Origin of the sequence: Halomonas sp. R57-5 (genome assembly GCF_900070345.1) — a bacterium.
Classification (GTDB): domain Bacteria; phylum Pseudomonadota; class Gammaproteobacteria; order Pseudomonadales; family Halomonadaceae; genus Vreelandella; species Vreelandella ventosae_B.
Genome location: NZ_LN813019.1, coordinates 4,669,527 through 4,727,197 on the forward strand (window position 1 = coordinate 4,669,527; position 57,671 = coordinate 4,727,197).

Consider the following 57,671-nt stretch of genomic DNA (forward strand, 5'->3'; position numbering starts at 1 on the left):
GCGAAACGTGCTGGGTGTGGGTATCCAAACTCAGCTCGCCCACTTTCAGCACCGGGTGGGCATGGCCATGGCTGCGGCGCACCAGCGCACGTAGGCGAAAGAGGACTTCCGCCGATTCGAACGGCTTGGTGACGTAGTCATCCGCGCCGGCGGTAAATCCTGCGGCCTTATCGGCCCAGCGCTCACGGGCGGTAAGGATCAGCACCGGCAGGTCGATACCATCTTCCCGCCATGCTGCCAACCAGCGGGTGCCATCGCCATCGGGTAGCCCGACATCCAAAATCAGCGTGTCGTAGGCTTCCGTGCGCACCAGAAAATCGGCGTCCTGACCAGTGGCCGCATGCTCGACTAGCCAATCTCCGTCGCGCAGCGCCTGGCTTAGCTCACGAGCCAGCGCCTGGTCATCTTCTACCAACAAACACTTCATTGGCTAACTACCCTTCTTTTTGTATGGCAAATGATAGCAACAGGCTAGTGGCTCCTAGCGGCGCATATCGTTGATACGTACGCCTTCTATCGACATCAACTGGCCGTTATGGCCATCAAATTCAAACTCGACGACTTGCCCTTGCGGGCCAAGCAGCTTGATTTCATACTCGACATACCCTCCTTCACGTTCCACCTCAACCTCGAGCACTTCGCCTATATAGTGGTCTTCCAACCAATCCAAAATAGAGTCAAGAGGCACAACCTCACCGCGGCGTACCTCGCCGTGCAGCGATTCCCAGTGCTGGTCACCCACAGCACTGCCCACCAGCAGTAGCATGAGAGCTAAGCCAGTGACGTTGCGACGAGTGCCTCGTTGGAAGCTGCGCAGCGGTTTCATAGGGTGGCGGAGGAATTTACGCATGATGCAAGCATGCCAAAAGCAACATGAACGCTAGATGAACAGTTTTGTCAGCTTAAGGAAAGTATCGCGGTGGTATAAATTCCCTGTCGCATTCGCTGAATGCCGTTTATTCACTGTCGTATAGACATTCACGTTTAAATACGTAAAGAAGGAATTTGCCATGAACACCATGAAAAAAATGCTGCTGATCCCGACCTCTGCTCTGCTACTTGCCGCAGCTGCCGGTAGTGCCCAGGCCGACGATTCACTGCCGATGGATCGCATTGATGACGTATTGMCCCMCGCCAATGACTACGGTTTCAGCCACTACGAAGAAATTAGCATTGAAAGCCGTGGCCGCGCAGAAGTAGAAGGCTGGTTGGACGATGAGTGGTACGCTGACGTGGAATTTTCACTCGATAACGGTGAAACACTGCAAGAGCAACGTGAGCGCCTGATTACCGGTGCTTGGGGCATGAGCGAAGATGATATCCGCCAAGCGTTAGACGTAGCCAGCCAGGAAGGTATGGTCGAATTTGAATCTCTCGATATTGGTAAAAGCGGCATCATCGATATCGAAGGCCGTGGCGAAAATGGCCGCGAACTAGAAATCAGCGTGCGTCAGGGCTCTTCCGAAGTTACCCAAATTGACCACGATTAATATTTTTAGCTAATCGCTTTGCGGGCTCCCTACGGGGAGCCCGCTGCGTTTATGGTAGGCTKCCAAATCATGTAGCTAATTTTCTAGTGCCAACCTTACCAAGGTGCTGAGGAGACATCCGTGCTGAACGAAAGCCTTCATGGCGTGCTGGAGGATGGAGCACTCGGCAACACGGTGTCAGCACTGAGAGACTTAGCTTGGCTGGTCGCCMCGCCTGACCTGGTGGAGCTGCCGCCCCCCATCCCCTGCGCTGGGCGCCCTACACTGCAAGAACTAGGCTTGGAGCATACCCTGCTGCCCTGGCTGCGCCAGTTACAGCCATTAGCCGCTTTAAACGGCAGCCGCGCGACGCGCATGGGCCATTATCACGAACGCCTGTGGCACACGCTGTTAGACCACGCACCCAATACACGGCTGCTCGCCAGCAACGTACGCATCACGCGAAAGCGCAATACCCTGGGCGAGCTGGATATGCTCTATCGCACCCGCGAGAAGCCGGCGCCGGTGCATTTGGAAGTAGCGATTAAGTTCTATCTGGGACTGCCCGAAGGCCCTGGCGCGCCCMCCAGCCAAAGCCGCTGGATTGGCCCCGGTGGGCTGGATAGCCTGGCGCTCAAGTGCACTCATCTACAGCGTCATCAACTGCCACTCTCCAACACACTACCCGCGCTGGAAACGCTCGCCCATTGGTTAACGCCACGAGATCTGGGTGTATCGAGCGTCAGTTTAAGCGAACAGTTAACCCAGCGGCTGGCAATACCGGGCGTGTTGTATTACCCCTGGCACGCTGAGATGCCAGCCCCGGAGGGTGCAACGGCTGATCACCGCCGGGGGACTTGGTGCTATTTGCGCGATTGGCCTGAGATGGCCGCCAGCCTTCCCGCCATTCCAAGGATGGTATGGCTGGAAAAACCCCACTGGCTGGCACCACCGCCGCGCAGCGCTTTTCGCCCTGCGGCGGAGGTACTGCCCAGCATTATCGATAGAGTGACAACGTGGCGTTCACCGCAGCAGGTTATGCTCTGGTATTCAGAGAGTGAGCACGATGATCAGCGCTATGAGCGGCTATTTTTGGTACCCGATGACTGGCCGCGGCAAGTACCCCTACCGCCCCGCGCTAGGGGTTAAATAACCACCAGGTTATCGCGGTGAATCAGCTCATGGGCTTCCACGTAGCCGAGGATCGCTTCAATCTGGTGGCTGGGCTGGCCCGCCAGCAGACGCGCTTCCTCCACGCCGTAATTGACCAAGCCTTTAGCCACAGACGCGCCCTGCTCATCCACGCAGACCACCATATCGCCGCGCTTAAAGCTGCCCTGCACATCGCGCACACCGACTGCCAACAGGCTAGAGCCTTTATCGCGCAGCACTTTGACCGCTCCGGCATCCAGCACCAGCGTGCCACGTACCTGCAGTTGCCCCGCCAGCCAGCGCTTGCGCGCCGCCATGGGTACTTGGTCAGGCCGCAGCAGCGTGCCCAGCGCTTCGCCCGCCATGATCCGGTTGATAACGTCAGGCTGGCGGCCGCTGGCGATGACCGTCACCGCGCCGGAGCGCGCCGCTAATTGCGCCGCGCGCACTTTGGTGCTCATACCACCGCGCCCCAGTGCCCCGCCGCTACCTGCGACGGCGGCTAAGCGCGGGTCGTCGGCGCGCCCTTCGGCAATCATCTGGGCATTGGGATTGTGGCGTGGATCGGCGTCAAACAAGCCTTCCTGGTCGGTCAGCAACAGCAGCGCGTCCGCTTCCAGTAGATTGGCGACCAGCGCGCCGAGGGTGTCGTTATCGCCAAAGCGAATCTCATCGGTGACCACGGTGTCGTTTTCATTAATCACCGGCACCACGCGCATTTCTACCAGGGTGCGTAGTGCTGAAAGGGCATTCAGGTAGCGCTTGCGGTTGGAAAGGTCGTCATGGGTAAGCAGAATCTGCGCGGTGAGCATTCCGTGACGAGCGAAGTGCTGCTCGTAGCACTGGGTTAGGCCATTTTGACCTACCGCCGCCGCCGCCTGGAGCTCATGCACGGCACTGGGGCGCACCTGCCAGCCAAGCCGTACCATGCCCGCCGCCACAGCGCCGGAAGAGACCAGCACCACCTCAACCCCCTGCTGGTGCAAGGCGGCGATCTGATCTACCCAGCCGCCAATGGCGGGTTCGTCCAGGCCGCGGCCATCGTTGGTGAGCAGCGCACTGCCGATTTTGACCACCACCCGCCGCGCACGGCTGAGCGCGCTACGCCCTAGGATTTGCTCGTTACTATCCATGCCATTCCGCCTCAATCAGACACTTACAAAAGGGGCCGCGCGAACGCAGCCCCCTTTTAGCTTATAACCTTAAGCTTACTACCGAATGCGCCCTCTCAATACCACTAAGGGGCGTATTCGACTTCAACATCGTAATCATCGTCGTCAAAGTCTTCGTCGTCTTCATCGTCACGCTTACGCCGACGACCCAAACGATCTTCGGTACGCGCAACCGACTCTTCTTCCATGCGGCGGCGCATCTCTTCTTCACGGGCCAGCGCCTCTTCATCTTCGTTCTCAAGGCGACGCTGCTCGGTCAACCAGCGGTAAGCAGCCTGCACCAGCTTATCGGTGCCGTCGCTGCTAATCGCCGAAATGCGGAACACCGGGCCTTCCCAGTTGAGCGCCTGGATAATCTTCTGGGCGCGCTCTTCACGCTCATCTTCCGGCAGCAGGTCAAACTTATTCAGCACCAACCAGCGCGGCCGCTCAGAAAGCGCCGGAGAGAACTGCCCCAACTCATGGACAATCGCCTTGGCCGCTTCCACCGGATCAGACTCATCAAACGGTGCCACGTCGACCACATGGAACAGCAGCCGGGTGCGGGTTAGGTGCTTCAAAAAACGTAGCCCTAAACCGGCACCTTCAGAGGCCCCTTCGATCAAGCCCGGTACGTCGGCCATGACGAAGTGCTCGTGCATACCCAGTTTTACCACGCCTAAGTTGGGCACTAAGGTCGTAAACGGGTAGTTGGCAACCTTGGGTTTGGCAGCCGACACCGAGCGAATCAACGTCGATTTGCCCGCGTTGGGCATACCCAGCAGGCCTACATCGGCCATCACCTTCATTTCCAAACGCAGGTTGCGGCGGTCGCCGTCGGTGCCTGGCGTGGTACGGCGCGGCGCGCGGTTGGTCGAGGACTTAAAGTGGATATTACCCAACCCACGCCGACCACCTTCGCCTACCAGTACCACCTGACCGATTTCGGTGACATCGGCGATGACTTCCAGGGTGTCTTCATCGATCACCGTGGTGCCCACCGGCACTTTGACGTGCAGGTCTTCACCGGCCTTACCGCTCATTTGACGGCCCATACCGCCCTGGCCGTTCTGAGCTTTATAGAAGCGCTGGAATTTGAAATCGATCAGGGTGTTAAGGGCATCGTCACCAATCAGGTAAACGCTACCACCATGACCGCCATCACCCCCATCGGGGCCGCCCCTGGGCACATATTTTTCGCGGCGAAAGCTCAGACAGCCATTGCCGCCTTTGCCCGCCTCAACAATAATCGAGGCTTCATCGACGAACTGCATTGGATTCTCCCGGCCGCTTCCGCCGCCCTAATATGCACTACTGTTTTCCCAAACCCGTTCCCAGCCCTTTATTGCCACCAGCATACTGATAAAGGCATGGTGGTAAAAACATCGTGGTAACCGTATTGGAAAAGAGATTTAACCGACAAAAAAGCCCCGCCATAGCGGGGCCTTTTTTCTCGCAACCGCGAGCATAGCACTAGCCGTTTAGGCAGAAACGATGCTTACGAACTTGCGGTTTTTCGGACCTTTGGTCTCAAACTTCACAAAACCGTCGCTCAGTGCGAACAGCGTGTGGTCACGACCAAGGCCTACGCCTGTGCCCGCGTGGAAACGCGTGCCGCGCTGACGCACGATGATGTTACCCGCAGTCGCCGCTTGGCCACCGAAGAGTTTCACACCTAAGCGTTTGGACTCGGAATCGCGACCGTTGCGCGTGGAGCCAGCTGCCTTTTTATGTGCCATTGCAAAATCCTCCTAAGGGAATTGACCGCTTACGCAGAAATTCCGGTAATTTTGACTTCAGTGAACCACTGGCGGTGGCCCTGACGCTTCATGTGGTGCTTACGACGACGGAACTTGATGATGGTGACTTTATCGCCACGTCCGTGGGAAACCACTTCGGCAGAGACTTTAGCACCACTGAGCATCGGCGCACCGATGTTGAAGTCATCGCCGTCTGCGACCATCAGCACTTCGTCAAACTCAATCGTTTCGCCGGTAGCGACTTCGATTTTCTCAAGCTTGAGGGTTTGACCTTCTTGAACGCGGTACTGCTTACCACCGCTTTTGATAACTGCGTACATGTCGCTCTCCGGACTGTCGTTAGTGCCGTTTGTTCAACCGTTAAACAGCGCTCATCGGGAATCGCTCTTATCGACCTGCTGCGAGTGGCGCCCCTTTTGGAGCCATCTGACAGGGAGCATGATGAGKGGGTCGCGGATTATAACGACTATCTTCTCTTATCACAAGACTATCGACAAATGTCAATTGCCAATGATGACGAATGCGATACCGTAACCGCTGTGCGTATCTTGACGCCCAACAGGCAGCCCCATAGCATGGCCCCAACCTATGACCACAACTACGTGGCCACAATTACGGGCGACACTTACCGCCTCCATCTGCCGCGATGAACGAATCCCATGACCGCTAACGTCTCCTCAGCCCAGCCCGTCAGCCCAACGCCTTCACCGCTGCACGCCGTGGTGGCCGATGATTTCGCAGCCGTCAACCGGACGATTGTCGAACAGCTTAACTCCAAAGTACCGCTGGTCGAAACCATCGGCCAGTACATCACCGAAAGCGGTGGCAAGCGTTTGCGCCCTTTATTGGCGCTACTCGCCGCCCGTTCCCTCAATTACACCGGCGACAAGCATATCCCGCTGGCCACGCTGATTGAGTTTATGCACACCTCCACCCTGCTCCACGATGATGTGGTGGATGAATCACATATGCGCCGGGGCAAGAAAACCGCCAACGACGCCTGGGGCAATGCGCCTTCGGTACTGGTCGGTGACTTCCTTTATGCCCGCTCGTTTCAGATGATGGTCGATGTAGGCTCCATGCGCATTATGGCGATTCTCTCCGGCGCCACCTGCATCATCGCGGAAGGGGAAGTGCTGCAGTTGACCAACATCGGCAATCCCAGCATCTCCGAAGAGGACTACTTCGAGACCATTTTGGGTAAAACCGCCAAATTATTTGAAGCGGCCTCCCACAGTGGTGCCGTGTTGGCGGAAGCAACACCGGAACAGGAGCAGGCGCTCCAGTATTACGGCCGCTACCTGGGTCTCGCCTTCCAGCTGATTGACGACCTGTTGGATTACCAGGGCGACGCCGATGCCATGGGCAAAAACGTCGGCGACGACCTGGCCGAAGGCAAACCCACGCTCCCGCTGATCTACGCTATGGAGCAAGGCACGCCGGAGCAGGCCAAGTTGATTCGCCAGGTAATTCGCGATGGCGGGCTTGAGCAACTCGACGCCGTACTGGAAATCATCCACGCCACTGGCGCACTCGACTACACCCGCCAGCGGGCCGAAGAGATGGCCGATAAAGCCCTGCAGCAGTTGGATGCCCTGCCGCCCAGCGCCTACCGAGACAGCATGGCCCAGCTAGCCCGCTTAGCGGTTGATCGCCAAGCATAAAAATTGCGGCCTGACGACACCGAGGACTTGAAAAAATACCTCTGGCTAAGTATTATCCACCTCCGTTGTTGAGAGCGAACACTTAAGCCTCAGCAACCTATTCGGAATATAGCTCAGCTTGGTAGAGCGCTGCCTTCGGGAGGCAGAGGTCGTAGGTTCGAATCCTGCTATTCCGACCAAAAATTTCAGAAAAAACGGCCACTTAGCTAACTCAGCAAGTGGCCGTTTTTTGTTGGCAGCACACTAGGTTCCATATAGGTAGCACGCGCCAAAACGAACGACTGCTAACATAGCTCAGCTATGCTGACTCAGGTAGTCAATAAAGTATTATTCGTCGTCACCAGCCGCTATCCACCCATCAATCAAGTCACGATTCTCATCGATCCAAGTCTGGGCACCTTCTACTGGGTCACCGGCTTGCTCGATTTCGGCCATCAGGCCGCCCAATGTATCGTCGTCCATGTACCAATCATTGAGCACGGACGTTAGCCAGGGATCATCGTCACCGAAACCTTTGCGCGAGAACCAGTGAATATCGTCACTTTCGCCATAAACGCCCTCAGTATCCTCCAGATATTTGAGGTCGTACTCAGCAAAAGCCCAATGCGGGCTCCACAGTGTCACGACGATCGGCTCTTCGCGCTGATAAGCATCATCTAGCGCCGCCATCATCGCCGGCCCAGAGCTATTGATTTGCTTAAGTGGCAATTCATACACGTCTATCGCATCGTCGGTAGAGCCTGCAATTGCCGAACCTGAGTCAATACCAAGAATAGTCGGGCTACCCTGGTACTCATAAGCCTCGGCGTTTTCGCCAAGCTCAGGGATGGTGTCGATATCCACGTAGCTCGGCACCACCAGGCCCAGCCCAGTGCCTTCGTACCAAACATCGTGCACGTCAATCGCATCCTTGTGAGGCTCAAGGAAAGAGGCATCAGTGGTAGGTAACCAGATTTCCAGGGAAAGGTCGAAATCCTCGTTGGCTAACCCACTGTAAAGCACACTCTTGCCGACATCGGAAAGTTCAATGTCGTAGCCATGCTCTTCTTCAAGGATGATCTTCCACATGTTGGCAACTGCAATGTTTTCGGCCCAATTATTGGTACCGATCACCAATGACTTGTGATTGTCCGCCTGAACGGCAGTTGTCGTTGCGAGCAGCCCTACCACCAAGAACGATGATGAGATTTTATTCATATTAAGCTCCCTTCTAATAATTCAGCCATGCTAAAAAGTCAATCGTAGCAGGTTATTACCGAATAACGATCGACATTACTGAATAGCTATCATGAGAAAAAAGAATGTAGCACCCTTTCACTAGGTATATCCCAGCAACCTGGAATCGAAGGGATAATCGGACAGTAACTCCACTTTTCCGTCGTCGCGTACGTAGAGTTGCTCCTCCAACTTGACGCCCTCTCCACCCTTTTCGTGGCCGATAAAGCTCTCCACGCAAAGCGTCATTCCCGGCTCAATAATTCCGTCGTAGCCCTTGTCGTCGATATCCTCACGATGAACGATGTAGGGATACTCGCCATTCATGCCAACGCCATGCGCCAAAGCGAAGTAACGGCGCGCCTTGTAGGCTTCTGGCAGTTGCCAGGCACGCTCGGCGTATTCCTTAAAACTGATGCCGGGCCGGATGTTTTGCATATTGGTACGTATCTGTTCGTAGGCCATGGCGTAGAGATCCTTCTGTGCCTGGCTTGCCTGGCCATCACCACACAGGAAAGTGCGGGAGAAGTCGGCATAATACCCGTAGCGCCCTACCACGTCGGTATCCAGCGCCACCAGTTCGCCATCTTGGATGATTCGGTCTGAACACTCCTGGAACCATGGATTGGTGCGCGGCCCCGAGTTCATCAAGCGTGTCTCAACAAAGTCAGCGTCAGTTTCGATGATGTGCTGGTGCAGCCGTGACCACACAGCGTTCTCGCTCATGCCCGGCTTGATCGCCATTTCGAGCTTATGTACACCCTCTTCCACCGCACGCAGAGACGAACGGATCATTTTGATCTCATTGGGTACCTTGATGGCGCGTGCCAACTCTAGTGGCGCCTGTGCATCCAATACCTCTAAGCCGCTCCTCTGCAGCATGAATGCCGCTTCCGGCGTGGCGCTTTCGATGCCGATACGCTTGCCGCCGCCACATTGACGAACAAGGTCGATGATCTCGTCCGCCCAGGCGCGGGTCACCGCCTCGGTGTTCTTCTCATTGAAGTAATAGGAAATTGCCTTCGCCGGGCGAATCTCATCCACCGTAGGTAGGTGCTTGGCCAAGTGCTCGCAGCCGGAAAACTCGAACAACACCACTGGCCCTTCAGCGGGGACGAACGCATAGCGCGCCGGGTTTCGCGAGCTATAGACCTGCATGTTGCGCGAGCCTGTGGCATAACGTACGTGTGCCGGGTCAAAGAGCACGACCGCGGCCAGGTCATGTTTGACGAGTTCATGCCGAACACGGCCAAGACGGTCGAGCAGTACCTGTTCAATCTCGGCGTGCGTCGGCTCGCAATCGCTAGGCTCATGAGTCGGCGGAAGTATACCGAGGGTATCGAGATCCATCTTCATGGTCTCTCCTCTTCAGTAAAGCTACAGGGATGGGTGCTCAGTCGATCAGGCCGTCATTACGCTCGGCATCGCTGGCTTCAGCCTGGATATGCTGTTCGGCGACACGCCCGTACAGTTGGCGTGTGCGTTCGAGCTTGCCGACCACGCCGGGCTGCTGCGAATAGGCGAAAATGGCCGTCAGTCTTGGCGTATCACCTTGCACCTCTGAGACGCGGTGCAGACTGAAGCGCCCTTTGAAAATCTGTAAATCACCTGGACGCAGATCCAGACGCTTTATCGGTGCTGAATCATCCTCACGAATCACTGCGCTGACACCGGCATAGTTTTCGTCCTGCGGTGTACGAATACCCGGGCAATACTCGAAAACGCCGCCCGCTTCGGGCTGCTGCGTCATCATGGTGACGATGAATTCGTTGGTGTCGTAGTGCCACGGCTGCTGAGTACCATCGGGCAGTACGTTGAGCACGAGGCCAGCGAAAGGGTCGGCATACTCATAAATTTGCTCTTCGCCAAGACAGCGTGCCACCAGCGACTTCATTGCCCTGGAGACATAGAGTCTATGAATCAGGCTATCCGCCGTGATCATGTCCCGAGTGACGAAACCGCTGGTGCGTGTCATGAATATCCGACGTGGGTCATCATCCGGTAGCGAGGGGTCATCAGCCGTAAAATAGGCGTTGACCTGGCGCGTGTTGAAGAAACTTTTCTCGGCCATGCGCGCGCTCTCTGTCCGTGCTTGCTCAAGCACAGTCGGGTGCAGAAAGCCTCGCAGCACCGCACAGCCCTCACGGTCAAGATCACGCCGTGCAGACTCAATGACCTCAATAAGCGGCGGGCTATCTGGGTCATCGAGCGGATAGCGCTGGGTATCGACAAAGGCAGACAAATCTAGGCGCTCAGCATCCGCCAACTGATCAGCGTTCAGCATTGGATTATCCTCCAGAAAGAAATATGAACCGGGCTTGGCACCTCGGCGTATCTGGAGGCATAGTGGATAAACCAGCTCTATTGAGGAAACAATTCCTTGTGATCGATTCCATCGGCTATACCGATAGTTCGCCTCGCACGCCGTCGCTCGACAATGAACTGCTGAGTGCTTTCGTTGCCGTGGTGGACAACAATGGGTTTACCGCTGCCGCCAACCAGCTGCATAAGACGCAGTCGACCATTAGTCTGCGCATACGCACCCTGGAAGAACGGCTCGGCACGCGTCTCTTGCAGCGCACGAGCCGTCAACTGACACTCACTCAAGATGGAGAAACGTTTCTGGTCTATGCCCGCCGCCTGTTGCAATTGCAGCGCGAGGCGTTGAGCGTGCTTGGTCACGGCGACCACGACGGCATCATTCGTTTCAGCCTACCAGAAAATTATGCCGAAGCCTGGCTACCGGCACTATTGGCGCGCCTTGCCGAGCTACATCCTCGCATTCGGCCGCATATTCATTGCCGCATGTCGAGTGAGCTCATCGAGTCTTTGGAAGCGGGAGAGCTTGATCTCGTACTGACCATTCAACACAAGAGCCAACGGCATGGGGTATCAATGGGTCATGAGGAAGTGGTTTGGGCAGCGCATCAAGATTATTGTGTCGCCCCCAATGCGCCGCTTGCACTGGCGCTTTTCCCTGACCACTGCCCTTATCGAGAGCGCGCCCTGGAAGCCCTTACGCGCCTAGGCAGACAATGGTCGCTGGAGTATACGACCCAAAGCCCCACCGGGCTGCGCGTTGCCGTTAATCAGGGCAAGGCCGTCACGGTCACTGATCGACGCGCCATGCCCGAGAACTGGCGCATCCTTGATGAAGCAGACGGGTTCCCAGCGTTGCCCCCTGCCGAGCTGGCGGTTCGAAAATCGCCGAGTTTCCAGCATCCCGCGGGTGATACGCTCGTCGACCTACTGCGTGAACAACTTCTCTCCGATAACAGCCTCCACGACGCCTCATAGCCCTGCGGTCACCTGCCCGTAACTGCTTATAAACCGACAGGCGGATCTTCGATCTCCTGCGCCAGCCATTGGCGGAAAAGCTTGAGGTTGGCCGACTCCACTTGATGCGGCCGGGTTGCCAACCAGTAAGAGCGATGCCCAGTGACCTCGACATCAAGCCATGATACGAGCTCCCCTCTATCCAGCTCACGAGTAACCATGTGCCGGTCAGCGATGGTCACCCCTACCGCGTTGACGGCAGCATGAATCGCCAATTCCAGTAGATCAAACGCGATACCACCGCTGGTCTTCACGCCTTCGATCCCGGCCGCTGACAGCCAATGATCCCAGGTATGAAAGCGATCTTCGCCCCAAAGAACATGAAGCAGCACCTGGTGATTGAGGTCGAGCGCATCACGACGCATAGACCCTCTGAGCTTGGGTGCGCAGACGGCGATATGACTTTCTTGCATCAAGTGCACAAGCTCGGCATCCGACCATTCACCGGTTCCAAAACGAATCGCTGCATCCAGGTTTTCGTCTCCTACAAGGTCATCATCGGCACGCGTTGTCAGGGACAGCTCCAGATCAGGGTGCAATGATTTCAAGCGCCCCAGTCGCGGGATTAACCATCGATTGGCAAAGGTAGGCGGCGCATTCAGACGCAGGTGGGGGACAGCATCTGGCTCTTGCAGCCCTCTTACGGTCCAGGCAATGCGATCAAAGGACTGGCGCAGCACTGGCTGCAACCGCCGCCCCGCGTCGGTCAATCGCAGGTGGCCCGAACCACGTTGAAATAGCGGCACCCCCAACTGCTCCTCCAGTAACTTTACCTGACGGCTAACCGCGCTCTGGGTCACACAGAGCCGCTGCGCCGCCAGGGTAAAACTCGCACACTCGGCGGCTGCCTCGAAGGCCTTGAGAGAATTGAGTGGAGGTAAAGTGCGTGACATGCGCCAGGGCCTCATTGGGTGATTTTTTCGCAGAAACTAAGCAGATAATGTCAGTAATTGCCTGCCTAATACCAGCCTTGCATGAGTTATTAGAATACCCGGAGTTCACTTTCCTCGTTTGTGGGGCCACACCTGAGCGCCTAATATCACGACGACATGCCAACTCACCGCCGAGGTTATTTGATGACGGACCGTTCCCACGCCGACTGGCAGAAACGTGCGAGCACGCTCCCGCTGCCCCAACTGGCCTATATCGACGGACAATTCGTCCCGGCTCGCAGCGGCGCTACCTTTTCTGCAGAGAATCCTGCCACTGGTCAAGTGCTCACCGATGTGGCGGCTTGCGACGCTGCCGACGTCGACCTCGCTGTCACCAGTGCTCGCCGCAGTTTCGAGAGTGGTGAATGGCGAGACTTGGCGCCCMCCGAGCGCAAATCGCGCATGCTTGCCTGGGCGGATGCCATTGAGGCACAGCTGGACGATATTGCGTTACTTGAGACCTTGGAAACCGGCAAGCCGATTGGCCAGACCACAACCGTGGATGTGCCCGGCCTGGTCGGAGGGCTGCGCTGGTATGCCGAGTCACTCGACAAGCTTTACGGCGAGACGGCACCTAACGGGGCAAGCAGCGTCTGCATGGTTGACCGTGAGCCGATGGGCGTGGTCGCCGCCGTGGTGCCCTGGAACTACCCGTTGATTATCGCGAGTTGGAAGATCGGCCCGGCACTGGGCGCTGGCAACTCGGTGATACTCAAGCCCGCGGAGCAGTCCAGCCTGGCAACGCTCAAGGTGGCCGAGCTTGCCCAAGGGGCTGGCATTCCCGCGGGCGCCTTTCAGGTGGTCACAGGCCTGGGCCACATAGCGGGTAAGGCATTGGGCCTGCATGACGGCGTCGATGCTGTCGGTTTTACCGGCTCCACTGAGGTCGGAAAAGCCTTTCTTGAGTATTCCGCGCACTCCAATATGAAGCGCATCGGTCTGGAGTGCGGTGGCAAGAGCCCCCACATCGTCACACGCGATGTGGAAGACCTGGACACCATCGCCATGTCGGTCGCCTATGGTGTCTGGTACAACCAGGGCGAGACCTGCCACGCGGGAACCCGCTTGATCGTCGATCGAGCGGTCAAGGAAGCGCTGCTTACCAAACTTCGCGATTGGGCCGAGGCACTACAGCCCGGTGACCCACTCGACCCAGCCGTCCAGATGGGGGCGATGATTGAACAGGCACATATGGAAAAGGTGCAAGGATATCTCGAGCAGGGCCAGCGCGAAGGGGCACGACTCCTGTTCGGCGGCGAGCAGGTACGCAGCGAGAGCGGCGGGTACTACCTGACCCCGGCAGTACTCGACGATGTCACCAACGATATGCGGGTGGCGCGCGAGGAAATATTCGGGCCCGTTCTGGTGGTGATTACCGTAGACGATCTGGATGAGGCGCTGACCATCGCCAATGACACTGACTATGGCCTAGGCGCGGCGATCTGGACTGATCGACTCCGCGACGGCCACCGCGCCGCCCGCGCGCTTCGAGCAGGCACCGTTTGGGTCAACTGTTACGACCACACATCGATCAATGCGCCGTTTGGTGGCTATAAGCAATCCGGCCAGGGCCGCGACAAATCGCTCCACGCCTTTGATAAGTACACAGAACTCAAGACCACCTGGATCGAGATTTGAGCCCTATGCCCCTGAACCATTTTCACACCGGACGTCAGACACAGATCATAGCGGGGCCTGACAGTCTTAAGCAGCTACCCGAGCTTCGCTGCCGCCTGGGCGCCAGCCGTTATATGGTCATCAGTGATCAAGGTCTTGCCGCGACTGGCCTAGTCGATGCACTGGTCGACGATCTGGCGGTTGATGCCGAGGTAGATACCTTCCTGGCACCGGCGGGCGAACCCAGCGTGGCTAGCACCGATGCGGCCGCAGCGGCGGTACGTGCCCTGACCGGCCGCCCCTTGGTAATAGGGCTGGGCGGCGGCACCGCGTTAGACATCGCCAAGCTAGTCGCAGCCCTAGCAGAAAGCCCTGGTGACATGGAGAACTACCTGCTGGCCGTGACCCCYTGGGCAGGGCGTGTACCCGCCGTGATGGTGCCAACTACCTCGGGCACCGGCTCCGAAGTTACGCGCACGTCGATCCTCACCGATACGCAGGGGCGCAAGCTTTGGGCCTGGGGCGACGAGCTGTTACCCGACGCCGTCCTCCTCGACCCGGCATTAACGCGTGAACTGCCCTCTCCACTCACCGCCACCACCGGCCTAGATGCCTTCGTCCACGCGCTGGAGGCCACTACCGGCCAGGGGCGACACGCGTTTATTGAGGCCCCGGCGCTGCAGGCCATCCGCCAGGTAGGCGAGGCGCTGCCCATTGCAGTGGCTACCCCGCATGATCTGGAGGCCCGCCAGCGCATGCAGGAGGCTGCTTGCCTAGCGGGCCAGGCCATCGATAATGGTGGCACCGGCATCGCACACAACATCGGCCATGCCCTGGGTAGCTGTTACCACTTACCGCACGGTGTTGCCGTAACGCTGGCTCTGGAAGCGTCATTGGCTTGGTCAGTGACAGGTAATGAAGCACGCTTCACGCCAGCAGCCCATGCCCTGAAAGCCGGCAGCAAAGCCCAAGACTTGCCCAGGCTATTCCGTGAGCTCGCTGATCAGGCCGATTTTAATCAAGCCCTTGCCCCCTTCGCTGAGCTGACGCTAAACGCTGAGGCGCTAGCCTTGACCATGCAAAAAGAAGAGAACGCGCCCATGGCCCGCAACGCTGCTCGCCGTCCCACTGGCGATGACTGGCAATGGCTCGCTGAAGCCACTGTGACCGTGTTCGTTCGTCGCGTCGCCGAGCTTGCCACCCAGAACAGGGAGGTCAGCGCATGAACGTGATCGAGCGCATCGAGATCAGCCAGCACCAGTGCGAACTCGACCCACCTTTCCCAGCAGCCTGGGATAGCCAACCCAGGCGCAAGTTTCCGGCTGCCATCGTTCGCGTGATCGACAGCGAAGGCCGTGAGGGCATCGGCTCGGGTGATGCCATGTATGGCTTCAACGACTTCCGGTCGCTTTTTATTGGTCAGGACCCCTTAGCCATCGAGCGTCACAGCGCAGTCATTGACAACATCGGTTTTCATGCCGGGCGCTGCTGGCCATTGGAAGTTGCCCTCTGGGACTTGATCGGCAAGATCAAGGCCCAACCATTATGGCAATTGTTGGGCGGCACCTCGTCACGCCTAAAGGCTTACGCCTCCAGCGGCACCCATCGCCCTACCGAGCAGGTCGTCGCCCTCGCCGAGCAGGTTCGCGACGCGGGCATCCCCGCCCTGAAACTACGCTTTGGTCGCCAGCGGCTCGACGATGATCTGGCCGTACTCACCGCTGTGCGTGATGCCGTGGGACAAGAATTGGATCTGATGGTCGACTGCAACCAGGGCTGGCGGATGCCGTGGGATACCCAGGCACCCTGGGATTTGGCCAAGGCAAGCGAGGTGGCTGAGGAGTTGATTCGCCATAATGTGCTTTGGATGGAGGAGCCGCTCTATCGCGGGGACTACCCCGGCATGCGCGCCCTCAACGACCTGACCGGCGAGCGMCTGAAAATCGCCGGTGGCGAGATGACCCGCGAACCCTATGAATTCCGCGAAATGCTGCGACAGCAGTGTCTCGACGTCTATCAACCGGACGCAGTGTGCTCAATAGGCCTTCTCGGCCTATCGCGTCTGGCGAAAGAGGTCACCACAGCGGGCAAATGGTTCACGCCGCATACTTGGGGCAATGGCATTGGTCTTGCCGCCAATCTGCATCTCACCGCTGGAGCGGTTGGCCCAACAGGCTGTCCTTATCTGGAGTACCCCTTCGATCCGCCGGAATGGACACCTGAGGTGCGCGACTTTCCGCTGACGACCGCTATCAAGCCCGACGCAGAGGGCTGGCTGGCACTCTCTGATGAGCCTGGCCTGGGCATCACACTTGATGAAGCACGCCTGGCGGCCACCCGCGCTGACCAAGCAACTTGGCAATAGCCATCATTGAGCCATTAAATTCTGCATAGAACAGCAAGGATTGACCCTGCGTGATTTAGAGCCTTACATCAGCAGTAGTGGCCGTGTGTCGGAGGTGCTCAATCGCCGCCGCAACGTGATTTATTGATGGCTCACTTGCCTTTTACCTGCCAGCATCTATCTCATTATGCCGCGACTAACGCGGCATAACCGTTTGTGACTGTGCAAAGCTAGTCAAAAATGGCTCAGTGAAAGAGTGCAAAACAAACTAGCATGCTAACAAACATGCTACGATATGTGTTTATGCTTTTCACTCTCCCTCCTTCTCTTGATATGGACAAGACCATTAGCCAATTAACACATATTAAGGCCGTACTGCTGTTTGCCAGCACCATGACCGTGATGTCGGGGGCAATTATCGCGCCTGCACTGCCGGGTATCAGCCGCCATTTTCCCGACCAGCCCCAGGTAGTGATCCAGCTGATTCTGACCCTGCCTGCGCTGATGATTACGCTGTTCAGTCCACTGATGGGCTATCTTGCTGACCGGTTTGGACGCAAGAAATTGCTGCTGATGATGCTGGGCATCTACGGTTTTGCGGGGGTCGCGGGCTTTTTCATTGATCGCGTGGATCTGCTATTAAGCTCCCGCGCACTGATGGGTATTGCGGTAGCCGGTATTCTGAGTATCAGCACCACGTTGGTAGGGGATTATTTCGATAGCGCCGAACGCGCCCGCTTTTTAGGGCTACAAAGTAGCTGTATGGCTTTGGGCGGGGTTATTTTTATTAATCTTGGCGGAATACTTTCTGACTGGAGCTGGCGGGGGCCGTTTTTACTCTACCTGACTGGCGTGCTGCTACTGCCCTATGCCTGGGCGATTCTTCAAGAGCCCAAAGCCAGCGATAGCGCTAGCCATGATACCCACGATGCGCCGGTGAAGGTGGATATCGGACGCACGGGCCTTGCTTACCTCATCGCCATGCTCAGCATGACCATGTTTTATATGTTCCCCGCCCAACTGCCCTTTTTGCTTTCTCAGCAGGGCCAAGTCAGCGGCATGGCGATTGGCATTGCGCTTTCCATGGCAGCCCTAACGGCCAGTATCGTGGCGTTTTGCTACGGCTACTACAAACCGTTTCTATCGGTAATGACCATCTACGTTTTAGGCTTCCTGCTGGCGGCCGCAGGCTTTTTGATCGTTGGGTTTACCCAGAGCTATGCCATGGCCATAGTGGGCGCGGCAATCTCGGGCTTGGGCCTTGGCGCCTTTATGCCCAACACCACCACATGGCTGATGCGCATCACACCACAGAGGGTACGTGGCCGGGTATTTGGCGGATTTACCTCAACCTTCTTTTTCGGCCAATTTATATCTCCAGTGGTGGTCGCCTCTGGGATGATTTGGCTTGATTCACTGCGCAGCGTCTTTATTGCCATGGCAGTGCTCTGCTGCCTGTTCGCCATCACGCTGACTATTTTAAGTAAAACGACGCTACAGGCCGACAGCCAGCTATAGACGGCGGCGGCAACTGGCTACCCGGGTGGGTGGATCAACCCCACCACGCTGACCACAATCAACACCGCGCCCAGCACACGAAAGAACAGCCCGGTATCCGCTTTTAACATATAGCGGTGGGCTCTCTCGCCGACTAAATGACCAATGAAAGCGCAGGGCAGCAGCCAAAGCTGGTGAATCAGTTGAAGGTCGACGCCCGCAATCAAGAACGACACCATTTTGATCACCACCAGGATAAACCACAGCACAAACATGGTATCCCGCAGCTGCTCTTTGGCGACGTGCGTGGCAAACACCGCCACAATCAGCGGCGCGCCAATCAGTGAGGTACCGCTGACATAGCCGCCTAGCGCCAGCAGCACGTAGTCCACGTATTTGTTTTTACTTTTGAACGGTTTGTTGAGCACATAGCCAATGGCATAGATGAATACAATGCCGAAAATGATGCTGGTCATGACCTGCGCAGGCAGCGTTAACAGCCCCACCACCCCAATTAGCTTGGGGATAATCATGATTTTTAAGGCTTTGGTTAGATAGCCCCAATCGATATTACTCTGCGACGAGGAGCCTCCTGCCCCCTGTTTCTGCAACTGCCGATGCCCGTTCCAAGCAATCCAGCTAGAGAAAATCAGCAGGTGAATGGCGATAATCGGCAGGAAAACCAATGGCTGATTGGTCACCAAGAGCAGGAAGGGCAACGCCAGCACGGCACCACCAAAGCCCAGGCTCGTCCTCACAAAGCCGCTCCAGGCAAAAATCAGCCCGATCAGCGCGTACTGGTACCAGAGTAAATCCGTCATTGGCTCGCCTAACCATCGTCGTTATTGAGTAAGAGTGTCCACCGTCCACCAGGAAGGTAGTAGCGCACGTACATTAGATTGTGCGAAACGATCATCCATTAATACCACAACCCCTTCATCTTCTGGACTGCGAATCACCCGCCCCGCCGCCTGCACCACTTTGATCATGCCAGGAATGCGGTAGGTGTAGTCGTCGCCCTGGCCAAAGCGCGCGCTTAAACGTGCCTTAAGCGCTTCGTTGAAGTCGTTAAACGGCGGCAGGCCCAGGGTGGCAATAAAGGCGCCGATTAGCCGGTCGCCGGGCAAGTCGATGCCTTCCGCAAAAGCGCCGCCCAGAACTGCAAAGCCAATGCCTTTGCCACCGGGGGTAAAGCGCGCCAGAAACGCCTCGCGATGCGCCTCCGGCATCCCGCGGGTTTGGCTGAACACGGGCACGTCTGGGTGCGCTTCGCGAAACCGCGCCAGCGCTGCCGCAAGGTAAGCAAAGCTGCTGAAGAACGCCAAGTAGTGGCCCGGCCTGCGCTGATACTGCTGAACCATGGTCGCTACGATGGGCTCAATGGAGGCATCCCGATCACGGAAACGGGTGGAAATATCGCGCCGTATACGCACCTCAAGCTGGCGGGCGGCAAACGGCGAGGCCACTTCGCGCCAGACCGTATTGTCCGGCAAACCGAGCAGATCCCGGTAGTAGTGAGCGGGCGTTAGCGTTGCCGAGAACAGCACCACAGAGTGCGCGGCGTTAAATCGCGCGGCCAGAAAATCGGCGGGTATCAGATTGCGGAGACCCAGCACCGCCCGGCCACGACCATGACGGGTAAGGTCGCATAGCGAGTGTTCGCCAAAGCGCTCCGCCAAGCGGCAAAAAGCCAGCGCTTCAAACAGCAGTTCCTGGAGCTCAAGCGTCGCATCCTCTGGGTGTTCACCCAAATGATCGGTAATCGACGCGCCCACCTGCTGAGCGGCGGCCACCAGCTTATCGGGCAGCGTCGTGATCAGCCGATAGCCTGGCTTACCCGGCTCACCTGCCTCCTCCAACCCTGCCTCTTTAATAACGGCCTGCCACTGCCTAGCTAAACGATTCAAAGGGCGGGAGAGCGATGTTGGGGCAGAGCGGCGCACCCGATTGAAACGCTGCTGATCAAGCTCAGCGCTGTACATGCCCCGCGCACGCTCCACCAGGTTATGGGCTTCATCGACCAGCACGCCTGCTCGCCAGTCGTTGGCCTGGGCCAGACCGTGCAGCAGCGCGTGGCTATCGAACCAGTGGTTAACGTCGCCGACGATTACGTCCGCCCAACGCGAAAGCTCCTGGCCTAAATAATACGGGCACACGTCATGGGCCAGCGCCACCTCGCGCAGCGCCTGGCGATCAAGCCACGCCTGCTCTACTGCCGCTTGGCGGGCGGCAGGCAGGCGGTCATAGAAACCTGCTGCCAATGGGCATGATTCGCCATGGCAGGCGCGGTCCGGGTATTCGCAGGCTTTGTCCCGCGCCACAAGCTCCAACACCCGCAGCGGCTGTGCTTCAGAGTTCAACGCGGCCAAAGCATCCAGCGCCAAACGGCGGCCGGGGGTTTTCATGGTCAGAAAGGCGATGCGATCGAGCTGCTGGCGCGGCATGGCTGAGAGCATGGGGAACAGCGTCGCCACGGTTTTGCCAATGCCCGTGGGTGCCTGGGCGAGCAGGCAGCGGCCAGTGCTGGTGGCTTTATAAACGTCTTCAGCGAGCTCACGTTGGCCGGGGCGGAACGTGGCGTGCGGGAAGCGTAGCGTTTGCAGTTGACTGTCGCGGCGTTGGCGATGCTCGGCCTCCTGCTCCGCCCAAGCCAGAAAGCGTTGGCACTGGTCGGTAAAGAACGCCTGCAACTCGGCCGCAGAGGCCTCTTGGCTAAGCACGGTCTCTTTACCGCTAGMAATCTCCAGATACACCAGCGCTAAGGTAATACATTCCAAGCCACGCTCGGCACACAGCAGCGCGCCATATACCTTTACCTGCGCCCAGTGAAGCGCGCGCTGGTTATCCGCCATGCGCTCCAAGCTGCCGCGGTGGGTTTTCACCTCTTCCAGGCGATTGGCCGATGGGTCAAAACCATCGGCACGGCCCGAGACCCTTAGCCCTTCAAAACGGCCTCCTTCATAGCTGCCAGAGAGTGGCAGCTCAGCAAGATAGCCTGCCCCGCGGCGGCTAGCCACCAACGTATGCCCTTGTATGCCCTCCTGAGCACTGGGGGCAGGGGTAAAGCGGTGATCAAGGTCGCCTTCACGAGCGGTGAAATCGCACAGCGCCCGCACTGCCAAGCGATAACGGCTCATTTGGCCTCTTCTGGTTGCCAGCGCACATAGCAAACCGCAACGGGCATAGCCTGTTGGTGAAAAAAAGCCAGCCAGCGGCGTTGATTATCCTGCAGTCGATCGCCGGGGCCTTTGACTTCGATCATCCGGTAGCGTGGCGTGCCCGCGGGTGCATCGGGCAACAACTGAATAAGATCCGGCAGCCCAGCCCGGTTGGCTTTTAGATCCCCCAGCAGCCGCTCAAAACAGGCCCGTAAATGCTCAGCGGGGATACACTCAAACGCCAGCTCAACCAGCGGCTCATCGACAATTGGCCAGTGGACAAAGGGGGAGGCAAGACCCTGCTTCTCCCGCCAGGCCGCTCGAATCACCTCCCGGTAACTGCCGTCTTCCAGGCGCGCTAAACAGCCATCAAAGGCATCACGCCGCCGCGCGACGAAATCGTCGCGGTATAAATCCGCCGGGCCGTTATGGAAAGGATGAAAGAAGGCGCCGGGCAACGGCGCAAATATCGCTGGCCAGCAGAGTAGGCCAAACAGCCCGGTGATCAGGCTGTTTTCCACATAGCAGACCGGCGCCTGGGGTTCGCTAAGGGCTGCAACCACCGCCCGCTCGACGCTTTGTGGCCCTGGCAGAGAGAGATCCCAACGCACATGGGCCGGCTCGGGGTCACTCGCCACCGCAGGCAATTTAAGCCGTCGCCGCAAGCGGGGCAGAATCCGCGTCAACGCCTGGTGCTCGGTTTCAGTGGGGCTGCTATCGAGCGCCTGGGCAGCCAACTCATAAGCTGTTTGATGCTCGCCCAAGCGCTCCAGCAGTCGCAGCTGCCGAATGCGCGCTTCGCTACTCCCAGCATCGCCATACAGCGCCAGCGCGAGCGCTGAATCACCGCTGCGCTCCGCCTCACGGCCCAGCTGTAGCAGTAACCGTGCGCGCCGGGTGGCCAACCAGCGGTTATCCGAGGGCGGCGGCACTTCACGGTGCAGGTCAACGGGCGATTCGCCCTCATCGAGGCGTTGGCGCAAATGATGGAGCGCTAAGTAGGTATCCACTTCCTGGCGCGTTTGAAAGGCGCGGGACTGCGGCGTGAACGGCACCACCTCAAACCGCTGCAGGCCAAGKTCAGTCAGCACAAATTCCGCCCAGTCCTGCCTCAGATTGCCAAAGAACATCAGACGCAAACGGTCGCAGATATTCATCACGGTGAGGCGCACCACCCGGTCAGGTGCCTCGGGCCACCAGGTCTGCAGCGGCGCGGCTTGCGTTAAGCGGCTAACCAGCGTGGCGTAGAGCACGGTTTTGGAACTCGATACGCTAAGCCCAGCGGCGCGTATCTCTTCCGCCAATATCTGGCGCAACTCGGCGAGGCGCAGCTGGTTAAACAGCTCATCGATACTCAGCGCGGGCGCATTATCGACCCAACCCAGCGTCATCAAGGGCGCCATCGCATCGCCGCTGTCACCGACCTCGGTATAGCTAAGTTTGCCAAGCCGGAACAGCTCGCCTTTGCGCATCACCATGCGCACCAGCAGCGCCTGGGAAGCGCGCGGCAAGTTATCGAATTGATTGAGGAATTCACGCTCGTCCGCCGAAAGCAGGTCAGCGTGGCGCTCCCCCACCCAGGCCAAAACGAAGCGAAAGTTCGTTAGGTAATAGAAGGGGTCATCAAGGGAGGCGGTAGACGTCGCGAAAGCACTGTTCATTTATCCATTGTAACAGTGCTCGCACGATCCCGTCATTGAGATTAACCAGGTAGCGCCAGCGTCTGAAAGGCGTTATAGGCTGCCACGACGGTGGCCATTTGCGCCGTATGCGCCTGTATGAAGGCGTCACCAGAGAGTGTTTCGTCAGGGTATTCGGTAATCAGCATCAGCGGCGTTAACTGGTCAGCATCTTGCGAAATTAGATAGGGGAAGCCATTCAGCACCGGGAAGGTTAACGCGCCCGCATGGGTCTCAAATAGTGCAATTTGCGTGTTATTAAATTCGACTAACTCAGGCACTTTAGCCAGTTCGTGGGTAACGGCTCCAGCTAGCTGCTCTGCCGCGGCTTCCCAGCCTGGTTGATGACGCAGAATCAAAAAGAAACCTTTGGGAATCGTCCACATTTCGAAGCCCCGGGGTACGTAACCGCTTAACGGCCGTGTCCACTCATGGGCGGGGTAGCCGTGCAGATTGATATGCAGTCCTGCATGACTCAGGGCGAATGCCTGCTCACGAATAGCGTGTTCAAAAGACTGGCCCAGGGGTTGGCTCTGCAGGTCATTGCCAAACGCGGTGTAGCGCGCCGCGTGATGCATATGACGCGGCTGGGTGGCGATTAGCCTGCCCTGCAACGCGTAGCCATCAGGGTTCTCTAGCGGCGAAATAACAAAGTGTGCGTCTGGCTGGCGGCTAAGTGCTTGGGCTGCGCGCAAAGCCCCCACCACACCGGAAGTTTCGTTGGCATGTTGGCCCGCACTAACCATGACGGCGCGGTCACTCCCGACGATATAACGTGCGCCTACTGACCGTCCTGCTCGCGTATTGCTTCGGAATGCTTGCCCCCCCAGTTCTGCCAATAACTGCCCTATTTGCGTAACGCCGATGGCCTGCTGCGCGGTGTCCAACTCGACTAGATCACGCTGCGGTTGGGAAGCATCCAAAGACCGCATGCTTACTTTCAAATAGGCGCGCTCTCCTTGGGTGAAGACTTCCGGCACAATCTGCCCCGGCTGAATTGAACGATCCCCCAGCGCCAACCCTGCGCGTCGCTGGAAATACTCCAGGCTAGAAAAATAGAGTTCTTCATGGAGCGCTTCGGCAAGGCTGATATGTTCATCATCCCAGGCTAAGCGGCGGTCACTGCTCGGCAAATGCACGGTGAAGTTAAGTTCTTCGAAGTAAGGCGATGCTGCCTGCCACTGGGCTGAGGCTAACGTCGCCATGGCCGCTTGAAACAGCGCCTCAACGTCGGTCTCAACAATTGTCTCGCTGATCTCGCCCTGAGGAGAGGTCAGCCGAAGCCAACCGCAGGGTGAGCACTGTGCCTCATCTACATGGTCTAGGTGTTGGCGATTAGGCGCTTCAACAGCATACGTTTCCAGCTCCCCGGTGCTTCGCTCCACACGAACACGGTATTGGAGAGGGAAAGTGATCGCGATGGGTTCTACTCCCTCCCACCTCAGGGTGACATCTTCTGGCACCAGCGCTGCCAGCGGGTAGGCTTCTAGCAGAAAGCGGCGCGGTGCGGGCGCTAACACTGGGTACTCAATCACCAGTGATTGCAGCGACTCCCAGGAGAATTCCTCTAAAAAGAAATGCACCAAGGGCTTATAGGCACTGCGCAGGCACGCGTTAATGCCAGCGGCCTTAAACGCCATTTCGGTCGCGTGGCGTTCGGCCTCGTCATCGAAAACCCACGCCTCCAACTGGTAGCCTTGATAGGCAGGTGTCGCGTACTCATCCAGCAAACTGCGCGTGGTGCGCGGGAAAGAGCACTCTAGCAACGCCTCAATTTGAGCACCGTTGGTCATAGGGAAGTACGTCCAGTGGGATCCAGGGCGTCGCGCAACCAGTCACCGAGCAGATTCAGCCCTAACACGGTTAACAAAATGGCCACACCAGGAAATACGCTAACCCACCACGCCGTTTGCAGGTAAGTGCGCCCTTCTGCCAGCATGCCGCCCCAACTGGGAATCACTGGATCGACGCCAAGCCCCAAGAAGGTAAGGCTACTCTCCAGCAGAATATTGTTGGCCACATTGAGCGTCATCAGCACGATCACCGGGCCGATCAAATTCGGCAGCAGATGCTGAAACAGAATGCGGATATCTTTTACTCCGATCGCTTTGGCCGCGAGGATAAATTCGCGGTCGCGTAAGGAGAGCACCGAGCCACGCACCAAGCGGGCATACTGCACCCACTGGGAGATAATCAGCAGAATAATCATATTGGTCAGCCCGCCACCAATCACGGCGATAAAGGTAATCGCCAGCAGGATAAAGGGCAGCGCAAGCTGCACATCGGCAAAGCGCATCACGATCATATCCAGAAACCCGCCGTAGTAGCCGGACACCAAGCCCATAATGATACCGATCACCACGGCACCAAGGGCTGAATAGACCCCGACTTTTAGCGAGATTTCTCCACCAATAATCACCCGCGCCAGCACATCCCTACCTAACGGATCCGTGCCTAAGGGAAAGCCAGGCTCCACCAACGGCGGCGTTAACCGATAGGCTAGATTTAGCTCTGAGCCACCGCCGGGGAATAGCCAGCCGGAGAAGATCACGGCAAAGCCAATCCCCCCGACGAGCAGCACACCGAGAATAAACTCCAGGTTCTTAAAGCGTTTCAATTTGTCGGTTTTGATAGCTGCCGTCATGGTTATTCCTTACGCACCCTGGGGTCGACCAAGCCATAAGCGATATCAACGAGAAGGTTGATAGAGATGATCATTAACGAGAGCACGGTGATAACGCCCTGCAAGACCGGATAGTCCCGGGCTGACACGGCTTCAAAGGCCAAGGTGCCAAGCCCCGGCCAGTTGAACACTCGCTCGACAACGACAATACCGCCCAGCAGGCCACCGAACTGCAAACCAAAATACGTAATCAGTGGGATAGAGCAGTTACGCAGCGCGTGCTTGTAGAGCACCACATTGTTGGAAAGACCTTTTGCCCGCGCCACCATAATGTACTGGGATCGAAGAGTATCCAGCATGGTGGTGCGTACTAGGCGCACGTTGGTCGCGGTTAGGATGATCCCCATGGTCGCGGCGGGCATAATGAAGCTGGAGAAGCCTTCCATGCCACTGGGCGGCAGCAGATTGAAGGTGATGGAAAGCAGTAGCACCAGCATGATGGCTAGCCAAAAGTTGGGAAAAGAGAGCCCAAGCAGTGAGAAAATTCTAATCATCTGGTCGGGCCACCTGCCTCGCGATACTGCCGCCTTAATACCTAGCGGTATCGACACCACGATAGAGACAAATAGCGAAGCGAAAGCTAGCGCCAAAGTGGCGGGTAAGGCCCGTCCAATTAGGTCGCTGACAGGTGTACCGCCCATAAAACTGCGACCAAAATCACCCACTACTAGACCTTGCAGGAAGCCTATGTACTGGGCCAGGAAAGATTGATTCAAGCCCAGCGCTTCACGAATCCTTTCCAGATCCGCCTCGGTGATACTGCCCGCACCTTGAGCTAGCATCACCGCTGGGTCGCCGGTTAACCGAATCGCAAAAGAGACAATCAGCGTTACGGCGATGACCACAAAGATGGCCTGCAGTATTCGGTAGAGAAGAAATTTTGCCACTATAACCTCTGCGCACTAAAGTCCATATCGCCGTGATAATAAGAGTCTGTCGTAACACCTACCGACCGCTCTCTCGAACGGCCGGTATTGGTCACAATCAGTCAGTAACATCGACGTCGGTCAAACGCATACGGTTATCTGGGGCGGGCTCAAAATTCTGCACCCGGTCGCGCACGCCATACAGTGCATTGATGCTATAGAGCGGCATTTCCAAGGCGCGATCCTGAGTATACTGGGCGATAGCCTGGAGCAGTTCTTCACGCTCTGCCTGATCAGTAATGCTGCGCTGGGCTTCGAGCATTTCATCTAACTCAGCGTCGCTGTCATAAGGATTCCAGCGTTCGCCAGTGTGGTACATCAGGTAAGCAGTATTGTCGAAGTCAAAGGTCCAGCCGCCCCATTTCTGCTGGAACATCTCACCTGTGCGGCCTGCCGGAATAATGTCGTTAAGTAGCACATTGGTCTCGTAAGGTTGGATCGAAGCGGTAATCCCCACCCCTTGTAGATAAGACGCCACCACCTGGGCCACCTCACCAAAGGTGGCGTCGTTACCGCGAACATCAATCTGTACCGTGGCGCCTTGCTCGACGCCCGCTTCATCCAGCAGTTCGCGAGCCTGCTGCGGATCATACGGCAGGGGCTCCATATCAGGGTCGTTACCGAAGGACTGAGCGCCCTGGAAGCTGGCGATCATTTCGCCCTCGCCAGCCAGGATGGAGTCGATAATCGCCTGGCGATCCACGGCCATAATCATGGCTTTACGCACGCGTTCATCGGCGGTAATACCTGATTGGGTGTTGAAGCGAATCGCTTCCACCGTCGGCGAAGCCACGCTGACGATGCTGGCCCCGTCATGGTTATTGATGGTGTCGATCATGCCAATAGGAATCGTCGGCGGAATGACGATATCTACTCGCCCAGCCTGTAGCTCAGCCACGGCGGTGGATGGCTCAGAGATAAAGCGGTAAGTCACTTCGTCAAGTTTCGGCGCGCCGCCCCAGTGGTCAGCAAAGGCCTCAAGCTGAACGTCTTCGCGAGGATTATATTCCACTACTTTGAAAGGGCCGGTGCCTACCGGATGGGTATTGAAGTGCTCATCACCATGCTCGGTCAGGTACTCCGGTGGCACAATCATCGCCCCGTAGCCTGCTAGCTTAGTGAGCAGTACTGGGTCGGGCTCATTCAGGTGGAAGTCGACTGTATAATCATCGATGACTTCCACGCTTTCAATCGCCGTGTAGTTAGAGCGCTGGGGCCCCTGCCCCCCTTCCTCACCTAATAAGCGATCAAAGGTAAACTTTACCGCTTCAGCATTGAAGGGCTCGCCATTATGGAAGGTGACGCCTTCACGCAGAGTGAAACGGATACGGGTACCATCATCCAGTTCCTCCCACTCGGTTGCTAGACCGGGCACTAGATCTAAATCAGGGCCTCGATAAGTCAAACCATCGAAAATATTGGTGGCAACCGAGGCCCAATTCACCAAAAAAGTGTCGATTGGATCCCAGCTACCGGGATCTTGCGGCGAAGCAACCGTTAGTGAACCTGCTTGAGCGGAGGCAGAGAAGGCAACGCTCAGTGCTATTCCTGCGATTGCGCCATTGAGAACGCGTTTGTTTTTCTTCATGGGATTACTCCTGTTTTTGTATCAGCTGGGAACCAACTATGACGCCAACCGCTCGACACTGCCCTCTTCCTGAGCAACGAAATGACCCGCAGCCMCCTGCACTAAGGGTAGATGTCGGGGCTCGTCTCCCMCTTTGCGGATGGGACTGAGAATATCGCCCTGTAGCAAAGCACGCGCCTGCCGCTGAGTAGGGTCCGCCACGGGCACAGCGCTCAAGAGCTTGCGGGTATAGGAATGCTGAGGTGAATCAAACACCGCTCGGCGCTCGCCTAACTCAACGACTTGGCCAAGGTGCAATACCGCCACGCGATGGCTCATTTTTTCTACTACGGCCATATCGTGGCTAATAAACAAATAGGCTAATCCTTCATCTTGCTGTAACTCCATCAGCAGATGAATGATTTGCGCCTGGATGGAAACATCCAAGGCGGACAACGCCTCATCGGCGATGATTAACTTCGGCTTGGAGGCTAGGGCACGAGCGATACAGATTCTTTGGCGCTGGCCTCCAGAGAACTCGTGGGGGTAACGTTCAGCTTGGTCGGCACTTAGGCCAACGCGCTCCAGCAACTGCTCGACTCGTTGTCGAATGGCCTTCGAACCGTGCAGCAAGCTATGGGTACGGATAGGCTCGGCAATCGAAAAGCCGACGGTCTTGCGTGGATCGAGGGATGCAAACGGGTCTTGAAAAATATACTGCACTTCCTGGCGTAGACGCATTTTCTCTGCTCGCGACATATCCGCCACGGCCTTACCGCCAAAACGTAGCGTGCCACTGGTGCTTTCCTGCAACTGCTGGATGGTGCGCCCGATGGTCGACTTGCCGGAACCCGACTCCCCTACTAGCGCCAGCGTCTCTCCAGGGAAAATAGTAAAGCTGACATTTTCCACCGCATGCACACGATGACTGACACCACCAAAGAACCCTTTGCGAATGTCGAAGCGTGTGACTAAATTTTCTACTTCCACGACAGGAGCGGCATCAGTTCTTGCGGTATCCTGCTTGCGGCTTACACCACGCGTACGCGCAATATCACCTTCCAGTTCGACCAGTGGATCCATACGCGGTAAGTCTTCGCCCTGCATGCTTCCCAGTTTAGGGACTGCCGCCAGCAATGCTTGGGTGTAAGGGTGTTGGGGGCGGGCGAATATCTCCTCCACTGAGGCTTCCTCAACCTTTTCGCCATGGCGCATGACCACCACCTGATCAGCCATTTCGGCCACCACTCCCATATCGTGAGTAATGAAAATGACCGCCATTCCCAGTTCCTGCTGCAGGTCGCGCATGATGGTTAAAATCTGCGCTTGAATGGTGACGTCCAGTGCGGTTGTAGGCTCGTCCGCCACCAGTACCTTAGGCCGACACGCCAGCGCCATGGCGATCATCACCCGTTGTCGCATGCCGCCGGATAACTGGTGAGGGTAGCGTTTTAACAGTGCTTCGGCATCGGCTAACCGAACTAGCTTTAACAGTTTTACCGCTTCAGCGCGTGCCGAAGCCTGGGTGTGCTTTTCATGCAATACCAGCACTTCGGTAATCTGATCGCCAATGGTGTAAACAGGATTCAGCGACGTCATTGGTTCCTGAAAGATCATGGCGATTTCCTTGCCACGTATCTTGCGCATCGCTTTATCGGAAAGCTGGGTAAGATCCAGTGGCTGAGAGCCGTTGGCATCGCGATGAAACATTATCGAGCCACTGGTAATCTCGGCGTTCATGTACTCTACCAAGCGCATGATAGCCAGAGAAGTCACCGATTTTCCCGAGCCAGATTCACCAACGATCGCCGTTGTTTTACCTGGATAAACGTCAAAACTCAGATTTCTAACAACCGGATTGGAGCCAAAATTAACGCTCAAGGAGCGAACCGATAGCGCTGGTACCGTTGTCACAAGATGTATTGCCCCCTGCACCTAGATAGCGTTTTTGTGGATAGAATAGCGTTTATATAGATCGGACACTCAATACCGACTGCTTTTGAAACCACCGGCAAGCTTCGAGCCTTCATACAACGTTAGTCGTGTATACAGGCCACTTCAAACTACTCATCTTGTTAAACTTTTGTCAACACATCATTATTAAGTGCCCACTAATCCACCTACGCTTAAAAACGCTGCTAACCGCTGAGGAAGACGCTTAGCGCACAAAAAAGCTCCCACGAGGAGAGCTTTTGGTACCGTTGATGTTGATTAGCACTACTTATTTTAACATCACCCCACCCGGTGCTGCTTAAGCACGGTGAGGCTTCTCTCTTCTTCACTTTGCGGTTGGGAAGGCGCTTGGCGGGTACCGGCCAGCACGTACCACTCCGCCTCACTCAGATAACTTTCGCACCAGCGGCCAAGGGCGACGGCGCTCTCTTCGCGGCTAGAGTCGCCGCAGCGGTAGTCGTTAGCCAGATGGAGGAGATCTTGACGGGCGGTACGCGCACGGGCGTTGCCACCGTGTACTTTTACCAGCGGGCAGCGTCGGTCGTAGGCGGCGTTGGTTAACGCATTAAGCCAACGCTCCAGTTCATGTGCCTGAATTCCACCATACACTGCCACGCTTGAGCTCCCTGCCCCGTTGAAAGGGCAATAGCCTGCCCGATTTAGGGGCCGCTGTCACGGTTAACCTTTACCCTTGTGTAGATGCTGTTCCAGACCTTGTTAAAGGGCCTGCTCAAAACCTTGTAACACGTTGACTACATTGACACCTATTTCATCTACCGCATAGCCCCCTTCCATCAGAAATACGCTGGGTAAGCCTGCTTGGGCCAGGCGTTCACCTAAAACGGTGAAATCTGCGCTGGTAAAGGKGAAGGCACTGATCGGATCATCCTCAAAAATATCGACCCCTAGCGATACAATCAGTAACTCGCACTCTGCCGCGTTAATCTGCGCCAATGCTTGATCCAATGTCGCCATCCAAGTGGTAACGCTGGTGCCCGGCGGTAACGGGTAGTTAACGTTAAAGCCCTTACCTTTACCCTCGCCGTTTTCATCAGCGTAGCCCAAATAGTAAGGAAAAGTGACCTCGGGGTCGCCGTGTAACGAAATGAACAGCACATCGTCGCGGCCGTAGAATATCTGCTGGGTGCCGTTGCCGTGGTGGAAATCGACGTCAAGAATCGCCACTCGGCGCTTGCCTGTATCTAAGGCTCGCTGGGCGGCAATGGCGGCATTATTGAAGAAGCAGTAACCGCCAAACTGATCATAGGCAGCGTGGTGGCCCGGCGGCCGACACAGTCCAAAACTGGGTTTACCCGTTTGCAGCGTATGTTCTACCGCGCCTAACGCCACATCCTTGCTCGCCATGGCAGCTTCAAAGGTGCCTTCTGAGATCGAGGTTTCCGCCGCCAAAGCGTAGTAGCCTAACTGGCCGCCGATGGAGCGCGGGATGCGGTCACTACGCATGCTTCGCGCAGGCCAAATATTGGGAATTGCCTCACCCTCATGCCCGGCGGCGCCCCACGCTTGCCAGCAGTTGGCTAAAAACGACACGTAGTCTTTGTCGTGCACCGCCAGTACCGGTGCTAACCCATAAGCGCTAGGGGAATGGATCTCGCCAAGCCCGGACTGACGAAGATGCTTCAGCACTAGATCAAGGCGTTCAGGACACTCAAACGGGGTCACCAGCGCGCCGTCATGTAACTCCGTGCGCGCTTGGCGCAAACGGCTATCCTCTGAGTAAAATGTCAGCATTGCGGCTCCTTAATCGGCCTCTAACTGGATAGGCCACTGCTTGGCCCAGCGACGTTTTTGGCTGGCTGTTTGTTGCTTCAACTGGTATTCAGCACGGCTTGCAGCGGCGCGATCATTAAAAGGTTCGGCACCCAGTAGCGCAACGGGCGGATTCGCACGGGTATAACGCGCCCCTTTGCCGGTGCAGTGTGCTTGATAGCGCTTCGCCAGATTATTGGTAATGCCCGTATAGGTACCGCGCTGGCACTCCAGCAAATAGAGATACCACTGTGGTTCGGTATTCAGCGGCTGGGTCATACGCCTATCCACCGCAACAACGCTTTAATTTACGCCCACTACCACATAAGCACGGATCGTTTCGGCCGGGCTTTAAGCGGCTAAGCGTGGGTGTCCCATCAATATACCACCAGCGCTGCTGCTCTTTAACAAAGCGAGATACCTCTTCTAACACATGCCAGCGTTTTTTTGCCCCGCCCTGTTCACGCCCGCGTTCATAAAAACAGGCTTTAAAATGGACATAACCGGTATCTTCGCGCGGCGGTTCTGCGGCAACAATAGAGAGGGACTTCCACTCGGCTTCAGGGTCAGGCGTAAGCTCTCCAGGCCGAGTGGAGGGGTGCCATGTTGCCAACAGGTAATCGGTAAGCCCTAACACAAAGGCCGCATAGCGCGAGCGCATCAAGGCTTCAGGCGTAGGCGCAAGTTCGCCTTGATGATAACGGCCGCAGCATTGTTCAAGCGTTAAATGGCTGCCACAGGGGCAACTTAGATCAGTCGTAGGGGTCATAAACCAGCTCGTTAGTCACATCTTTTATAGCCTAACCGATACGTCCTATGCGCGTCGCCCGGCGTGTATGACTATTGTTTCGATATTTGTGCGGTGTTAGGTATATAGTGGTAGGGCAATACATTCAGACGATGGGGTACGAATCACGATCGATCATTCTTTCCAAAATTTTTGGAGGTTCTCCTATGAAGGTCTTTAAACCGGAATGGCAGTGCACGTTTAGCGTAAACGAAGGCGCGGAAGAATCAGCAACTTGGAAAGAGAAAATCGCGTGGCGACTCAGGGGAGTTGCGGATCGGCTGGAAGGTGGCGGGCGCACGGTAAAAATCGATTACCGAGTGACGCCAGCGGTTAGCCAACAGGAAGTCGACACTTGCTTAGGCAAGGGCTTCGAAGTAACTCAACGCCTGCTAACGCAGTTAGCCCAACAGCAGGCGTGCGAAGATGTGATGCGCCATGCCAAAGCTGAGCTGTTCGAACAACACCCTCAGCACTGAAAGAGCGACATGGTATGAAAGCACTACAAAAAATCCCACCCCATTAACCGGGTGGGATTTTTTTGGGGCAGTTATTAGCTAGTTAGACAGTCTTCTCTAACGCTCTACCCATCTTCGTTAGAAAACCCTCGCACGCTTCAAGCTGCTCAATATCAATATATTCATCGGGTTGGTGTGCCTGGGCAATACTGCCGGGGCCAAGAATAATGGTTTGCAGGCCCTGCCCCTGGAACTGCCCGGCCTCGGTGGCATAGGCCACCGCGTGGTCGCAGCACCCTGCGGGCAAATGATCTTTGGCCAGGCGCAGCACCTGATCATTATCGAGATCTGCTAGCCCCGGCACGGTAACGTTAAGGGGCTCGGTGATGATTTCAACGTGCTTGCCTTTGGCCTGCAGCTCAGCGCTTAGCTGGGCGCAATAGGCCTCAAAGCGCGCGTATATTTCGTCGAAGGTGTCCGTGGGCAGATGGCGAATCTCCCACTCGAACTGGCACTCCCGGGCCATAATATTGATCGCCGTACCACCTTTGATTTTACCGACGTGCAGGCTGGTGTGCGGCACGTTAAAGGCTTCATCAACGCGGCCCTCTTCTACCAGCGCCGCCATGATGTCCTCTATAAAGGTGACTAGCCTTGCCGCCACATGAATCGCCGAGGTGCCCTGATTAACCTGACTGCTGTGGGCTTCGCGGCCAATCACCGTGGTGCGTAAATTGGTTGCGCCTTTCTGCGCCACCACCGGCTGCATGCTAGTGGGCTCGCCGACAATCACATGGGCGGTGGTGGAGTAGTGCTCGTAGAAGCGCTTAATCAGGCTCGGMGCACCCACGCAGCCAATCTCTTCGTCATAGGAGAAACCCAGATAAATCGGCTGCTGCAGAGGCGCTTTCGTCCAAGKGGGCACCATCGACAATACGCAGGCGATAAAGCCTTTCATATCGCAGGTACCGCGCCCGTATAAGCGGCCATCGCCACCATCGCGCAGGGTGAACGGGTCGCTCGACCAGGGCTGACCCGCCACCGGCACCACATCGGTATGCCCGGAAAGCATCACACCGCCCGGCGCCTCTGGGCCAATTCTTGCGATCAGGTTGGCTTTGGTACCGCAGGGGCTCATCACCCGCTCGGCGCTAACGCCATACTCTGCCAAATAGCCTTCCACATACTCAATCAGCGCCAGATTGGATTCACTGGAAGTGGTATCGAATGACACCAGCTTCATCAGTAAAGTGGTCACGTCAGTCATACTGCTCTCGTTAGTTGGACTCTTCCTATCACACTATCACCGCCCTCTTCCTTTTCCTACTCAGTAGGCCTGCTGGCAGCGCAATGTTGACTGTCACGGCAGGTTCATCGTGCATTCACTAAAACGTCATCTACACTTCTTACTGTTCAGTGCATCTAAAAATCTCAACAAACGCATTGCACGCCTGACTAAGTTCAGGCCCATAAGGAGCTTGTTATGTCTCGTTTCACACTGCACGCGCTTGCCGTAGGGGKGGCGACGGCCAGCCTAAGCCTGTCTGCTCAGGCGGCAACAGAGATTAGCTGGTGGCACGCCATGGGCGGCCAACTGGGCGAAATTCTCGAAGAGATGACCCAAGACTTCAACGAGTCTCAGGACGACTACCACGTTACCCCCAGCTATCGCGGCACCTATMCCGAAACGATGACCGGCGCGATCGCCGCCTTCCGTGCCAATGAGCAGCCGCATATCCTGCAGGTGTTTGAAGTCGGCACTGGCACCATGATGAACGCCAAAGGCGCCATCTACCCAGTGTACGAGCTGATGGAAGAGCATGGCCGCGCTTTCGATAAAGAAGCCTTCCTGCCCGCCGTCGTGGGTTATTACACCGACACCAACGGCAATATGCTTTCTTTCCCGTTTAACTCCTCTACGCCAATCATGTACTACAACAGGGATATGTTTGAAGAAGCGGGCCTGGACCCCGAGCAGCCCCCACAAACATGGGACGAAGTGGCCGATTTTTCACGCCAAATCGTCGACTCTGGTGCGGCCAGCTGTGGCTTTACCACCTCCTGGCCTAGCTGGGTCATGCTGGAAAACTTCTCCGCTTGGCATAACGTGCCGTTAGGTACGCTGGAAAACGGCTTTGGCGGTATGGAAACCGAGTTCACCTTCAACAATGAGCTAGTCGCTCGCCACTGGGACAACCTCCACGACTGGCAGGAAGAAGGTGTCTTTAAATGGGGTGGCCCCGGGTCCGGCCCCGACTCTGAGCCGATGTTCTACTCCCAGGACTGCGCGATTTTCTTCGGCTCTTCTGCTTCACGTGCGGATGTCGCCGCCAATTCAGAATTTGAAGTTGGCTTTGGCATGCAGCCCTACTACGACGACGTAGATGGCGCACCGCAAAACTCGATTATCGGTGGCGCCACCCTGTGGGCACTGCAGGGCCATAGCGACGAAGAGTACGAAGCCGTTGCAGCGTTCTTTGAGTACCTCTCCCAGCCCGAAGTACAGGCGCAGTGGCATCAGCAAACCGGCTACCTGCCCATCACTCAGGCCGCTTGGGATCTGAGCAAAGAGCAGGGCTACTACGAAGAGAATCCAGGCGCGGATATTTCGCTGAAACAGATGACGCTCAACGAGCCGACCGAGAACTCCAAAGGCCTACGCTTTGGTAACTTCGTGCAGATTCGCGACATCATCTCCGAAGAGATGGAAGCGGTGATGACCGGTGACAAATCGGGTCAGGAAGCAGCGGATGAAGCAGTAGCACGCGGCAATGATCTGCTCCGTGATTTTGAAGCTGCCAACCAGTAAATAAGCACTCACTTCGCCGCCTACCCTTCTGGGTAGGCGGCGATTTCGTTTGTTGATGCTTATTTTTGCTAACAATTTGCAGAGCTGCCCATGCAAACCAAACGCATGACCTACCCTGGTCGCTTTTTGCCCTACGCGCTGCTGGCGCCCCAGGTGATTGTGACACTGATTTTCTTTATCTGGCCTGCGGGCCAGGCGCTGTATCAGTCGCTACTGCGCGAAGACGCCTTTGGGCTGCGCTCAACGTTTGTGGGTCTTGAGAACTTTGCCCGTCTATTTCGTGACGGCAGTTATGTCAATTCGCTATCGGTGACGGTGGTATTCGCCTTGGGCACTACCCTGCTATCGATGACAGTGGCGCTTTTATTGGCCAGTACCGTCAACCGGATGATTCGCTCACGCAGCACCTACACCACGCTACTGGTGTGGCCCTACGCCATCGCCCCCGCGCTTGCGGGCGTGTTGTGGTGGTTTATCTTCAACCCCTCTATCGGCATTGTGCCCTATATGCTGGAAATGGTGGGTTACCAGTGGAACCACCGTAACTCAGGCAGTGACGCCATGCTGCTGGTGATTTTTGCCGCCGCCTGGAAGCAGATATCCTATAACTTTTTGTTTTTCCTGGCGGGCTTACAGTCAATCCCGCAATCGCTGATTGAAGCCGCCTCCATTGACGGCGCCAGCCCGACTAAGCGCTTCTGGACGATTATTTTCCCGCTGCTCACGCCGACCACTTTCTTCTTGCTGGTGGTTAATGTGGTGTATGCCATGTTCGACACCTTCGCGATCATTCACGCCACCACCGCAGGCGGCCCAGCTCAGGCGACCAATATTTTAGTGTACAAGGTCTACGCCGATGGTTTTGTGGGCCTCAACCTCGGTTCCTCGGCAGCTCAGTCGGTGATTCTGATGGTGATTGTGGTGGCATTAACGATGATTCAATTCCGCTTTATTGAGCGCCGAGTCAATTACTAAGCCTTAGGGAGAACGTTAATGGTTGAAAACCGCCCTTGGGCTAACCTGATAGCCCATATTGTTTTGATCTCTGGTGTCGCGCTGGTGGTTTTTCCGGTGTATGTCGCGATCATCGCCTCTACCCACTCCCTGTCGGGTTTGCTGCAGGGTACGCTGCCACTGCTCCCCGGTGGCCACGGGATCGAAAACTACACGCGCATGTGGCAGTCGGGCGTCTCCAATGCCGGCGCACCACCCGCCGCCTTAATGCTCTGGAACAGTTTTATCATGGCCATGGCGATCACGGTGGGTAAGCTGTCTATTTCGCTGCTTTCCGCCTTTGCCATCGTCTACTTCCGTTTCCGCTTTCGGATGTTCTTCTTCTGGGTGATCTTTGTCACGTTGATGCTGCCCGTAGAAGTGCGCATTATTCCGACTTTTCAGGTCGTTGCGGATCTTAAAATGCTCAATAGCTTTGCCGGGCTATCGATCCCGCTGATTGCCTCGGCTACCGCAACCTTCTTGTTCCGCCAGTTCTTTATGACCATTCCCGAAGAGATGCTCGAAGCCGCCCGGGTCGATGGCGCCGGGCCACTGAAGTTTTTTAAAGACATTTTAATGCCGCTGTCGGTGACCAATATCGCCGCGCTGTTTGTGATCATGTTTATCTACGGCTGGAACCAGTACCTCTGGCCGTTAATTATCACTACCGACCCTGATTATTACACCATCGTAATGGGCATTCAGCGCATGACCTCGGAAGAGAACCCACAGTGGCAACTGGTGATGGCCGCGGTGGTCATGGCAGCGCTGCCGCCAGTGTTAGTGATTCTGTTTATGCAACGCCTATTTGTGAAAGGCCTGACCGAGACGGAGAAATAAGATGGCCAGCATTACCTTGGAAGGGCTAAAGAAAACCTATAGCGGCGATGTTCATGCCGTCAAAGGCATCGACTTACAGATTGAAGATGGCGAGTTTGTGGTGCTGGTGGGGCCTTCCGGCTGCGGCAAATCTACCCTACTGCGCATGGTGGCGGGGCTTGAAACCATTACCGAAGGCACGCTCAAAATCGGTGACCGGGTGGTCAATAAGCTAGAGCCCGCCGAGCGCGATATCGCCATGGTGTTCCAGAACTACGCGCTCTACCCGCATATGACGGTGTACAACAACCTAGCTTACGGCCTCAAGAACCGCGGGTTTAACAAAGAAGACATTGAAAAGCGCGTGCGAATTGCCGCCAAAATGCTCGAGATCGAAGAGTTTCTGGAGCGCAAACCGCGCAAGCTCTCTGGTGGTCAGCGCCAGCGCGTCGCCATGGGCCGCGCGTTGGTGCGCGACCCGGCAGCCTTTCTATTCGATGAGCCGCTTTCCAACCTGGATGCCAAGCTGCGCGTGCAGATGCGCGTGGAGATCAAACAGCTGCAGCGGCGCCTGAAGACTACCAGCCTGTATGTGACCCACGACCAGCTGGAAGCTATGACACTGGGTGACCGTTTAGTGGTTCTTAACGCCGGGCAGATTGAGCAAGTGGGCACACCCATGGAAATCTACGCCCGCCCCGCCAGCATGTTTGTCGCCGGGTTTATCGGCTCCCCCGCTATGAACATGCTGCCGGTGGATTACTTGAACGAACAAGGCGCCAACGGCCTGCTGGACAACCTGCCCGACGGCACCGATGTCGTCGGCATTCGCCCGGATGATATGCACTTAGCCCCGCCTGCCGCGCCTCACCTAATTGTCGATTCAACGCTGGCGCTGTTTGAAGCCGCGGGGGCCGAAAGCCACCTATATGTGACCCTCGCCGATAGCGACCAGCCTACAGTCATCCGCGTTTCAGGGCAGCCGCCCGTTGCCGAAGGCGAAACCCTGCGATTTTTTGTGACCCGCGACGCCCTGCATCCTTTCAACAGCGCCACGGGAAAACGCACCGGGGATTGAATACCTATCCCCCGAAAGACAAAACAAGAAAAACAAGTCAACGGAGAAACCATGCGCTACGTTTGAGATAAAGCTTACGGATCTCCCTTGATGAGTACTGAACCTTCATACGTCGATGACCTGTATCGTGAGCACTCCCGGCGCGTGCAGGCGACGCTGATACGCCTGCTGGGGGATTTTGAACTAGCCGAAGAAGCCATACAGGATGCCTTTGTGGCGGCGGTTCAACAGTGGCCGGTTAACGGCAAACCTGACAACCCCACGGCATGGCTAATTCGCACCGGCTACCACTGCGGAATAGACCAAATTCGCCAACGCAGTACTGCTCGCCGTCGGGCTCACTTGCTATTACCCACAGATGAAGCGCTGGATCTTGAGCCCACCACCATCGAAGATGACGCCTTGCGGCTGCTATTCACCTGCTGCCACCCAAGTTTGAGCATGGAAGCACGGATTGCCCTGACGCTTCGCGAGATGTGCGGTTTGACCACTGAGCAAGTAGCCAGCGCGCTACTGATGAAGCCTACGACGCTGGCACAGCGTATCGTACGAGCCAAACGCAAAATTCGCGATGCGCATATCCCTTATGCAGTCCCTACCCAGAAAGAACTGCCCGAGCGCCTACCCGATGTGCTCCAAGTCATCTATCTGGTCTTCAACGAAGGCTACTCACGCAGCACGGGCGCCAGCGTGGTCGATATCAGCCTGACCCAAGAAGCCATGCGGCTGGGCAATGAGCTGGCACAGTTACTACCCAAGGGTGAGGTATTTGGGCTGATGGCCTTGATGCTGCTTAACGATGCCCGCCGGGATGCGCGCCAGGATAACGACGGAGAACTGGTAACCCTGGATGCTCAAGACAGACGCCTATGGCGCCAAGAGGATATCCAGACCGGCATTGCATGGCTGGAACAGGCGCTGGCGCTCACCCCCGCCGGGTACTACACCCTGCAGGCGTCGATTGCCGCCGTACACGCCCAGGCTAGCCACGCCGAGCAAACAGACTGGGGGCGCATCGTCAGGCTCTACGATGCTCTCTGCCGACGCTTTCCATCCCCCATCCTGGCGCTGAATCGTGCGGTCGCCATTGCCATGAACGGTGCCCCCGACACCGGCCTGAAGTTACTCGATGACATCGCTCATCACCCGCAAATCAGCCGCTATCATCTGTTCTATGCCGCTAAAGCGGATTTACTGCGGCGCCAAGGTCAGCATGAGGCCGCGCGCAGTGCCTATCACCAGGCGCTGCAATTGGCCACCCTGACGCCCGAAAAACGCTTTTTGCTAAAGCGGTTAAACGAACTAGAGCCAGCTCCATAAACATTCATTAGCCCCGCATAGAGATCGACATATCGCCATAGATATTTGCCTGAACCGCCGGGCGCCGCAGGTACTCATGGGGAAATCCTAGAGGCACTGCGCTGACCTCGTCGAGCCGTGCCAATTGGTCACCTGTCAGTTCCAGTTCGAGTGCGGCCAGATTGGCTTCAAGCTGACTTATCGATCGCGCTCCAATGAGCGGTGCAGCCATACCAGGACGGGTGAGCAGCCATGCTAAAGCCACCGTGGCAGGTGATGTATTTTGTTCCGTAGCGACCTGTTTCACTTCGTCAATAATGCGAAAGCTGCGTTCGGGGACGGGCCCCGCCTCGGTCACGATGGCGGCACGGCTGCCGCTGACCACGTTTTCGGGTGCGAGTTCGGCACGCTTGTACTTCCCCGTCAGCAGTCCACTCGCCAGCGGTGACCAGGGTATGATACCCATCCCCATTTCACGCGCCATCGGAACCAAGTCACCTTCCACGCTGCGCTCAATCAGATTGTATTCCAGCTGCATTGCAACCATTGGCGACCAGCCCCGGAGATCGGCGATAGCCTGCATCCGTGAAGCCTGCCAAGCAGGGATATCCGACAGCCCCAGATAAACGACCTTTCCTGCTGCCACCAAATCATCCATGGCGCGCAGAATCTCTTCCACGGGAGTGGTGAAATCCCAGGCGTGCAGATACAGCAGGTCGATATAGTCGCTGCCCAGGCGCGTCAGGCTGTCTTCTACCGAACGAACCATACTACGTCGACTGTTGCCTCCAGAGTTGGGGTCATCACTGTGCATCGGCAAGGTGTATTTTGTGGCAATGACCAGGCGATCCCGTTTCCCCTGGGCGAAACGGCCGACAAAGGACTCGGAAGTGCCATCCGTATAGTAATTCGCCGTATCAATGAAGTTGCCGCCATGATCGACGTAGCGATCAAAGAGCGCGCGGGAGGTCGACTCGTCGGCGCCGAAGCTCCATTCCGTGCCGAAAGTCATGGTGCCTAGCGCCATCGGCGATATTTTCAGGCCCGAACGGCCCAGCAAGCGGTAGTGGTCGAGCTGCATGGGATTCTCCCTAAGCTGTTGGTTTCCGCAATGGTAGGCTTGTTCTTAAACTGACAGAATACACCGATATATTCATGGACTATGAAGCTGAAATGAACAATGAAAGGTAGCGATGTGGCGGAATTGGGTGCCTTCGTGGCAATCGTTGAACATGGCAATTTCGCACGAGCGGCGGGATGGCTCGGTGTTTCGCCCTCGGCACTCAGTCAGACGATCCAGCGGTTAGAGGCACGCTTAGGACAGCGCCTTTTGAACCGAACCACCCGAACCACGCGGCCAACGGAGGCGGGCCAACAGTTGTATGAGCGAGTTCGGCCCGCTCTGAAGGAGATTTCAGCGGCTCAAGCGCAGTTGCTGGAGCAACAGGACGAGCTTGGCGGACGGTTGCGGATCAATGCGTCACGCGCTGGGGCTGCTTATGCGCTGGCACCACATCTGGCTAGCTTTGCCGAGACTTACCCTGGAATTGAAGTCGAAATCGTCATCTCTGATCGTTTAGAAAATGTGGTGGCTAGTGAGTGTGATGCCGGGCTGCGGCTCGGTGAGAGCCTGGAACAGGATATGGKGGGRGTGCCAATGAGCGAGCCGCTACGTTGGATTGCGGTGGCATCGCCGCTCTATCTGGCTCGGGCGGGGACACCGGAGCATCCCGCTGCTTTGAAGGAACACACCTGTATCAATATGCGCTGGCCCAGCGGAGGACACCTATTCCATTGGGAATTCGAGCGCGAAGGTCAGTCCGTTCGGGTGGCTGTGACCGGCCCGCTGTGTACCAACGATGTGGCAACGCGACTGCGTGCGGTCAAGGATGGACTTGGTATTGGTTATTTCCTTGAGCCGGAGGTGAGGGGCTTGCTATCGGCCGGCGATGCCGTTGAGGTGCTGGCGTCTTGGTGTCCAAGGGAGCCAGGGTTCTACCTCTACTACCCAGGCAACCGACTGGTCACTCCGCAACTTCGGGCGTTCCTCGATCATGTCATGGCGTGCAGTCGGAAAGTCGTTGCTACGTAATAAGATCATTTAACCTGCATCCGATGGCAGAAGGAAATCAACCAGATATTCCGATTACCAAAAATAATATCTAGGCTGTGTCGATTCGTGAGCACGTCAAACGACTACAGAGAGTCACTACCCTGACCAACCAGGAGGCTCTCAATGAAATTCATGCTGATACGCCGTGCCGATGCCAATACCGAGAATGGCGCTATGCCATCCCAGGAAATGTTTGCCGCCATGGCTGCTTATAACCAGCGCATGACCGAGGCTGGCGTGTTTTTGAGCGGCGATGGCTTACATCCGACCAGTGACGGATGTCTGATCCGTTTCAAAAACGGTGAGCCCACCATCATCCCCGGGCCTTTGTCGCCAGCCAGTGAGCGTATTGCCGGTTACAGCGTGCTGGAAGCCCCTTCTCTGCAGGCGGCCATTGAGTGGGCCCAGCAATGGCCTACTCAGGATGCCGATGGCAACGTGACCCTTGAATTACGGCGCTACTTTTCACTGGAGGATTTTGAGCCCGGTGCCGGAATTGAGCAGCACCGTAACCTTGCTCGTGTACCCGATGCCATGAACGTGCACGTTGCCTTTCCCGGCACCTGCCGGGAGGCCATGCAGTTCTATGCTGATGTAACCGGAGGGCATTTGGAGTGCCTGTTAACCTATGCTGACACACCCGCCGCTGAACACACGCCGCCCGCCCTTCATGACCGCATCATCCATGCCTCACTGAATCTACGGGGACGCCGCTTGATGGGCGCGGATCTGGCAGCTGACTGCTATACACCACCGCAAGGGATAGAGGTTCAATTGGAGTATCAGGATATCGAGCAGGCCGCCCGAACCTTTGCTCAGCTAGCGGAGGGTGGAAAGATTATCATGCCGTTCGAAGCGACCTTCTGGTCACCAGGGTTCGGCATGACGGTAGATCGTTTTGGCGTCGGCTGGATGGTAAACGTTCCATCAGACAACTGCCCCTTGGCCACAGAAGGAGACTCCCCATGAAGTACGTTGCGCTGGTCTATTACCAGGAACAGATTATCAACGCCATGAGCGAACAGGAGTGGCACGACCTCAACCAGGAATGCATTGCTGGGGTTGAGCGCCTGAGCGCCAGCGGCCACTACCTGGCCGGACAGCCGTTACAACCGACGGAGACCGCCACCACCGTGCGCGTGCGCGATGGCGAAACGCTGATCTCCGATGGCCCCTTCGCGGAAACCAAGGAGCAATTGGCTGGCTTCTATCTGCTGGAAGCCCACGACCTGAACGAGGCACTGCAGCTGGCTAGCCGCATTCCGCCCGCCCGGTTGGGCAGCATTGAAGTCCGCCCGGTTCGAGAACTGCCACCTAAAGCAGCACCCAAAACAGAAATAGGAGAACAATCATGAATACTGCCGCCTACCCCTATGTGGATGGTTTCGTCGCTGCCGTGCCTAGCGCTAATAAAGCTGAGTTTATTGAACATGCCCGTGCCGCGGCCGTTGTGTTCAAGGAGCACGGGGCGCTCCGCGTGGTGGAGTGCTGGGGCGATGATGTGCCCGATGGGGAAGTGACCTCCTTCACCATGGCGGTTAAGCGCAAGGATGACGAGACGGTTATTTTTTCATGGATAGAGTGGCCATCCCGCGCCGTGCGCGATGAAGCCATGCCCAAAGCCATGCAGGACCCTCGCCTGCAGATGGACGTTAACCCGATGCCATTTGATGGTAAGAGACTCATTTATGGAGGCTTTGCAAGCATCATCAATGAGTAAGCGTGAACAAGTGGCCCAGAGATTTAATCCGAATCGTCCTGGGCCCCATTCTCTTCAACTACATCTTGTTGAGTTACATCAGTGATCCGCCCTTCAACCTGGTAGAACACTTCTTTGCGTTCCACCATATAGTCGCGCAGCATTTCCCAATCGGTATTGCCGACAATGGTGTTACGGCCATCGGCGTAGGCTTCACCGAGTACCGTATGGCTGTCGCCACCGGCGGCGGTGAAGTTGTTGGTGGCGATGGTATAAGTACGCTCTGGATCAATCGCCTGCATCGCACCTTCCTGGACAACGTTTAGGCTGATCACCCGTTCACCTGGCGGCTCGCTGCTGTCATACATCAACTCAACGCCTGCTGACACCTGCAGAAAACCGCCGTCTTCGCCGGGAGCATTAGCCAGGGCGATCTCGAAGGTTTCCAGCAGCTCGGCGCCGGTAACGTCGACCAACGTCAGGCGATTGCCAAACGGCTGTACGGCGATTAGATCGCCTACGGACACATCGCCCCTCTCAATCGCTTCGCGGATACCACCGCTATTTTGGATCGCCATGACCGTGTCGGGCGCTACCTGCTGCGCGGCATGCAGCTGGGCATCGGTGATTAAATTGCCCAGCGCTGTTTCATTGGCACGCACGCTGTGTTCATCGCCGCTGCCGTGGCGGGGGTTGGGCAACTCTGAGATCGCCTTGGCGCCGATCAAGGTATCCCGCAGTGTTTCAATCTCAGCGGTGTAGGGTTCAAGCCGCTGAGCCGCGTCGGAATCCGCCTCACGATCGTCGGCGGCGAGCAGCTCGCCACTAGTATCCACCACCACGCCTTCCTCGTCGAAGGTGACCTGCATAACCCCAAGGTGCTGACCATACTCGCCTGCCTGGCCAATCACCGTCGGCGATGGGAGCCCCTCACCAGCGTGGCTCTCGCTTAGCAGCCTGGGGGGCGAAACCTGGCTATGGCTGTGTCCGCCAATAATAATGTCGATACCTTCGACGTGCTCCGCTAGCAGCAAGTCGTTACCCACGCTGGGGTCGCTGTCGTAACCAAGATGGGTAAGGGCAATAATTTTGTTAACGCCCTGCTCTTCAAACGCTGCCACCATGGCTTCAGCCGCTTCACGATAATCGCTGATGGCTATTTGGCCGGGGCTTGAGATCGTTTCGCTATCCTGGGTGCTTAACCCAAAAATGCCGATCTGTTCGCCATTGTGCTCAACCACAATGCCGTCATAGAGCTGCCCGGCTTGCGGATCTACGCTGACAGACTCACCCAGCATGTCAGCAAACTCAGGGCCTGCTGAAAAGTCTAGATTGGCCCCTAATATGGGAAACTCGGCGCCTGCAAAAAATGCCGCTAACGCCTGATGCCCCTGTTCCGGGTCACCCAAGTCAAACTCATGATTACCCGGCACAAAGGCGTCGTAGCCCATCAAATTCATGAATTCGAGAGCATCCTGGCCCTGAAACTCAGTGAAATAGAGCGTGCCCGAAAAGATATCACCGGCTTCCAGCAGTAATCCTTCACCGTAAGTCTCCCGCGCTTCATTCAGCGTGGTGATCAAATAGGGATACTGATCGGTACGCCCGTGTAGATCATTGGTGTGAAACAGCGTCAAGGTGAAGTTATCAGCCAAGGCGGGAGGAACGGTGACGAATAACGCTGTCCCTAGCGCCATGCCATAGCGGTGAAAACGCATTTAAATGACTCCTTTCATATCGGTGTTTAGACACCTTAGCAGTAAAGCAAGCCAATGGCGGAGCTGTCATTAATCCGTGACGAGATCGTCATCTTCATTACATGTTCCCGTCATCGTCGGCTGCCACCCTGGCTAGCACTTCAATGTAGCCTTCTTTCGCCGACAGGATAACGACTAATGCATAAAGCCTATGTCCATAAAAACAGTGCCCGTAAAAACCTCGCCCGTAAAACTAGCGCTAAGCCTCGCGATCGCAGGGATTTCTCTCGCTGCGTCATCGAGCGTGTTCGCCAATGATGATTTGAGCAATGTCTGCCCTAATCCGATTCGCATGGCGGATACCGGCATTGAAGGCATGGGGCCGCTAGAAGACGCTTTCGGCCCCTTCGCCGAAGCGTTTACAACAACTACTGGTCTTGAATTGGAAATGTTTAGCCTAAGCAACCGCACGGCCGCAGGCACGGCGCTTCAGTACGACGATGTAGACCTGGTTTTCGCTGGCCCCTCTGAGTTTGTGCTGTTCGATCGTGAAAGCGATATCGAAATCCTGTTTGCCATTGAGCGCCCGCATTACGGCAGCAGCTTTTTTGTACCCGCCGACAGCGATATCGAAACCCTAGCTGACCTAGAAGGCCACCGCGTAGCGCTGAAAGATGTGGGCTCCACCAGCGGGCATATCTTCCCCAGCCAGATGTTGGTAGACGCCGGCCTGGATATCGATCGTGATCTAGAAATCATTATGGCCGGTGATGCACGCATTGCGGCACTCGTTAATGGTGATGTAGACGCCATGGGCGGTGGCAACCGGGATATCGACGAAATTCAGGCGATGGATCCCGATGGCGAATACCGCGTAATCGCCAAAAGCGATGTACTGCCCGGCGATCCGGTGGTGATGCGCGGCTCTCTGGATGACGCCTGCAAAACCGCCCTACGCGAGTCGCTCAAAGCTAATGCCGACAAGCTATGGAACGCATTGGTTGCAACGGATCGCAACGAAGATAAGTTCTTAAACCGGGACTCTTCGCTAGGCTTTGAGCGCACCAACGCAGATTACGACGTAGTACGCCGCGCCTACGAAGCAGCGGGTATCGATCTGTAAACATTTCCCTCTTTTCGCTCCACAACGGCACAGGGATGTGCTGCTAATAAGCAGGTCTGTCCATGAACATTCAATTTATCCACCTCCTGCCGCTAACGCAGGAGGTTTTTTTATGAAGGCTATCAGCGTTCACAATCTGCATAAACACTACGGGCAGTTGCACGTACTGCGTGGCTTAACGCTGGAGATTACTCGAGGCGAGTGCGTCATTTTGTTGGGTGCGAACGGCTGCGGTAAATCGACGTTAATGCGCTGCCTAAATGGTCTAACATCCCATGATCAAGGGGAGATCACTATTTTGGGCGACTCCCTCACTCACCTTTCTAAACCACAATTACGCCAGCTACGACGCAAAGTGGGTGTGGTTTTCCAGCAATTTAATCTGGTGCAGAACGTCAGCGTGTTTCAAAACGTGCTGTATGGCGCTATGGGTCAGCAACGTTTTGGCTTGCTCTCCTCGCTCGCTTGCTTTGCCACTAATGAGTTACGCGAGCGCGCCATGGCCTCGCTTGAACGCGTAGGGTTAGCGCATAAGGCCCACGCGGATTGCCGTGAGCTCTCCGGCGGTCAACAGCAGCGCGTGGCAATTGCCCGCACACTGATGCAAGACGCCGAGATCATTATTGCCGATGAGCCAGTGGCCAGCCTTGACCCGAAAGCCGGTAAGGAAATCATGGATCTGCTGCTGGACGTGGTGTCGGAGCGACGTTTAACCGTGCTGTGCACGCTGCACCAGTTGGAGTTAGCCCAACAGTACGGCGACCGTATTATCGGTATGAAAGCGGGGCAAATAGTCCTTGATACGCCACGGCCAGAAGTCGCGCTAGCTACTATGCAGCAGCTCTACCAGGGCGATGTCCGGGTTGACCAAGCCTCCACCCCTGCTGTTGATGACGCCGCCCTACCCACTGCCTGATACGTTAACGAGGAAACTATGTCGAATCTCCGCCGAACCACAACGCCTTTACCGCCGCGTTTCGCCAATCCTTCCCCGTTTACCTGGGGCGTGGTGGTGATTTTTTTAGCGCTCTTTGTACAAGGGATAATGGCCACCAACTTAACCGTGGAACGCTTGCTCCGTGGTGCCGTCAATTTGGTGCACTTTATAGGACGCGCCTTTCCCCCTGATCTTTCCGATCTCGACGTCCTGGCGTGGTCAATGTACGAAACCCTCAACATTGCCATTGTTGGCGTTACCATCGGGGTTATTTTAAGCCTGCCGTTTGCCCTACTGGCGGCTCGCAACACCTCGCCAGCCCCCTGGGTTCGCTCCATCACGCGCTTGATGATTGCCACCATGCGCACCATCCCCGACCTGATTTGGGCGCTTATTTTTGTAGTGGCCGTTGGCTTAGGACCAATCGCCGGGGTGCTGGCGATTGTAATGGACACCATCGGCTTTGCGGCCCGCTTCTTTTCGGAACGTATTGAAGAGGTTCACCCAGGCCCTTCCGAGGCGCTTAGCGCCACTGGCGCAGGCAGATTATCGGTGATTGGCGGTGCCATTTTGCCGGAAACCTTGGCATCCATGACGGCAACAAGCCTTTATAGCGTTGAAAAAGCGCTGCGCTCAGCGGTTACGCTCGGCCTAGTGGGCGCAGGGGGTATCGGGGTTGAACTGGCTGCCGCTATGCGCCTATTTAACTATGACCGCGCGTTAACCATTATTCTGGTAATTCTGATTGTGGTGATTGGCTTTGAGCAACTCTCATCGCAAATTAGAAAACGCGTCATTTAAATATTAACGTATAAATACGCTAAAAACCGGKGTGGAATTATCCACACCGGTAAAGATCGAAACATGCGAGCTAACTAAAAGCTAAAGAACTAATACAAAAACTAATGCAACACTACCGCTAACATCACTCTATTAATTAGAAGTGATAGCGAGCGCCTAATGCGTAGTACATATCTTCTTCGAAGTCATTAACAGCATCCAGGTTACGATCGTTCAGCTCAAGGAACATATCGAAATTGCTAGACAGCTTGTACATTGACCCTAGCGCCCAAGCGTTACGCTCATCGCTAGCGCCGTCTACGTCGATGTTGTAGTAATCGGCGAAGAACTTCCAGGAATCGATGGCGTACGTAGCACCAACGCCGATTTTATCGAAACCACCACCGTTAACATCGTCATCACCGCGGGTTTCATAACCTACACGAGCAGCGAAAGCGTCTGTAACAGCAAACTCGCCCGTAGCGCCATAACGCACTTCACCGTTACCGCCACCACGTACCGTATCTTCCACATAGCCAAGCGCTAAACGAGCTGGGCCTGTTTCGTAGACAACACCACCCTGAGTGGCGATAACGGATCCTTCAGAAGTCTGCTCGGCTTCAGTCAAMCCACGCTCAGAGAAGTGCTTGGCAGAAATAACCGCCTGAAAACCACTCATTTCAGGCGTTTTATAGCCAATAGAGTCGCCGCGTGCCTGGGTACCACCACCCGCAAACTCGTAGCCGCGCTCAACGTAGACATCGAACGGCGTCATAACGTAGTTATCGTAAAAACTGTTGTAATTACCGGCCATGAAAGTACCGAACTGCTGGCTTTCCAGACCCAGGTAGCTGTTACGCACCTCATCGAAACCAGAAGATGTATTACGCTCATCACCCGTAAAGCGCCACTCTACCCGGGCGAATGCACGCAGGTCAGAGGAGATCTGATGGCCGGCGGTAATCCGCAGACGGGAGCCGAAATTACGGAACTCTTCGCCGTTATCAACACCGTCATCAACACCGCCGCCATCAATCCCCATAGCGATGCGGCCATAGATTTCCAGATCGGTACCGTCTTGGTCATAAACAGTGGCAGCTTGTGCTGCAGAGGCGGCCAATAAACCGCTAACGGCTAATGCCAGAGTCGTTTTTTTAAACATGATCGTTCCCATTGAAGTAGTTAATACTTGCGCTTTGCGAAGGCACAATGAAGGACGAATAACGCCTCAACGCAGCAAACCTTAAAGGAGTTATATTTCATTTACTTTAAAGTTTTAATTTTTTGGGAACTTATTTTTCATAGGCAGTTTAAATAAAACTGCCATCCAATTTTAACATTAAACTGATATTAGAATAGGTAGCTTCAGCACGTTATCGCTTAGCCTATTTGTTTAAGCGTGTCATCACTTATTCACCTGTTTGTCTCGGCAGTGTCATTCGCCCCACCCACACTGTTCGAAAACGTGATAAAGGGATGAATCGCTCATGCGGCTCTGCATCGTTAGTGAAACATGGTCACCGGATATCAATGGCGTAGCCCATACACTGAGCCGGTTAAGCTGTGAACTTAACCGGCAAGGAGTGCCGGTTGATGTGATTCGCCCACGTCCCAGGGGCGCGGGTAATGCAACCGGTATTAACCGCGAGCTACAGGTGCAACGCTTTGCCTTACCCGGTTACACCGATGTCCAGGTGGGGCTGGTTAGGCCCGCTACCCTGCGCCGCTTTTGGCGTAAGCACCGACCAAACATCATCTACGTCGCCACCCAAGGTCCTCTCGGTTGGGCGGCCCGCCAAGCGGCGCGGCAGCTCAATATTCCCTTGGTAGCGGGCTGGCACACCAACTTCGACCACTACTGTGAAGATTACGGCGTCAACTGGCTGGCCTCGACCACACGCCGCTACCTACGCTACTTCCATAACGGCTGCGACCTGACCTTAGTGCCTACCCACCAGCAAGCAAAAGCGCTGCAGCGTCAGGGGATACGCGATGTCCATGTGCTGTCACGGGGGKTGGATGGTGAGCGCTTCTCACCCGCCCACCGGGACCCTTCATTACGCACAAGCTGGGGGGTTGGCGAGCATCAGCCGGTGGCGCTTTATGTTGGACGATTAGCCGCTGAAAAAAACCTCACCTTGCTACATGAAAGCTTTCAAGCCATGCGCGAGGTGCGCCCCGATATCGCTCAGGTGATCGTAGGCGATGGTCCCGCACGGGCACAGCTGGAGAAGGCGCTGCCCGATGCGCATTTTACCGGCTTTGTGGGGCAAGAATCGCTTGCTCGCCACTATGCCAGCGCCGATATGTTTATTTTCCCCTCGCTTTCCGAAACCTGGGGGAATGTGGTGGCAGAAGCCATGGCCAGCGGCTTGGCCGTGGTGGCCTATGATCATGCGGCCAGCGCCGAACTCATTAACAGCGGCCACAACGGTGTCACCGTACCCGCTGGCAATAGCGCCGCGTTTCAACAAGCCGCGGTGGAGTTGTGCCAGCACCCCGCTGACTACGCTCGTTTAGGTCGGGTGGCGCGCTTACGCGCACTTGAGCAGAGCTGGACGGGTATTGCCGAGCAATTTTTGCGTTATCTACACCAAGCCCMGGAGGCTCATCATGCGCCCGCGTCCGCTTGTCGTATTCGACCGTCTTGACCTGATTGAGTGGCAGTTCTGCCAGCGCATATCGCGGCTATCGATCTACCGCCCCTGGCGCATCACACTTCAGGCCGCCAGCCGCTTAGGTGATTGGCCGGTTTGGGTGCTGCTGATTCTCGCCCAGCCCTGGCTCCAGCCTAATGGCGCCTGGCGTGTCTTGCAGTACAGCGTCATCGCTTTGTTTGCCGTGGCCGTTTATCGGCTGGTGAAAACCCGCTTATKCCGTGAGCGTCCCTTTATCACTTACGGTGAAGGCATCGAGTGCTGCGAACCGGCCCGCGACCGTTACAGCTTTCCCAGTGGCCATACCATGCACGCGGTGATGTTTAGCGTATTAGTCGCCGCCCACACCCCCTGGCTGCTACCGGTGGTGTTGCCATTAACGCTACTGATAGCGATCTCACGGGTAGGGTTAGGGCTGCACTATGTAAGCGATGTACTGGCAGGCGCCGCAATGGGCTACGCTTTTGCCTTGGCCAGCCTGTATTGGATGGGGTAACGCCCCTGTTTTCGCGAAATTGGTCACTAGGCGCTATGGTTAATTCAACCCTGTCTTTTTGAACCGCCCGCTTAGCATTAAGAGCGGCGCGTCAGCATCAAGGAGTGATGTGATGACCATGACGGTTGGTGAATTATTTATAGCGCTCGTCGCCATTGCGTTAGTCCTGTTAGCCAGCAATGCTCTGCGACTATGGCTTCCCTGGTTAAGACGACTCTTCCTACCTAGCTCCGTTATTGGCGGCTTACTGCTCTTACTKATGGGCCCCGATGTGCTGGGCCATGCCCTGCCTACTTTTTTCGAAGAAAGCCCTGGGCTGTTTCCTGCCTATGTGCAGGAGAGCTGGGCAGCGCTGCCAGGGCTGTTGATTAATGTTGTCTTCGCGGCGCTGTTTATTGGTAAAGCGATACCTGGACTAAGAACTATTTGGTTGCGCGCGGGGCCGCAAGTCGTCGTCGGGCAAACCATGGCATGGGGCCAATATGTTGTTGGGTTGAGCTTGGCGCTGCTGGTGTTGGTACCGGTGTTTAATATGAACCCCATGGTCGGGGCGTTAATCGAAATCGGCTTTGAGGGTGGCCACGGCACCGCAGCGGGCATGGCCGACACCTTTGAAGAGCTAGGTTTCGAAGAAGGCGCCGACTTAGCCCTAGGGCTCGCAACGGTAGGTATCGTCTCAGGGGTGTTGATTGGCACAGTGTTGATCAATATTGCCGCGCGCCGTGGGATTATCAAGCTCAACGATGAGAGCAACCAGCCGGATGATCCCGATGAATTAATGCGTGAAGATGAGCGCCCTTCGACCGCGGAATTCAGCGAATTTAAAAAAGACTTGGCGCAAGAGGCGGGGRCCACCGATCCGCTTAGCCTGCATATCGGCTTAGTCGGCATCGCCATTGTGATCGGCTGGCTAATTCTGTCGGGTCTGCAATGGATTGAGCAAGTCACCTGGGCGCGCGATGGTGGCTTGGAAATCCTCGCCCATGTTCCGCTTTTCCCTATTGCCATGATTGGKGGGGTAATTGTGCAGCTGATTGTGATGCGGTTTGGMCTAGAACGCCATGTATCTAGCCGAACCATGTCGCGCATTGCAGGCACTGCGCTGGACTTTACCATCGTGGCAGCGCTTGCCACCCTCTCGCTGACTACCTTAGGCGAGTACTTTCTGCCCTTTTTGCTGCTCGCTGTGGCGGGTATTGCCTGGGGTCTTTTCGTGCTGATTGTTATAGCCCCCCGAGTGATTCCAGAAAACTGGTTTGAACGTGGGGTGGGCGATTTTGGTCAATCGATGGGGGTTACCGTTACCGGCCTACTGTTGATGCGCATGGCAGACCCCAAAAACGAGTCTGGCGCGCTAGAGAGCTTTGGGTATAAACAGCTTATGTTTGAACCGATTGTGGGTGGTGGGCTTTTTACAGCCGCTGCCTTACCACTGATTGCCGAATTTGGCGCCTTAGCCGTGCTGATCTTTGCCGCCCTGCTAACAGTAGGGTGGCTAGCATTTGGCTTGCTTTATTTCGGGCGCATGGTGCCTGATCGCGGTAAAGGCCGCTGGAAGAGCTAACACAACCCAAAAGTTTCATCCCAAAATAGCAACACCCGCATCAGCGGGCGTTGCTATTTTTCTTTAAAAACATAACTTTAAACATCTGGCGGCATATCATCACGCTCATCAATTCTAGCCATGAATGATGTCTTAAACATCATATACACGCCCAGCCCTGAGAACCCTAAGAACAAAACAAACATGCATAACATCAATGCCATCGCCATAATCTTGTCCCTGGTAGTGCGCGGTCGTTACGTTGACGTTTTCTAACCGCTGCCTTTTGATTTCACCGAAGGATAGACCATAACAACGCATTAATCTGTGGGGTTGCACACAATGCAAGTAGCCCAATCAACAAAAAAACATAAAAATCAACCGCTTATATTATTTTTCCCACGCGAAAAAACCACCTCATTTTCATGAGATGGTCGTTTCGCATCAGTCCACTCCTTGGTGTGATGGACAGCGCCTCCCTGCGCTGTAACCAGTGAGTGGGCTGATTGTCCTTTAACGTCCTGTTAATTCATTGGCTCCCTGCCGTCCTTCTGCCCGTCAGCCCACTCACTCAGTTTTTGCTGACACTTGATCTGTACGTTTGACTCTCAACAACTGACACGCTAAACAACTGAATCATTAATACATTTCTTTGTAGCTCACATCTATGTAGCTACATAGTACCTGCAGGCGCTGCGCCAACTCGTGCCAATAAACAACTAAATCTTTTAAAAACAATTACTTAAAAACAAACCCATGTGTCAAAAAACACTCTCCCAGCAACCACTTTCATGTATAGAACTGGCACATGCGACATAAGCACACCGGTTTGGGACACAAAGCGTAGCGAATCGTCATCGCAGGGGTTATTTTGCTATCTACCCACTCATTTCTAGCCGGATACTTTCAAGGGGACCACTATGAAACCTACTATCGCGAAACGTACTATCGCGCTTGGCATTGTCATGATGGTGACACTGCTGCTGATCAGTGGCTGTAATACTATTCGCGGTGCGGGTGAAGACCTTCAACAGGGTGGCGAAGCCATCCAGCGCGCAGCGAGCTAAACGTTATGATGACTGTGTATCTATCCCATGGCCTTGAGAGCGGGCCAGGAGCGCTCAAAACCCAGGCGCTGAAAGGCGTTGCGGAAAAACTGGATGACTGTGAGCCGGTGGTCATGGACTACCGAGGCATCGCAGCGCCACAGCTGCGCCTTCAACACCTATTAGGGGTGTTAGCCGAGCGCGGTGACGACCCTGCCCGGTGTGTACTGGCAGGCTCAAGTTTGGGGGGCTGGCTAAGCGCGGCGGTTAGCGCTCAACAGCCGGTATTGGGTTGCTTTCTGCTAGCACCCGCGCTGGGGTTAGACGACTATCCAGAAACGTCACCGACTATTCAGGCCCGGCACACCCATATCATTCACGGCTGGCGGGATGAAGTCATCGCCCCGGAACCGGTGATTGAACGTGCCCGCCTACAGCGCTTATCGCTGCGGATGGTAGACGACGATCATCGCCTGCACGCCAGCCTGGATACGATTTTATGCGATTTTGAGCGCTTTTTACGCCAGTGCGGCGCACCTACTCAATACGCTTAGCCAGCCTAGCTAAAACAAACATTCGACAAGAGCCTTCTAAACCTATACAAATAGTGTACACAAGCACATTGATAGCACGGAGATTGCTCATGTTAGGTATGTTTAAGCGCGACCCCAAAAAGAAGCTACAGCAAGAGTATGAACGCAAACTTCAAGCCGCAATGGAGGCTTCACGCAATGGCGATATGCGCGCCAATGCCACGCTTACCGAAGAAGCAGAAGCGCTACTTGCCGAGATCAGACGTATTGAATCGACACCATAACCGCAATAGACAACGCTTTGAACTACTCGCGGCTTTAGCGCTGGCTAGCCTGCTGCCCAACGTAGCTCTGGCGGTTTGCCCAAGCCCAGGGCAGTGGTGGCAGGAAGGACAGCCATTCACCAGTAGTGAGCTGCTGCCGACTGCAGCCCAGCAACAAGTGGTATTGCTGGGTGAACAGCACGATGAAATAGCTCACCACCGCTGGCAGCTGCATACCCTAGCGGGTCTGCATGCGTTACGTGACGATATAGTGATTGGCCTGGAAATGCTGCCGCGCAGCGCTCAGCCTGCCCTGGATGCCTGGGTGGCTGATGAGTTAGATGTGGCCACACTGCTTGAACAAACTCAGTGGGACGAGACTTGGGGATTTGATTCAGCGCTTTATATGCCGATTTTAGAGTTTGCCCGGATGGCACAAATACCGCTAATCGCGCTTAATATCACCCCCGACCTACGCCAGCGGCTGGTCAATGATGGCTGGAGCAGCGTACCCGCTGAAGAGCGTCATACAATTTCGCCCCCCAAGCCCGCCAGTGCCGCCTATCGCTTACTGCTCACCGAGGTGTTCAATCAGCACGCCGTGGGCGATGCTCCCGATGCACTTGAGCATTTTATTCAGGCACAGCTCACCTGGGATACCGCCATGGCCCAGCGCCTAGCCGAGGCCACGGAGGGCGGCGCCCTGGCAGTGGGCTTAATGGGTCTTGGCCACGTCACGTATAACGAGGGAGTGGCCTACCAGCTAAACGCCTTGGGCGTTAACGACACCGTTAGCCTGCTGCCCTGGCAAATGAGCGACTGCACTCTGCCCGACCCTACGCTAGCTGATGCGGTGTATATACTCGCTGATGACTAGCGATTACTCGTCAGCCAGTGCCGGTAACAATGTTTTCAGTTTMCGCGTGAGCGTATTGCGCCCCCAGCCCAGCAGCTCGGCGGCCTCGCCTTTGCGCCCGCCGGTATGTTTTAGCGCCGTCTCAATCAGGATCCGCTCAAAATCAGGCACCGCTTCTTCCAGCAGGTGGGKATGGCCTTCGGCCAGGGCATGATCCGCCCAGTCGCGAAACGCCGTGCGCCAATCACCGTGGGCACTACTTTCGGAAGCGCTGGGTGAACGCAGCTCAGGCGGTAGGTCTTCAACCAGAATTTCACGCCCCGATGCCATCACGGTCAGCCAGCGGCAGATATTCTCTAACTGGCGTACGTTGCCGGGCCACGGCAAGCGTGTCAGATGAGCCTCGGCTTCGCTGGTCAGCACCTTGATATCGGTGGTCAGCTCTTTCGCCGCTTCGGCTAAAAAGTGCCGCGTTAAGCGGGGAATATCTTCCCGCCGCTCGGCAAGCTTGGGCAGATGGATGCGGATCACGTTCAGGCGGTGGAACAGATCCTCCCGAAAGCGACCGTCATCCACCAGCACTTCTAGATTTTGGTGGGTAGCGGCGATGATACGTACGTCCACTTTGACCGGCGTATGCCCACCAACGCGATAGAACTCGCCATCGGCCAATACACGCAGTAAGCGCGTTTGGGTTTCAGACGGCATATCGCCAATTTCATCTAAAAACAGCGTGCCGCCATTGGCCTGCTCAAAGCGCCCCTGGCGCTGCTGGGCCGCCCCCGTAAAGGCGCCTTTCTCGTGACCAAACAGCTCAGACTCAATCAAATCGCGGGGAATGGCCGCCATATTGAGCGCGATAAAGGGCTTACCCGCCCGCGGGCTATGCTGGTGAAGCGCCTGGGCAACGCGCTCTTTACCGGTACCCGACTCGCCGTTAATCAACACCGTGATGTGAGAGTGGGAAAGGCGACCAATCGCGCGAAACACCTCCTGCATTGCCGGCGCTTCGCCGATAATTTCGGCGTTCAAGCCTTCCGGCACGGTGACCGGACGCTGGCGTTCACGGGCGTGGGCCACGGCGCGGCGCACCAGTGCCAGGGCCTCGTCAACGTCAAACGGCTTGGGTAGGTACTCAAAGGCCCCACCCTGGTAAGAGGCCACGGCGCTGTCCAGGTCGGAGTGCGCAGTCATCACGATCACCGGCAGGTCGGGATGCGCCTCGCGCACGCGCGCCATCAGATCAAGCCCATCGATACCCGGCATACGGATATCGGTGACCAGCACGTCTGGGGGGCTTTCCAGCAAACGCGTCAGGGCAACGTCGGCGCGTTCAATACACTCAACGTCCAGGTCGGGTTGCGCTAATGCGCGCTCTAGCACCCAGCGGATAGCGCGGTCATCATCGACAATGACCACCCGCGCAACATCATTACGTGCAGCCTCAGTCATGACGCTTCTCCGGTGAAATTAATAACCATGGGAATCAATAAACGAAATTCGGTGTGTCCAGGACGTGAGTCGCATTCGATCAATCCTTGATGCTGGTGCAAAATCGACTGGGCGATAGAGAGCCCAAGACCGCTGCCTTCCGCGCGCCCCGACACCATGGGGTAAAACAGCGTTTCCTGCAGCGCAACGGGAATGCCGGGCCCGTTATCGATCACCGCGACTTCACTGACCAGCCGGTGACGCTCCGCACCGAGGGTAAATTGGCGACGGGCGCGGGTGCGTAGTATTAGCGTAGGTTCAGACGTTTGCGCATCGCTCATGGCCTGTACCGCGTTGCGGGCCACATTGAGCACCGCC

At 56.2% G+C, this 57,671-nt stretch carries 56 protein-coding genes and 1 tRNA gene (2 of these 57 cut by a window edge); 29 read left to right on the top strand and 28 right to left on the bottom strand.

Translation table 11 applies throughout. From position 1 onward, the window contains the following. Window positions 1-427: the 5' portion of a winged helix-turn-helix domain-containing protein gene (locus tag HALO_RS21285; RefSeq protein WP_035582839.1), read on the bottom strand. It extends 248 nt beyond the left edge of the window; only the first 427 of its 675 coding nucleotides appear in the window; its start codon is at window positions 425-427; the stop codon falls past the left edge of the window. Between the two features lie 54 nt (window positions 428-481). Then, window positions 482-850 carry a PepSY domain-containing protein gene (locus HALO_RS21290; RefSeq protein ID WP_035582838.1) on the bottom strand — a complete coding sequence of 123 codons (369 nt, stop codon included), beginning with the start codon at window positions 848-850 and terminating at the stop codon, window positions 482-484. Window positions 851-1,010: 160 nt separating this feature from the next. On the opposite strand from HALO_RS21290, the gene HALO_RS21295 reads away from it, so the two are divergent. Both HALO_RS21295 and HALO_RS21300 read left to right on the top strand, forming a co-directional pair. Then, the gene (locus HALO_RS21295) at window positions 1,011-1,490 is read left to right on the top strand and encodes a hypothetical protein (RefSeq protein WP_050713995.1); all 480 of its coding nucleotides are present in this window, start codon (window positions 1,011-1,013) and stop codon (window positions 1,488-1,490) included. A gap of 120 nt (window positions 1,491-1,610) precedes the next feature. Continuing rightward, entirely contained in the window at window positions 1,611-2,618 is a 1,008-nt protein-coding gene (locus HALO_RS21300; RefSeq protein WP_050713996.1) for a DUF1853 family protein, read from the top strand. Here HALO_RS21300 and proB read toward each other — a convergent pair. The 4 genes from proB to rplU all read right to left on the bottom strand — a co-directional run bounded on the left by proB (window position 2,615) and on the right by rplU (window position 5,852). Beyond that, window positions 2,615-3,754 (bottom strand): glutamate 5-kinase, encoded by a 1,140-nt coding sequence (gene proB / locus HALO_RS21305; protein ID WP_035582833.1) that lies wholly within the window; start codon window positions 3,752-3,754, stop codon window positions 2,615-2,617. The two genes, HALO_RS21300 and proB, sit on opposite strands and share 4 nt — an antisense overlap. 104 nt (window positions 3,755-3,858) lie before the next feature. Beyond that, window positions 3,859-5,046: an Obg family GTPase CgtA gene (gene cgtA / locus HALO_RS21310; protein WP_035582832.1), complete on the bottom strand. Its 1,188-nt coding sequence runs from the start codon at window positions 5,044-5,046 to the stop codon at window positions 3,859-3,861. A gap of 207 nt (window positions 5,047-5,253) precedes the next feature. Next, window positions 5,254-5,511: a 50S ribosomal protein L27 gene (gene rpmA / locus HALO_RS21315; protein ID WP_008957069.1), complete on the bottom strand. Its 258-nt coding sequence runs from the start codon at window positions 5,509-5,511 to the stop codon at window positions 5,254-5,256. 29 nt (window positions 5,512-5,540) lie between these two features. Next, entirely contained in the window at window positions 5,541-5,852 is a 312-nt protein-coding gene (gene rplU, locus HALO_RS21320; protein ID WP_035582831.1) for a 50S ribosomal protein L21, read from the bottom strand. 339 nt (window positions 5,853-6,191) lie between these two features. Here rplU and ispB point away from each other — a divergent pair, with 339 nt between their 5' ends. Next, window positions 6,192-7,196 (top strand): octaprenyl diphosphate synthase, encoded by a 1,005-nt coding sequence (gene ispB, locus HALO_RS21325; RefSeq protein ID WP_035582830.1) that lies wholly within the window; start codon window positions 6,192-6,194, stop codon window positions 7,194-7,196. A gap of 102 nt (window positions 7,197-7,298) precedes the next feature. Then, window positions 7,299-7,375, top strand: a tRNA-Pro gene (locus tag HALO_RS21330). 148 nt (window positions 7,376-7,523) lie between these two features. Here the strand turns inward: HALO_RS21330 and HALO_RS21335 are convergent. The 3 genes from HALO_RS21335 to HALO_RS21345 form a co-directional block, all read right to left on the bottom strand. After that, window positions 7,524-8,393: a glycine betaine ABC transporter substrate-binding protein gene (locus HALO_RS21335; protein ID WP_035582828.1), complete on the bottom strand. Its 870-nt coding sequence runs from the start codon at window positions 8,391-8,393 to the stop codon at window positions 7,524-7,526. A gap of 120 nt (window positions 8,394-8,513) precedes the next feature. Continuing rightward, window positions 8,514-9,767, bottom strand: a complete 1,254-nt coding sequence (locus tag HALO_RS21340; RefSeq protein ID WP_050713997.1) for a M24 family metallopeptidase — start codon at window positions 9,765-9,767, stop codon at window positions 8,514-8,516. A 37-nt stretch (window positions 9,768-9,804) separates the two neighbouring features. Further along, entirely contained in the window at window positions 9,805-10,695 is an 891-nt protein-coding gene (locus HALO_RS21345) for a HalD/BesD family halogenase (protein WP_035582826.1), read from the bottom strand. Between the two features lie 98 nt (window positions 10,696-10,793). On the opposite strand from HALO_RS21345, the gene HALO_RS21350 reads away from it, so the two are divergent. Beyond that, entirely contained in the window at window positions 10,794-11,708 is a 915-nt protein-coding gene (locus HALO_RS21350) for a LysR substrate-binding domain-containing protein (protein ID WP_231896765.1), read from the top strand. Window positions 11,709-11,734: 26 nt separating this feature from the next. Here HALO_RS21350 and HALO_RS21355 read toward each other — a convergent pair whose 3' ends face one another. Continuing rightward, on the bottom strand, window positions 11,735-12,640 hold the full coding sequence (locus HALO_RS21355; RefSeq protein ID WP_035582824.1) for a LysR substrate-binding domain-containing protein: 906 nt from the start codon (window positions 12,638-12,640) through the stop codon (window positions 11,735-11,737). A gap of 183 nt (window positions 12,641-12,823) precedes the next feature. On the opposite strand from HALO_RS21355, the gene HALO_RS21360 reads away from it, so the two are divergent. The 4 genes from HALO_RS21360 (at window position 12,824) to HALO_RS21380 (ending at window position 18,158) form a co-directional block, all read left to right on the top strand. Further along, window positions 12,824-14,317, top strand: a complete 1,494-nt coding sequence (locus HALO_RS21360; protein WP_050713998.1) for an aldehyde dehydrogenase — start codon at window positions 12,824-12,826, stop codon at window positions 14,315-14,317. A 5-nt stretch (window positions 14,318-14,322) separates the two neighbouring features. After that, window positions 14,323-15,522, top strand: coding sequence for an iron-containing alcohol dehydrogenase (locus HALO_RS21365; protein ID WP_035582819.1), 1,200 nt, complete (start codon window positions 14,323-14,325; stop codon window positions 15,520-15,522). Beyond that, window positions 15,519-16,661: a mandelate racemase/muconate lactonizing enzyme family protein gene (locus HALO_RS21370; RefSeq protein WP_035582817.1), complete on the top strand. Its 1,143-nt coding sequence runs from the start codon at window positions 15,519-15,521 to the stop codon at window positions 16,659-16,661. Before HALO_RS21365 ends, HALO_RS21370 begins: the two co-directional genes overlap by 4 nt. A gap of 282 nt (window positions 16,662-16,943) precedes the next feature. Continuing rightward, a complete protein-coding gene (locus tag HALO_RS21380; RefSeq protein ID WP_231896766.1) occupies window positions 16,944-18,158 on the top strand; it encodes an MFS transporter in 1,215 nt (404 codons plus the stop codon). Between the two features lie 17 nt (window positions 18,159-18,175). Here the strand turns inward: HALO_RS21380 and HALO_RS21385 are convergent, their stop codons facing one another. From HALO_RS21385 to HALO_RS21440, 12 genes are all read right to left on the bottom strand, one after another. Next, on the bottom strand, window positions 18,176-18,958 hold the full coding sequence (locus tag HALO_RS21385) for a sulfite exporter TauE/SafE family protein (RefSeq protein ID WP_035582815.1): 783 nt from the start codon (window positions 18,956-18,958) through the stop codon (window positions 18,176-18,178). Between the two features lie 21 nt (window positions 18,959-18,979). Further along, window positions 18,980-21,274, bottom strand: a complete 2,295-nt coding sequence (locus tag HALO_RS21390) for an ATP-dependent DNA helicase (RefSeq protein ID WP_050713999.1) — start codon at window positions 21,272-21,274, stop codon at window positions 18,980-18,982. Next, window positions 21,271-22,956, bottom strand: coding sequence for a VRR-NUC domain-containing protein (locus HALO_RS21395; protein WP_050714000.1), 1,686 nt, complete (start codon window positions 22,954-22,956; stop codon window positions 21,271-21,273). The genes HALO_RS21390 and HALO_RS21395 overlap by 4 nt, the downstream gene beginning before the upstream one ends. A 41-nt stretch (window positions 22,957-22,997) precedes the next feature. Beyond that, window positions 22,998-24,767, bottom strand: a complete 1,770-nt coding sequence (locus tag HALO_RS21400; RefSeq protein ID WP_035582808.1) for a peptidase M14 — start codon at window positions 24,765-24,767, stop codon at window positions 22,998-23,000. After that, the gene (locus HALO_RS21405; protein WP_035582806.1) at window positions 24,764-25,618 is read right to left on the bottom strand and encodes an ABC transporter permease; all 855 of its coding nucleotides are present in this window, start codon (window positions 25,616-25,618) and stop codon (window positions 24,764-24,766) included. Before HALO_RS21405 ends, HALO_RS21400 begins: the two co-directional genes overlap by 4 nt. 2 nt (window positions 25,619-25,620) lie before the next feature. After that, window positions 25,621-26,544 carry an ABC transporter permease gene (locus HALO_RS21410; RefSeq protein ID WP_035582805.1) on the bottom strand — a complete coding sequence of 308 codons (924 nt, stop codon included), beginning with the start codon at window positions 26,542-26,544 and terminating at the stop codon, window positions 25,621-25,623. Window positions 26,545-26,641: 97 nt separating this feature from the next. Further along, complete coding sequence (locus tag HALO_RS21415) at window positions 26,642-28,171, bottom strand: ABC transporter substrate-binding protein (protein WP_035582803.1); 1,530 nt, start codon at window positions 28,169-28,171, stop codon at window positions 26,642-26,644. 36 nt (window positions 28,172-28,207) lie between these two features. Further along, a complete protein-coding gene (locus HALO_RS21420) occupies window positions 28,208-30,064 on the bottom strand; it encodes an ABC transporter ATP-binding protein (RefSeq protein WP_050714001.1) in 1,857 nt (618 codons plus the stop codon). Window positions 30,065-30,382: 318 nt separating this feature from the next. Next, on the bottom strand, window positions 30,383-30,718 hold the full coding sequence (locus HALO_RS21425) for a hypothetical protein (protein ID WP_035582799.1): 336 nt from the start codon (window positions 30,716-30,718) through the stop codon (window positions 30,383-30,385). A gap of 102 nt (window positions 30,719-30,820) precedes the next feature. Next, window positions 30,821-31,855: a histone deacetylase family protein gene (locus HALO_RS21430; protein ID WP_050714002.1), complete on the bottom strand. Its 1,035-nt coding sequence runs from the start codon at window positions 31,853-31,855 to the stop codon at window positions 30,821-30,823. Between the two features lie 9 nt (window positions 31,856-31,864). Continuing rightward, the gene (locus HALO_RS21435; protein ID WP_035539369.1) at window positions 31,865-32,152 is read right to left on the bottom strand and encodes a GIY-YIG nuclease family protein; all 288 of its coding nucleotides are present in this window, start codon (window positions 32,150-32,152) and stop codon (window positions 31,865-31,867) included. A 4-nt stretch (window positions 32,153-32,156) separates the two neighbouring features. Beyond that, window positions 32,157-32,642, bottom strand: a complete 486-nt coding sequence (locus HALO_RS21440) for a YchJ family protein (protein WP_035582795.1) — start codon at window positions 32,640-32,642, stop codon at window positions 32,157-32,159. A 185-nt stretch (window positions 32,643-32,827) separates the two neighbouring features. On the opposite strand from HALO_RS21440, the gene HALO_RS21445 reads away from it, so the two are divergent. Further along, the gene (locus HALO_RS21445; protein WP_022520780.1) at window positions 32,828-33,139 is read left to right on the top strand and encodes a hypothetical protein; all 312 of its coding nucleotides are present in this window, start codon (window positions 32,828-32,830) and stop codon (window positions 33,137-33,139) included. An 82-nt stretch (window positions 33,140-33,221) separates the two neighbouring features. Here the strand turns inward: HALO_RS21445 and argE are convergent, their stop codons facing one another. Then, entirely contained in the window at window positions 33,222-34,385 is a 1,164-nt protein-coding gene (gene argE, locus HALO_RS21450) for an acetylornithine deacetylase (protein WP_050714003.1), read from the bottom strand. A gap of 216 nt (window positions 34,386-34,601) precedes the next feature. On the opposite strand from argE, the gene ugpB reads away from it, so the two are divergent. The 5 genes from ugpB to HALO_RS21475 all read left to right on the top strand — a co-directional run bounded on the left by ugpB (window position 34,602) and on the right by HALO_RS21475 (window position 40,140). Then, window positions 34,602-35,927: a sn-glycerol-3-phosphate ABC transporter substrate-binding protein UgpB gene (gene ugpB / locus HALO_RS21455; protein WP_050714004.1), complete on the top strand. Its 1,326-nt coding sequence runs from the start codon at window positions 34,602-34,604 to the stop codon at window positions 35,925-35,927. Between the two features lie 90 nt (window positions 35,928-36,017). Continuing rightward, entirely contained in the window at window positions 36,018-36,902 is an 885-nt protein-coding gene (ugpA, locus tag HALO_RS21460) for a sn-glycerol-3-phosphate ABC transporter permease UgpA (protein WP_035582789.1), read from the top strand. An 18-nt stretch (window positions 36,903-36,920) separates the two neighbouring features. Continuing rightward, entirely contained in the window at window positions 36,921-37,763 is an 843-nt protein-coding gene (gene ugpE, locus HALO_RS21465) for a sn-glycerol-3-phosphate ABC transporter permease UgpE (RefSeq protein ID WP_022520784.1), read from the top strand. Between the two features lies 1 nt (window position 37,764). Then, entirely contained in the window at window positions 37,765-38,820 is a 1,056-nt protein-coding gene (locus HALO_RS21470; RefSeq protein ID WP_035582787.1) for a sn-glycerol-3-phosphate import ATP-binding protein UgpC, read from the top strand. Between the two features lie 90 nt (window positions 38,821-38,910). Then, complete coding sequence (locus HALO_RS21475) at window positions 38,911-40,140, top strand: RNA polymerase sigma factor (protein WP_035582785.1); 1,230 nt, start codon at window positions 38,911-38,913, stop codon at window positions 40,138-40,140. 7 nt (window positions 40,141-40,147) lie between these two features. On the opposite strand, the gene HALO_RS21480 is transcribed toward HALO_RS21475, so the two are convergent. Then, window positions 40,148-41,200 (bottom strand): aldo/keto reductase, encoded by a 1,053-nt coding sequence (locus HALO_RS21480; RefSeq protein WP_035582783.1) that lies wholly within the window; start codon window positions 41,198-41,200, stop codon window positions 40,148-40,150. Between the two features lie 99 nt (window positions 41,201-41,299). Between HALO_RS21480 and HALO_RS21485 the strand changes: the two genes are divergently transcribed. The 4 genes from HALO_RS21485 (at window position 41,300) to HALO_RS21500 (ending at window position 43,952) form a co-directional block, all read left to right on the top strand. Further along, window positions 41,300-42,211: a LysR family transcriptional regulator gene (locus tag HALO_RS21485; protein WP_050714005.1), complete on the top strand. Its 912-nt coding sequence runs from the start codon at window positions 41,300-41,302 to the stop codon at window positions 42,209-42,211. Window positions 42,212-42,355: 144 nt separating this feature from the next. Next, window positions 42,356-43,201, top strand: a complete 846-nt coding sequence (locus HALO_RS21490; RefSeq protein WP_035582780.1) for a YciI family protein — start codon at window positions 42,356-42,358, stop codon at window positions 43,199-43,201. Continuing rightward, window positions 43,198-43,587: a YciI family protein gene (locus HALO_RS21495; protein ID WP_035582778.1), complete on the top strand. Its 390-nt coding sequence runs from the start codon at window positions 43,198-43,200 to the stop codon at window positions 43,585-43,587. The genes HALO_RS21490 and HALO_RS21495 overlap by 4 nt, the downstream gene beginning before the upstream one ends. After that, window positions 43,584-43,952, top strand: a complete 369-nt coding sequence (locus tag HALO_RS21500; RefSeq protein WP_035582777.1) for a DUF1428 domain-containing protein — start codon at window positions 43,584-43,586, stop codon at window positions 43,950-43,952. The genes HALO_RS21495 and HALO_RS21500 overlap by 4 nt, the downstream gene beginning before the upstream one ends. 23 nt (window positions 43,953-43,975) lie before the next feature. On the opposite strand, the gene HALO_RS21505 is transcribed toward HALO_RS21500, so the two are convergent. Beyond that, window positions 43,976-45,649, bottom strand: coding sequence for a bifunctional metallophosphatase/5'-nucleotidase (locus tag HALO_RS21505; RefSeq protein ID WP_035582776.1), 1,674 nt, complete (start codon window positions 45,647-45,649; stop codon window positions 43,976-43,978). A gap of 190 nt (window positions 45,650-45,839) precedes the next feature. Here HALO_RS21505 and phnD point away from each other — a divergent pair, with 190 nt between their 5' ends. The 3 genes from phnD to phnE all read left to right on the top strand — a co-directional run bounded on the left by phnD (window position 45,840) and on the right by phnE (window position 48,489). After that, entirely contained in the window at window positions 45,840-46,751 is a 912-nt protein-coding gene (gene phnD / locus HALO_RS21510) for a phosphate/phosphite/phosphonate ABC transporter substrate-binding protein (RefSeq protein WP_050714006.1), read from the top strand. Between the two features lie 112 nt (window positions 46,752-46,863). Continuing rightward, entirely contained in the window at window positions 46,864-47,667 is an 804-nt protein-coding gene (phnC, locus tag HALO_RS21515) for a phosphonate ABC transporter ATP-binding protein (protein WP_035582775.1), read from the top strand. An 18-nt stretch (window positions 47,668-47,685) separates the two neighbouring features. Next, entirely contained in the window at window positions 47,686-48,489 is an 804-nt protein-coding gene (phnE, locus tag HALO_RS21520) for a phosphonate ABC transporter, permease protein PhnE (RefSeq protein ID WP_035582774.1), read from the top strand. Between the two features lie 136 nt (window positions 48,490-48,625). On the opposite strand, the gene HALO_RS21525 is transcribed toward phnE, so the two are convergent. Then, on the bottom strand, window positions 48,626-49,630 hold the full coding sequence (locus tag HALO_RS21525; protein WP_035582773.1) for a porin: 1,005 nt from the start codon (window positions 49,628-49,630) through the stop codon (window positions 48,626-48,628). 325 nt (window positions 49,631-49,955) lie between these two features. On the opposite strand from HALO_RS21525, the gene HALO_RS21530 reads away from it, so the two are divergent. The 7 genes from HALO_RS21530 to HALO_RS21555 all read left to right on the top strand — a co-directional run bounded on the left by HALO_RS21530 (window position 49,956) and on the right by HALO_RS21555 (window position 55,883). Continuing rightward, window positions 49,956-51,119, top strand: a complete 1,164-nt coding sequence (locus HALO_RS21530) for a glycosyltransferase family 4 protein (RefSeq protein ID WP_050714007.1) — start codon at window positions 49,956-49,958, stop codon at window positions 51,117-51,119. Then, window positions 51,082-51,621 carry a phosphatase PAP2 family protein gene (locus tag HALO_RS21535; RefSeq protein WP_050714008.1) on the top strand — a complete coding sequence of 180 codons (540 nt, stop codon included), beginning with the start codon at window positions 51,082-51,084 and terminating at the stop codon, window positions 51,619-51,621. Before HALO_RS21530 ends, HALO_RS21535 begins: the two co-directional genes overlap by 38 nt. Window positions 51,622-51,733: 112 nt before the next feature. Then, window positions 51,734-53,185 carry a sodium/glutamate symporter gene (locus HALO_RS21540; RefSeq protein WP_050714009.1) on the top strand — a complete coding sequence of 484 codons (1,452 nt, stop codon included), beginning with the start codon at window positions 51,734-51,736 and terminating at the stop codon, window positions 53,183-53,185. Window positions 53,186-54,129: 944 nt separating this feature from the next. Beyond that, entirely contained in the window at window positions 54,130-54,231 is a 102-nt protein-coding gene (locus tag HALO_RS21545; protein ID WP_440870505.1) for an entericidin A/B family lipoprotein, read from the top strand. A gap of 5 nt (window positions 54,232-54,236) precedes the next feature. After that, window positions 54,237-54,764, top strand: a complete 528-nt coding sequence (locus HALO_RS21550; RefSeq protein WP_035582765.1) for a YqiA/YcfP family alpha/beta fold hydrolase — start codon at window positions 54,237-54,239, stop codon at window positions 54,762-54,764. An 89-nt stretch (window positions 54,765-54,853) separates the two neighbouring features. Next, window positions 54,854-55,027 carry a DUF6435 family protein gene (locus HALO_RS23170; RefSeq protein ID WP_152561147.1) on the top strand — a complete coding sequence of 58 codons (174 nt, stop codon included), beginning with the start codon at window positions 54,854-54,856 and terminating at the stop codon, window positions 55,025-55,027. Then, entirely contained in the window at window positions 55,011-55,883 is an 873-nt protein-coding gene (locus HALO_RS21555) for a ChaN family lipoprotein (RefSeq protein ID WP_050714010.1), read from the top strand. Before HALO_RS23170 ends, HALO_RS21555 begins: the two co-directional genes overlap by 17 nt. 3 nt (window positions 55,884-55,886) lie before the next feature. Here the strand turns inward: HALO_RS21555 and ntrC are convergent, their stop codons facing one another. Together ntrC and glnL are read right to left on the bottom strand one after the other, a co-directional pair. After that, window positions 55,887-57,314, bottom strand: a complete 1,428-nt coding sequence (gene ntrC / locus HALO_RS21560) for a nitrogen regulation protein NR(I) (protein ID WP_050714011.1) — start codon at window positions 57,312-57,314, stop codon at window positions 55,887-55,889. Next, window positions 57,311-57,671, bottom strand: partial view of a nitrogen regulation protein NR(II) gene (gene glnL, locus HALO_RS21565; protein ID WP_050714225.1) — the end only. The gene runs 698 nt beyond the window's last position; the window shows 361 of its 1,059 coding nt (coding positions 699-1,059); the start codon falls outside the window, past its right edge — the gene reads right to left on this strand; the stop codon is at window positions 57,311-57,313. The genes ntrC and glnL overlap by 4 nt, the downstream gene beginning before the upstream one ends.

Bases quoted from the DNA above. Each gene is read 5' to 3' on its own strand.
- HALO_RS21400 (WP_035582808.1), bottom strand. From the start codon at position 24,767: ATGACCAACGGTGCTCAAATTGAGGCGTTGCTAGAGTGCTCTTTCCCG.
- HALO_RS21475 (WP_035582785.1), top strand. From the start codon at position 38,911: ATGAGTACTGAACCTTCATACGTCGATGACCTGTATCGTGAGCACTCC.
- HALO_RS21470 (WP_035582787.1), top strand. From the start codon at position 37,765: ATGGCCAGCATTACCTTGGAAGGGCTAAAGAAAACCTATAGCGGCGAT.
- HALO_RS21480 (WP_035582783.1), bottom strand. From the start codon at position 41,200: ATGCAGCTCGACCACTACCGCTTGCTGGGCCGTTCGGGCCTGAAAATA.
- HALO_RS23170 (WP_152561147.1), top strand. From the start codon at position 54,854: ATGTTAGGTATGTTTAAGCGCGACCCCAAAAAGAAGCTACAGCAAGAG.
- rpmA (WP_008957069.1), bottom strand. From the start codon at position 5,511: ATGGCACATAAAAAGGCAGCTGGCTCCACGCGCAACGGTCGCGATTCC.
- HALO_RS21335 (WP_035582828.1), bottom strand. From the start codon at position 8,393: ATGAATAAAATCTCATCATCGTTCTTGGTGGTAGGGCTGCTCGCAACG.
- HALO_RS21405 (WP_035582806.1), bottom strand. From the start codon at position 25,618: ATGACGGCAGCTATCAAAACCGACAAATTGAAACGCTTTAAGAACCTG.
- HALO_RS21445 (WP_022520780.1), top strand. From the start codon at position 32,828: ATGAAGGTCTTTAAACCGGAATGGCAGTGCACGTTTAGCGTAAACGAA.
- HALO_RS21355 (WP_035582824.1), bottom strand. From the start codon at position 12,640: ATGTCACGCACTTTACCTCCACTCAATTCTCTCAAGGCCTTCGAGGCA.
- HALO_RS21345 (WP_035582826.1), bottom strand. From the start codon at position 10,695: ATGCTGAACGCTGATCAGTTGGCGGATGCTGAGCGCCTAGATTTGTCT.
- HALO_RS21490 (WP_035582780.1), top strand. From the start codon at position 42,356: ATGAAATTCATGCTGATACGCCGTGCCGATGCCAATACCGAGAATGGC.
- HALO_RS21415 (WP_035582803.1), bottom strand. From the start codon at position 28,171: ATGAAGAAAAACAAACGCGTTCTCAATGGCGCAATCGCAGGAATAGCA.
- HALO_RS21505 (WP_035582776.1), bottom strand. From the start codon at position 45,649: ATGCGTTTTCACCGCTATGGCATGGCGCTAGGGACAGCGTTATTCGTC.
- HALO_RS21340 (WP_050713997.1), bottom strand. From the start codon at position 9,767: ATGAAGATGGATCTCGATACCCTCGGTATACTTCCGCCGACTCATGAG.
- HALO_RS21545 (WP_440870505.1), top strand. From the start codon at position 54,130: ATGATGGTGACACTGCTGCTGATCAGTGGCTGTAATACTATTCGCGGT.
- phnC (WP_035582775.1), top strand. From the start codon at position 46,864: ATGAAGGCTATCAGCGTTCACAATCTGCATAAACACTACGGGCAGTTG.
- HALO_RS21495 (WP_035582778.1), top strand. From the start codon at position 43,198: ATGAAGTACGTTGCGCTGGTCTATTACCAGGAACAGATTATCAACGCC.
- HALO_RS21385 (WP_035582815.1), bottom strand. From the start codon at position 18,958: ATGACGGATTTACTCTGGTACCAGTACGCGCTGATCGGGCTGATTTTT.
- cgtA (WP_035582832.1), bottom strand. From the start codon at position 5,046: ATGCAGTTCGTCGATGAAGCCTCGATTATTGTTGAGGCGGGCAAAGGC.
- proB (WP_035582833.1), bottom strand. From the start codon at position 3,754: ATGGATAGTAACGAGCAAATCCTAGGGCGTAGCGCGCTCAGCCGTGCG.
- ispB (WP_035582830.1), top strand. From the start codon at position 6,192: ATGACCGCTAACGTCTCCTCAGCCCAGCCCGTCAGCCCAACGCCTTCA.
- ugpE (WP_022520784.1), top strand. From the start codon at position 36,921: ATGGTTGAAAACCGCCCTTGGGCTAACCTGATAGCCCATATTGTTTTG.
- HALO_RS21550 (WP_035582765.1), top strand. From the start codon at position 54,237: ATGATGACTGTGTATCTATCCCATGGCCTTGAGAGCGGGCCAGGAGCG.
- ugpA (WP_035582789.1), top strand. From the start codon at position 36,018: ATGCAAACCAAACGCATGACCTACCCTGGTCGCTTTTTGCCCTACGCG.
- HALO_RS21440 (WP_035582795.1), bottom strand. From the start codon at position 32,642: ATGACCCCTACGACTGATCTAAGTTGCCCCTGTGGCAGCCATTTAACG.
- HALO_RS21290 (WP_035582838.1), bottom strand. From the start codon at position 850: ATGCGTAAATTCCTCCGCCACCCTATGAAACCGCTGCGCAGCTTCCAA.
- phnD (WP_050714006.1), top strand. From the start codon at position 45,840: ATGTCCATAAAAACAGTGCCCGTAAAAACCTCGCCCGTAAAACTAGCG.
- HALO_RS21380 (WP_231896766.1), top strand. From the start codon at position 16,944: ATGCTTTTCACTCTCCCTCCTTCTCTTGATATGGACAAGACCATTAGC.
- phnE (WP_035582774.1), top strand. From the start codon at position 47,686: ATGTCGAATCTCCGCCGAACCACAACGCCTTTACCGCCGCGTTTCGCC.
- HALO_RS21500 (WP_035582777.1), top strand. From the start codon at position 43,584: ATGAATACTGCCGCCTACCCCTATGTGGATGGTTTCGTCGCTGCCGTG.
- rplU (WP_035582831.1), bottom strand. From the start codon at position 5,852: ATGTACGCAGTTATCAAAAGCGGTGGTAAGCAGTACCGCGTTCAAGAA.
- HALO_RS21435 (WP_035539369.1), bottom strand. From the start codon at position 32,152: ATGACCCAGCCGCTGAATACCGAACCACAGTGGTATCTCTATTTGCTG.